We start from the raw sequence: 51,717 nt of genomic DNA on the forward strand, positions 1-51,717 counted from the left end.
GGGGTTTTGTTATACTTTTAAGATAGTAATAATTATCTAGATATCAAAGATATAAGTCAACTTATGAATATCCCTACTTCAATAAGTTGATGGATTTTGGTGACCTGCCTTGGTATGATGAGGTACTGGAGACCGGAAGTTCAGAATTGTATAATGGGCGTGATTCACGTGAGATTGTAGTAACTAATATAATTCGTGATTTAGATACGGCAATTGAAGCCCTACCCAAAAAGCAGATTGTTTCAAGGGTGAGTAAAGATGCTGCTTTGGCTCTTAAAGCGCGCGTATGTTTGTTTGAAGCAAGCTGGCGGCGTTATCATGGTGGCGGCGATGCAGAAAAGTATTTCACACTGGCCAAAAATGCGGCTGCGGAATTGATGAAGCCGGAATATGGTTACTCGCTTTTTAAAGGTAGCAAGCCCGAAAAGAGCTATTACGAACTATTTATCCAAACGAGTTATAATGGTAACTCCGAGGTGATCTTGTCAAAAGAGTACGACCCTGCGCAAGCGAAGGCAAATAATGTCTCACGTCAAATGGCAACTGGAGAAATTCCTTTTGGTATATCAAAAAGTTTGGCCGATGACTATCTGTCAATTGATGGTCTACCGCTTGCCAGCAGCCCGCTGCATACTCCCGGTGAAGGTTTAATTGCCGAATTGGAGAATCGTGACCCCAGGATGCTGCAAACAATTGCAACCCCGGCCGATGGAGAGTTTACTTATTTTCTGGAAGGCAAACGTGTGGCAATAGCTAACCTTTTTAATTCTCTTAATGAGATTACGGTCAATAATGAAAAAATTGATCTGACAAAATCAGAAAATAGTAAATATAAGTGGGCAGATAAAGGCGCCTCTTCAACCGGATATCCTGTTGTTAAATTTTACAACCCCGATGAAGATCAATCAGCTCACCATCAGGGAAGTATTGATGCTCCTATATTTAGGTTTGCTGAAATCCTGCTTATTTATGCCGAAGCTTGTGCAGAGTTAGGAGATGAAGATATGCAGGCTGTTCTCGACGTAACGGTGAATAAATTAAGAGAGCGTGTGGGTTTTGATGTACCGCTTACAACAGCGCCTACTCCCGATCCGCGCCTTCAGGAAATGTATCCTAACATAGCCGGTGGCAACGCAGATCTTATTCGTGAAATTCGTCGCGAACGTAGGGTTGAAACTTTCGGAGAAGGACTTCGCTTTTACGATATTCTGCGATGGAAAATAGGACATGTATTAAATAAAAAACGAGCTGGTTTTGTGCCGGATCCATCACTCTATTCTCCTGAAGAAATTGAGAAGCTTGAAAGTGGTCTTGGTATATTACCCAATGGTTCATTTGATGTTTATGGACAAAGAGTTACTGCTGCTCCTGACTTTACGGAGAAGAATTACCTCTTGTCATTACCCATTAATGAAATGGCTTTGAACCCTAATTTGAGACCCAATAATCCAGGCTGGGATTAATTGCTAACACACATATTATAAAAAAGGCTCCGTCATCTGCGACGGAGCCTTTTTTCATTGCAACTATTTCTGTGATATTGCGCTTTCATCGATATTTATTATGGTTTTTGAGCGGTTATTACACCGAATAGAGTTAGCCAATAAGCTGAGGTTTGAATGTGGAATAATTCAGAAATAAAAACAATCGGATTAAAAACTTCATATTAACTTAGGGGCCGGAAAGAAAACAACCAATTTTATTAACAGAAAGATGTGGTGCATTAGGCACACATCCATAATTAACCATTAAAATAATTAGTAATGAAAAACAGGCTTATTCAGGCGCTGTTGGTTTTGATGGCAGTAACGTCGTGTCAATCACCTAAGAAGGAAGTGGTAAAGAAGCCCAATATCCTTTTTATCATGACCGATGATCATGCTTATCAAACACTTAGTGCTTACGACGACCGCTTTATTAACACCCCAAACCTCGATCGTTTGGCCGACGATGGTATAACTTTTACCAATAGTTTTGTGGCCAATAGCATTTGTGGTCCTAGCCGTGCGGTGATGCTTACGGGTAAGCACAGTCATGCCAATGGCTTTGCTACTAACTCCGGTGTTTTTAACGGTCAGCAACAGACTTTCCCTAAGCTGCTGCAAAAGGATGGTTACCAAACAGCTATAATTGGTAAATGGCACCTGGGAGGAACGCCTACCGGATTTGATTATTGGAATATTCTGCCTGGGCAGGGAAGTTATTATAATCCGGATTTTATTGATATGGGCGAAAAAGTGCAGCATCAGGGTTATGTAACCGATTTGATTACTGACTTCAGTATGGACTGGATGGATAAGCGCGACAAGGACAAACCTTTCTGTCTGCTGGTACATCACAAGGCGGTTCACCGCGTATGGATGCCTGATACGGCCCATCTGGATGAGTTTAAAGATAAATCGTATCCATTACCTGAGACTTTCTATGATGATTACAAAGGGCGTCAGGCAGCAGCTGAGCAGCACCTGAGCATTCGTAGCGATGACATGGATGTGGTTTATGACCTGAAGATGGCCGATAAAGAGGATGAGATTAAAACCCGTTATGGAGGTTGGTACCGTACCGGTGCTCTTGCCCGTCTCGATGAGCAACAGCGTGCCCGTTGGGATGAGCACTACGATCCGATTATTGAGGATTTTAAGAAGGCTGAACTGGAAGGTAATGATCTTTACGAATGGAAGTATCAGCGTTATATGCGCGATTATCTGGCCTGTGTGCGATCGCTGGATAACAACGTAGGACGTTTAATTGATTACATGGAGAAAGAGGGTTTGATGGATAACACACTGATTGTTTATACATCGGATCAAGGTTTCTACATGGGTGAGCACGGTTGGTTCGACAAGCGCTTCATCTACGAGGAGTCTCTGCGTACCCCGCTGTTGATGCACCTACCCAAGGGATACGAGCGCAATGGTAAGGTAGCCGAGATGGTACAAAATATTGACTATGCACCAACCTTTTTGGAGCTGACCGGTAACGACGTGCCTGCCGATATGCATGGACGTTCGCTGGTGCCGCTGTTCAAGAACGAAAGCAAGGGTAAATGGCGCGATGCTATTTATTACCACTACTATGAGTTCCCCAACGAACACATGGTGAAGCGTCATTTTGGTATTCGTACAAAGCGTTATAAGCTGGTGCATTTCTACTATGACATTAGCAAATGGGAGCTATATGACCTGCAGGAAGATCCTAACGAGATGAATAATCTCTATGATAATCCGGAGTATGCTGATAAGATTGACGAGCTTAAAGGTGGCCTGAAAACCCTGATGGAACAGTATAAGGACGAGAGAGCTTTAAAAATCCTGTCGGGTGAGTTGGTGGTCACCGAATAACACAAAATGTGTATAGGTATCAAAGCAAATGCTTAAAAGATAGAAGAAGGAATGTCAATATTGGCATTCCTTTTTTGTTTAAAATTAAGTTGTTTATCAACCCTGGAGGGATGTCACAGTTAAGAGCTGACGGGGGAAATCAGCTGTAGGATAACCCACTGAATCACGAGTGTCCATAAGTATGTTTTTTGGGGGAAGTGGTTTTAAGCCCGGAGGGCTTAAATGTTTATAGCCATGGGTTACACCCATGGCATTTATTCATCATATTACCGCAACCCCGGAGTGGGTTGAATGTAAAAAGCGAACCATATAATTCCGCGAATTCCATAGGTTGAATTGCCAACATAAAAAAGAGCTGCCCCAGAAAGGAACAGCTCTCGAATATTTTCAATGTGTGATTTTTAAACCGTCAGGATGTCTTTTTCTTTGACGATAAACATTTCATCTACCTTCTTTACAAAACCATCGGTAATTTGTTGTACTTCTGCCTCAGCATCTTTTTCCAGGTCTTCCGAGAGACCGTCTTTTTTCAGCTTCTTGAGTTCTTCATTACAATCGCGGCGTGTAGTACGGAAGCTTACTTTAGTATCTTCACAAACCGATTTGGCCTGTTTTACCAGATCTTTACGGCGTTCTTCGGTTAATGGTGGAATATTAATGCGGATGATGTCACCGTTATTATCCGGATTTAAGCCTAGGTTAGCTGCTAAAATAGCTTTTTCGATGGCGCCAATCAACTGCTTCTCCCAGGGTTGAATGGCAATGGTGCGTGGATCCGGGGTGCTTAAGTTAGCTACTTGACTTAAGGGTGACATGCTGCCGTAGTAATCTACCAACACACCCTCTAACATTTTGGGGTTGGCCTTACCGGCGCGTATCTTACCCAGTTCGTTATCAAGGTGTTCGATGGCTTTTGTCATTCGCTCTTTGGCATCGTCCAGTATTAAATCTATCTCTTCTTGCATGGTCAGAATATATGATTGCGTTAATCTATTCGTTTACACAAAAATAGAAAACTTTACAATAAATCAAAAACCATCTGAGCAACAGGGTGTAGGGCACGTCTAGGATGCCTTTTGTGTTGTGCTTTTATTTTTTGATTACCGGCTAAGAATGGGTTAAATTAGTTGCTTGGTTTAAGGAAGTGAAGAAAATGCTGAGGCTTTGTGAGAAATGTAAATTTTACCTAAAGTATGATAATAAGTATTAAAAATGATGTAAGTGTAATTCGTTTAAAGTAGCGGTTAATTAGAATTGATATAAATATAGAATTAATTCTCTAATATTATTTGCCCAACGGCGCTTTCAGGCATACATTTGCAGCCTTATAGAACAAATTAGTTTTTCATATTTAAATAATTAAAAAAGGGATTCCTATGAGTACTATTTTTGGTTCCTCAATTGGAAGAAAGTTACTGATGAGCTTATCAGGACTTTTTTTGGTGGTGTTCTTAATCATCCACCTTTCCATTAACTTACTGTTGCTTGTGCCTGATGGTGGTGAGGCGTTTAACATTGCAGCCAACTTTATGGCCATGCCATTGATCAAGTATGGATTGCAGCCTGTGTTATTTGCCGGTTTTATCGTGCATATTATTTATGCAGCCATTCTTACGGCACAAAACAACAAAGCGCGCGGTTCGGCCAAATATGCATCGGGTAACAAAACCCAGGATGTAATGTGGGCTTCGAAAAACATGTTCGTGTTAGGATTGACGGTATCAGCCTTCCTAATCGTTCACCTAATTGATTACTGGGTGCCATTGCAAATTACGCATGCCGCTCAAAAAGTAACCATTGGTGGTGTTGAAATGCACGATACTTATGCTTTGGTAAATGTGGCATTCGATGATCTATGGCGTGTGATCCTTTACGTAGTTGGTTCTTTGGGCTTAACCATTCACCTGACTCATGGTTTCTGGTCAGCTTTTCAAACGCTGGGATTAAGCAATAACATTTGGCGTAAGCGTTGGACGGTTGCCGGCATTGCATTTGCCTGGATCGTAGGGCTTGGTTTCGTTACCATTGCCGTTGTTCAGCATGTTGTTTATTAATCGTAACGTCTAAAAACATCATTGATATGAAATTAGATTCAAAAATACCACAAGGCCCTGTGGCCGAGAAGTGGTCCAATTATAAGGCTAACCAAAAACTGGTTAACCCCGCTAATAAGCGTAAGTTAGATATTATTGTAGTAGGAACCGGATTAGCAGGTGCTTCGGCGGCTGCTTCATTTGGTGAAATGGGTTTCAATGTAAAGAACTTCACCATTCAGGATTCACCACGTCGTGCGCACTCCATTGCTGCACAGGGTGGTATCAATGCTGCAAAAAACTACCCAAACGATGGTGATTCAATTCACCGTTTATTCTACGATACTGTAAAGGGTGGTGACTACCGCGCTCGTGAAGCCAACGTACACCGTTTGGCTGAAGTAAGTAACGACATTATTGACCAGTGTGTGGCGCAAGGTGTACCTTTTGCCCGTGAATATGGGGGTTTGCTGGATAACCGTTCATTCGGTGGAGCTCAGGTGAGCCGTACGTTCTACGCTAAAGGTCAGACCGGTCAGCAGCTGTTGATTGGTGCTTACCAGGCGTTGATGCGTCAGGTAAATGCCGGTACTGTTGATTTATATACTCGTACCGAGATTGTTGACATTGTTATGGTCGAAGGTAAGGCACGTGGTGTTATTGCCCGCGATCTGGTTACCGGAGAATTCCAGCGTCACTTTGGTCACGCAGTTGTTCTAGCTACAGGTGGTTACGGAAACGCTTTCTTCCTGTCAACCAACGCGATGGGTTCAAACGGTTCTGCCGCTATCAAAGCTTACCAGAAAGGTGCTGCTTTTGCCAACCCATGTTTCGCCCAGATTCACCCAACTTGTATTCCTGTTCACGGTGAGTTTCAGTCGAAACTGACTTTGATGTCAGAGTCATTGCGTAATGATGGACGTATTTGGGTGCCTAAAAAGAAAGAAGATGCTGAAGCCATCCGTGCCGGTAAATTAAAACCAACACAGATTGCCGAAGAAGATCGCGATTATTATCTGGAGCGTCGTTACCCTGCCTTCGGTAACCTGGTGCCGCGTGACGTGGCGTCACGTGCTGCTAAGGAGCGTTGTGATGCCGGCTTTGGTGTGGGTAATACTGGCTTGGCAGTTTATCTTGACTTTAAATCGGCCATTGAGCGTTTAGGTGAGGATGCTATCCGTGCCCGTTACGGAAACTTATTCCAGATGTACGAAAAGATTGTTGATGATAATCCGTATGAAACACCTATGATGATTTATCCGGCTATTCACTACACAATGGGTGGTATCTGGGTTGATTATGAATTGCAAACAACCGTTCCTGGTTTATTTGCTGCAGGTGAGGCTAACTTCTCCGACCACGGCGCTAACCGTCTAGGTGCTTCTGCTTTGATGCAGGGATTAGCTGATGGATATTTCGTTCTTCCATATACTATTCAGAATTACTTGGCCGATGATATTTCAACACCGCGTATGACGGGTGATGAAAAAGAATTTGTTGAAGCAGAAAAGGCTGCCAAAGATAAATTTGAGAAGCTATTGTCCATTAAAGGAAATCGTTCCGTTGACAGCATCCACAAAGAGCTGGGTCTGGTAATGTGGGATTTCGTAGGTATGGCACGTAACAAAGAAGGCTTGGAGAAGGCTATTGAGAAAATTGCGGCCATCAAAAAAGAATTCTACAGCAACTTGCGTATTCCAGGATCTGGCGAAGGCATGAATGTGGAGTTGGAGAAAGCTTCTCGTTTGGCTGATTTCATCGAGATTGGTGATTTGATGGCGCGTGATGCCTTGCACCGCGAAGAGTCTTGTGGTGGTCACTTCCGCGAAGAATATCAGACGGAAGAAGGTGAAGCACAACGTCAGGATGATAAGTTTGCTTACGCAGGATGTTGGGAGTATCAGGGTGAAGACAAAGCACCTGTTATGCATAAAGAAGAACTGACTTTTGAAGTTGTAAAAGTTGCTCAACGTAACTACAAATAATCTCGTAGGTCATTATTGTTCATAAGTTAAACAGAGAAAAATGGAAAAAAATATAAGTTTGACTCTAAAGGTTTGGCGTCAGAACGGACCGAAAGAGAAAGGTCGTTTTGAAACTTACAAGTTAGAGGAAGTATCTACCGGTAGCTCGTTCCTTGAGATGATGGACATCCTGAATGAGCAGTTGATCAACGAAGGTAACGAGCCGGTTGCTTTCGATCATGATTGTCGCGAGGGTATCTGTGGTATGTGTTCGTTATACATCAACGGTCGTCCGCACGGGCCCGATGATGATGTGACCACTTGTCAGCTGCATATGCGTAAATTCAAAGATGGTGAAACCATCACCATTGAGCCATGGCGCTCAGCTGGTTTCCCGGTAATCAAAGATTTGATTGTAAACCGTAACGCCTTTGATAGTATTATTGCCGCTGGTGGCTATACATCTGTAAGTACAGGTGGTGTGCCGGATGCCAATGCCATTCCAATTTCAAAGATTGATGCGGATGAGGCTATGGATGCCGCTTCTTGTATTGGTTGTGGTGCTTGTGTGGCAACGTGTAAAAATGGTTCGGCCATGTTATTTGTATCGGCTAAGGTAAGTCACCTTGCCCTGTTACCACAGGGTAAGGTAGAAGCCGCCCGTCGTGCTAAAAATATGGTGGCAAAAATGGATGAGCTGGGTTTTGGTAACTGTACCAACACTGGTGCTTGCGAGGTAGAGTGTCCTAAGGGTATATCTATTTCGAACATCGCCCGTCTGAACCGTGAGTTCTTAAAGGCAAAACTACAGGACTAATACACCCTGGTTAGGGATATATTTGAAAAGAGCTGTTCTTTGGAGCAGCTCTTTTTTTATGCTTCCGGTTTTTGATTATAAGAAAATAGTAACCTTTATTTAAAAAATACGTTTTTACAAACATGTGCTTCGTTATGACGAACATCTTTGTTTCAATGACGAATCTTTTGGATAATAAAAATACTTTATAAACGTGATTACATTTAAGATGTTTGTTGGTGGTCTATATTTTTTCTATTTTTAAGTGCCAACATCACTTTTTCAACCGGAAACAACATGCCATACCGTCGTTTACCAAATACCGATCAGGCTCGTCTGCGAGCTTTAAAAGCAGCCTTGGGTAAGGGTATGCAGCTGACACCTTTTGATTTGGCCTATAGTTACAAGTTGTTTCTGGAGCTTCAGTCTTTCTTACCACAGTACGAACAAGCTATAGCGCAATATAATTACAGCAAGGATCGACAGGCAAAATTTGGCAAGCTTTTGGGAGATCAGTTTAAAGTTACACGTTTATATGTTTCACATTTTATTCAGGTACTAAATTTTTGCATTGCCCGGGGCGAGATGAAACCTGAGGTACGGAAATATTATGGGTTTGATGTGGATGATAAGGCCGTTCCTGAATTGGGTACTGAGCAGCAATTGTTGCAAGTTGGAAAACGCGTGGTGGAAGGAGAGGAGAAGCGCAGTATGACGGGTGGTTCACGTATTTATAACCCATCGATTGCCATGGTGCGCGTCAAGTATGAAAAGTTTTTAGAGTATTTTAACAATCATAAAAACCTGCTGGTAACCACGCAAAAGATGCACGAAAAGGTTACAGAACTTCGAGGTGTGGCTGATCGTCTTGTGCTCAATATCTGGAATGAGGTGGAAGCGCATTTCGATACTATTGAAGGTGACGATAAACGGCTGAAATGTGCCGACTATGGTATTGTTTACCTCTTGCGCAAACACGAGAAGGAACTTACCTAAGTAATCTTTATTAATTCATTGTTTTTAGCGCCTTCAGAAGAGGTGCCGTTTCATTCTCCCAATTGACATTTAATTTAGCCTTAAGCGCGTTGTTTCGCCACTGCTTCAGCGGCTCGGGCTGATCAATCAGCTTATTAATGGCCTTGGCTATTTCCTCGGGTGCAACACTGTCGATGGTAATTCCAAAGCTGTGTTCTTCAATAAAACCTTTTATCTCCGGAAAATTAATGCCCAGCATGGGAAGTCCGGCATGTAGGGCATCGAAAAGGCGATTGGGCAAGGCATAGTAGTTGTTTAGCCCCATATTATTGAGCAAAGCCACGCCCAGATCGGCCTGGCTTGTGTAATAATTTAGCTCGTTAAAAGGTACTTTGCCCCGCATTATTACCTTATTGCCCAGTGGCGCTGCCAGTGCACGTAACTCCTCAAAAATATCACCATCACCGATTATTACCAACTGTCCTCGTTCGATTTGATGCATGGCCTGTACCAGCTCGCGTAGCGCCCTACCTTCATTCACTGCCCCCTGGTAAAGAATAGTGAACTTACTGTTATCGGCCGCATTTACTTGTTTTGATGTTTGGGTTTGTTTCTGCGGGGCATTGCGTATCACCAGAAAGCTTTTACCGTATTTTTTTTGGAAAATTTCGGCAATGGGTTGACACACGGTGACGCCAATATCAACTAGGGGAATGAAGATTTTTTGTGCCAACAGCCAGGTGTTTTTTATAAGGGGCTTAGCACTGATTTCAGGCGATTCGGGGAAATATTCATGACTGTCGAACAGTAGCTTACTACTCTTAAGAAGTTTGGCCATGCCACAGCCTACCAAAGTGTCCAGGTCAATGGATACGATTAAATCCGTTTTATGGAAAAGCAGGTGCAGGAAAATGCGCAGGTTGTACATCAAATAGAAGAGGGGGCTTCTTTGCCAAAGGGTATTTAAGGTCCGTACCGGATACTTGCCATGGTAGGGTAAGTGACCGTTTTTTATGCGGCATACAAACTCACACTCATAGCCTGCCTGCTGTAAGGTGCCAGCCAGCTTGTGCAGTCGATGGTCTGTGGCCAGCTCACTGGTGGTTATTATGGTGGCTTTTTTTATTTTTTTTTGTGTGCTCAAGGCTTGTTTTTGTATAGGGAAACGTTTAAAAGAAAGTATTATTTTCTTACAGTAGTGCATTCTTGCCTTTAACAATATTCAGGCATATTAGTCGTTATTTAGTTATAATCGAAAAAATTGAGGTTTTGTTTCAATCACTACCATATATTTTGCCTTTTTACCATGTAGTTAGTGATGATGAATTACCGCATGTAAAAAGCTTGTTCTATGTAAAGACAGTAAGTGAGTTTATTTCTGATATTGAGTATATTGGAGAGCAATATGATTATGTGGATTTAGATGAGTTTTACAGTCTTTCATTGAGGTCGTTTTCTGGTTTGACCAAGCCTGTTGTTCATTTAAGCTTTGATGATGGACTGCGGCAGTGCTATGATATTATTGCTCCAATTTTGCTTAAGAAGGGAATTCCTGCTACTTTTTTTATTAATACAGCTTTTGTAGATAATAAAAGAATGCTTTTTCGTTTCAAGGCTTCGCTAATAAATGAGCACCTTAAGGGTAGTGGTATACATAGTGCTGTAGTTGAAGAGGAATTAATGAAAGTGTCTTATGGAGAAGAAGGCTTACTTGATCAATTTGCAATTGATTATGACTTAGATTTTCAGAACTTTTTAGAGGAAGAAAAACCTTATATGTCCTGGAGGCAAATTGAAATATTGCAGAAGCAGGGTTTTTCTCTAGGCGCACATAGTGTAGATCACCCCTTGCTTAAAGATGTTGATAGTTTACAGGCGACCCGTCAGGTAGCAGATTGCTTCGAGGAAATTGATATGCGATGTAAGCTGCAGTGCAAGGCATTTGCCTTTCCGTTTACCGACGATGGTATTTCGGTCGATCTATTTAATAGCTTTCGTGATAATAACTTGTTCGATATTAGTTTTGGTACGGCAGGTATTAAACAGGATGTGTTGCCCATGAACTTTCAAAGAATACCAATGGAGTGGAATTATTCAGCGAAGAAGATTTTGTTTTTTTATAAGTTAAAAGCGGCAGCCAGGAAATACTTAGGCGTAAATGTAATTAGAAGGTAATGATAAAAATTAATGTTGAAGGATATGAGTTAAGCTTATTAAGTCGTAGTGCGATAAGTGATGAGAAATGGGATTGTTGTGTGCAGAATTCAGGAAATGAAAGCCCGATGGCCTATACATGGGTATTAGATATTATTCATCCTGAATGGGTGGGGATTGTTGTGGAGGATTATAAAGGAGTGATGCCATTAACTTCTACAAATGTGATGGGAAGTAAGCATCTTCAAATGCCTTATGATATTCAAAACTATGGTATTTTTAGTAGTAGTACCCCCATTGTGCTGCTGTTTGAGAAAGTATGTAAAGAACTTACTAAATATTATAAATTGATTGCTTATAGTAGTGTTGCGATAAGTAACTTTGATTTTAATAGCTCATTCTGCAAAAGGCGATGTACTTATTTACTTTCATTGAATAAGGATTATTCAGATCTTCGAGCGGCGTATTCGCATGGGCATAAACGAAATGTAAATCGATTCAATCGCTTTGATTTAGAAGTGTTAATCAATGAAGATCCTAATCAATTGTTGAGACTGAAAGAGGAAATGTGGCAAGGGCGTGAATTTTTGCGAGTACCCCGAAAACATCATATTCGTCTGAGTAGGCTGATTCATTCATCCATCAGCCGTTCTTGTGGTGAGCTTTATACAGCAACTCATGAAGGAGAGCCAGTGTCATCAGCTTTTTTCTTATCTGGGAAGAAGCGCTCCGTTATCATCCATGCATCTAATGATACTGGTAAGAAATATAAGTGTTCGTTTGGGCTGGTTGACTTGTTTATTAAAAGTCATAGTGGTGAGGACAAATTTTTAGATTTTGCCGGGTCTGATGTAAAGGGGATAGCAGAGTTTAATGGGGGATTTGGTGCAACAGCTAATTACTATCCTATGTTTGAGCACCAGGAGTTATCAAGATTATTAAAGATGCTGAAGAATTGGCGTCTCAAGCATAGATTTCAATATTTATTTAATTTACAGCGTTAAGTGGTACGAAAGATTATTCGATGGTTATTGAGGGAATCCAAGAGTAGGCAGTTTGCTGATATTGTTCGGTATAATGGGTTGGTATTGGATTATAAGCAAAATAAACCATATTTAAATCTCATGAAGGAGGTGTTTGTCGATAGAGAGTATTCAGATTATTTTCCGTTTTATGAAGATGCGGTAGTAATTGATATAGGTGCCAACGTTGGATATTTTTCTATTTTTGCAGCTAATAATATTGGGTCTAAAGGAAAAGTAATTGCTATAGAGCCGGAAGCTAATAATTATTCACTATTGGTTTCTAACACTCGTTACGTACGGAATAAAGTTAGTATAGAAAACTCAGCAATTAGTCATGAAGTTGGCCAGTCGTATCTGTATTTATCAGAATCCTTAAATCATACTTTGGTTTCCTGCAGGGAATCACCAAAAGTGCCGATTCAAACACAAACATTAGAAAACCTTCTGTCATGTTACAATTTAGATCATGTTGATTTTTTAAAGATGGACTGTGAGGGGGCTGAATATGAAATACTGAAGTATATGCCGTCAGATGTATTTGCAAAGATCAGTGTGATCTCAATGGAGTTTCATGACAATAAAGATCAACGATTAAATGGTAAATGGATTGCAGATATCCTAGAAGATCATGGATTTGTCGTTAAAAAATTTTGTTACTCAAGTAGTAACTTTGGACTAAATTTTGGAAAAATTATAGGAGTAAGAAAATATGATTAAAGAAATATATAAAGAAATGATTTCTGAGCGCGCGCGCCTTACTATTAGAAGGGAGCTAACTAGAATTAATCGTTTTTTTCTTCGAGGTGGCAAATATGAGTGTAATGTGTGCAGAAGAAGTTATCGTAAGTTCTTGTCACATGGGCATATTATTCGCCAAAATGCTAAGTGTCCCTATTGTTTATCTTTGGAACGGACTCGGGTATTATGGCATTACCTTGTGGAGGAAGAATGCGTTAGAGAACGGAACTTGTCTGTTCTTCATTTTGCTCCTGAAAGGGGGATTGAGCAAAATTTGAAGAAGCTATCAAATATTAAGTATTACTCAGCTGATTTGAATCCTAATTTGGCTGATCATTTGGTAGATATTACTAGCATCCCTTTTGAGAGTGATACCTTTGATCTTGTAATATGTTCACATGTATTAGTCGAAGTTACTGATGAGGAACTGGCTTTATCAGAAATTCATAGGGTGTTAAAAAAAGGGGGTAGGGCGATAATCATTACGGCTATATTAGATCGAGAAGTGACGCAGGAGGTAAGCTTAAGTAGCAAAGAGCGTATGAAGCGGTATGGTGCTGATATCTGTCGACTTCGTGGTGAGGACTTCTATGAGCATCTTCAGAATGTAGGTTTTGAAGTATATGAATTCAATTATCACAAGGAATATTCACCTCAAAGGATTTCTATTAATTCGCTTGGTAGTGGGAATACTGAACGAGTGTTTATCGGTGAGAAGTGATTACAAAAGTTTTTAATACCGTTTTTAGTAGGGGAGTTGTAGTTGCCTTAAATCTGTGTATTGCACTGTTGTATACGAATATAGGAGCCCATCTTTATGGTCAGGTAGTTTTTCTTAATTTAATAATTTACTTTAGTGCTTTGCCATGTGGCGTTCTAACAGGAAATAGTACTGTTTATTATGCTGGTAAAGTTAAGGCTAAATATCTTTTAAGTCTTGCCTTTGCAATTGTATTGGGTAGTTCTTTAGTTGTGCTTCTGTTGCTTTTTTTGTTGCAGGCAAATATTAATGTCCTCAGATCTTTTGATGATGAAGTGTTATTTGCTATCCCTGTATTGGTTTTTTTAAGTGCCGCTCTGGCGTTTTTTCAGAATTACAACCTAGGAGTAGGTTTTGTGAAGAGTTATAATTTTTTTACGGTAACTCTGATTCTTATACAATCACTTTCAGCCTACTTCTATAGTAAAATATGGCAGGATGTCACCATTCATATTTTATCGCTTATTACGGCCTATGGTTTTTCTGTTTTTATAGCCTTAATTCATTTTGTCAAACATCATTTTAAAAGAGGTGGTAATAACAATAGTTTTCATGAAATACTGCGTTTTGGGTTTCGTGCACAATTAAATCAGGTCTTACAAATCTCTTACGAGCGGGGGAATTATTTTATTTTGTTGAAATTTTTGTCGATGGCAGAATTAGGTATTTTTAGTCTTGGGTTACAGTTTGTTGAACTAGTCAAAAATTTAGCTAATAGTATTTCCACAGTTCTTTTGTCAAAAGCAGTGTCAGTTAGGAGCAATAATGAATATAAGGCAACAATTTTCTTCATGAAATTTACAATGACCTTAACTATTGTTGTTCTCTGTTTTTTAATGATGGTACCCTCCTCCATATGGAATTGGGCGTTAGGAGATGACTTTGAAGGGCTTCGCTGGATTTTACTGTCCCTATTTGTTTATTCAGTATCTGAAACTGGGACTATATTTATTAGAACATTTTATATAGGAACAGGTAATCAAAAGGCAATAACACACTCAATTTTAATCGCTTTAGCCGGTGTTTTTACTTTATCAATTTTACTTGTAAACTATTTTGGATTAGTGGGAGCTGGAATAAGTTCTTCAGTTGTTAGCTTCGTCGTATTAGTATATCTGCTCAAAAGGTTCTTAGAAAGTAATTCTTCTTCAATGGGCTGTTTAAGGATCAGTAAAAAAGAACTTCATTTAATAAGAAAAGTCACTAAATCCTATTTTGTAAATGATTAAAGAAATACTTAATAGATTCGATTTATTGTTATTTCGTCCTATAGTGAAGGTTATTTACCCTCAGTATAAGCGTCCGATTAACGGTTATATAACCCATTATCAAGTTTTGTGGCGCTTTTTCTTTATGCAAAAAATTGTTGGGTTTAATCGAAAGGTACCATGGCCTGTCGACTTTAGAAGTAAAATTCTGGGCTGGGAATTTATTGAGAAAGGAATTATGACAGATCCGGGTGATAATTTGGGAACCTATTATTAATGCATACGGAGGTTTAAAAATCGGTGATAATGTGGAGTTTGGGCCGAATATTACCATTGTTACCACCAACCACGATAAATACGATGGAAGAAAAATATCAGCTAAAAGGGGAGTAATTATTGGTAATAATGTGTGGATTGGAGCAAATTGCGTAATTTTGCCGGGATGCAAAATCGGGGACGAGGTGACCATTGGTGCAGGCTGTGTCATTGATTGTGAGGTGCCATCAAAATCAACTGTCACAAGAGGTGTCGGCCACATTCAAGTTAAGCCTAAGTCTCGCGATTATGAGTGGGATATATACAAGGAAGAACTTACATAACAATTATGCAAACAATAATTTTCAATCAACAGCAAAGTATTTTCAACCGTTTTATTGCCGAGATTCGGGATACATCCATTCAGACCGACCCTATGCGTTTTCGTCGTAATATAGAGCGCATGGGAGAGATTCTGGCTTATGAGATCAGTAAAATACTTCCGCACGAGGTGAAAGATGTGACCACACCGTTGGGGGTAGCCAAGGAGAATGTGATGTGTGAAGAACCGGTAATTGCTTCTATCCTGCGGGCTGGATTACCATTGCATCAGGGTTTACTAAACTATTTCGACCGTGCTGAGAATGCTTTTGTATCGGCCTATCGCAAGTATAACGAAAAGGGAGATTTTGATATTCATATTGAATATATTTCTTCACCCTCGCTGGATGATAAAGTGGTGTTGCTGAGCGATCCCATGTTGGCTACGGGTACATCCATTGAAATGGCCTATAAGGCTTTGCGGGTAAAGGGAAGACCACGCCACGTTCATATTGTCTCTTTAATAGCAAGCCAGGATGGTGTTGATTATGTGCAGGATGTGTTTAAGAACGAACCTGTAACCTTGTGGTTGGGGGCTGTTGATGCCGAACTTAACTCCAAGGCTTATATTATACCTGGTATTGGCGATGCCGGTGATCTGGCCTATGGCAGTAAAATTTAATCAAGCCGCCTTACAAGGCCCTTATCATCGCATGCGATAAGCAATTCCTGCACTGTTTTATTCAGCACGGGGTGCCGCCATTTCTTCCAATGCTCGGTAAGCGGTAGTAAGGTAAACATGCGTTCATGAAGCCGCGGATGAGGCACTGTCAGCCGGGGTAGTTGAATGTGTTGGTCGTCAATAAATAATATATCTATATCAATGGGCCGGGATGCATAATGCGTTCCGGTTTTTGTTTTTCGCCCCAGTCTTTTCTCTATCATCTGGGTAAAGTTCAATATTTCAATTGCATCTACGTGTGAGTGAAAGGCTACCACCTGGTTGATAAAATTCTGTGATGCCTTAAAACCCCAGGGTTCACTTTCATAATAGTGGGAGCTGGCCAGGGGTTTTCCAAGTCGTTCTGCCAATAGCTGAACCGCCTCTTTGATGGATGCGATCACATCACCTTCATTTCCACCTAACAATAAGATAATCGTATTCATATTAAAATTTAATGCATTAGAAGTTAAAACCGACCAAATGGTTCACTATATTTGTATCGTTGAGATTGACTGTAACTATAAGTGATTTTTTTAATACTTTTGTTTAGATGCTGTTGAACGACTCAACGCGCTTAAACCCAATTTTATCATTATGGTTAAATTTTTTAAATATCTACTAGCCACTTTTGCCGGCGGAATTGTGGCCGCCTTTGTCTTGCTAATTATGCTTGTTGGCATGTTCTCGGCCATGGCTGCCCTTGGCGATAAGGAAACAAAGATAAGTGAAAATACGATTCTGCTGCTCGATCTAAACGGTCCCATCGTGGATCGTGTCACAGAAGATCCGTTTGCCGATGCCATGGCATCAGTTACCGGCAAACCAGTACCAGAAGGTCTGAACCGATTGCTCAAAAACATTGAGAAAGCCAAGCGCGACGAAAATATTTCTGGTATTGTGCTCGAGTCGGGAATGGTGCAGGCCGGATATGCTACTATTGAAGAGATACGTAATGCCCTTATTGATTTTAAAACATCGGGTAAATTCATCTACAGTTTTTCACCCATTTACACGCAGAAAGCTTATTACCTGGCATCGGTTGCTGATAAAGTATACCTGAATCCATCGGGTATGCTGGAACTAAAAGGTATGTATGCCGAGCGCACTTTCTTTAAGAAAACCTTAGAGAAGATTGGTGTGGAGATGCAGGTTTTTAAGCACGGTAAGTTTAAGTCGGCCGTTGAGCCCTTCTTGCTTGATGAGATGAGTGAGCCGGCGCGTTTACAAACTGAAGTTTATCTGCATTCCATGTGGGATCACCTGAAATCGGGAATTGCAGAGGCACGTGGTCTTACGCCTGAGCAGGTATCTAACCTGGCCGATCAAATGCCTATGTTTCGTTCCGGTGAAATGCTGCTGGAAGCCGGTTTGATTGATGGATTAAAATATAAGGACGAGGTGATTGGTGAGTTGAAAGAACTTATTGATGTGGATGAAGAAGATGATCTGTCGGCTGTTAAGAACAGTAAATATGCAAAGGTATATGTGTCCGATGGCAAAGGCTTTGTTAAAGATAAGATCGCTGTTATCTACGCCGAAGGTGATATTGATGGTACCTCCACAGAAGGCATTAAGTCGGATAAGCTCTCTAAAACCATCCGTAAGGCACGCCGCGATAGTTCGATCAAGGCCATTGTGTTCCGGGTTAATTCACCGGGAGGATCAGCGCTAGGTTCCGAAATAATATGGCGCGAAGTGCAGTTGGCGCAGGAAACAAAGCCTGTTATTGTATCCATGGGTAACTATGCCGCCTCGGGTGGTTATTATATCTCTTGTGTAGCCGATAAGATTGTGGCTAATCCTACTACCTTAACAGGTTCCATTGGTATATTCGGTATGATACCCAATGCCGAGGAGTTAACAAAAAAGGTAGGGCTTAGTTTTGATGGTGTTAAAACCAATGAGTTTGCCGATATGCCTAGCCTGACGCGTCCTTTCCGTAAGGAGGAAAAAGCTTTGCTCCAGGCCTATATTGTTAAGGGTTACGATACTTTTATTGGTCGTTGCGCAGATGGGCGTAATACTACCAAGGAAGCCATTGATGAGATTGGCCAGGGGCGTGTATGGAGCGGCCTTAATGCTCTCGATATTAATCTTGTAGATGAAATAGGGGGTTTGAATAAAGCCCTTGAATTGGCTAAGGAGGCGAGCGCCCTTGAAGAATACCGCGTGGTGGAACTGCCCAAGGCGGAGGATCCTGTTGAGCAGTTTGTTAAAGAACTAACTGGTGAGGCACGCCTGTTTGTGGGTAAGTCTTTGCTGGGCGATGAATATAAATATTTGCTTACGCTGGAGAATCTGAAAAACGCTTATCAGATACAGGCACGCATACCCTATCACTTAGAAATAAAATAAGAGTTAAGGAAAATGGCAGGCAGTGACCCGGTGATCTGCCTGCTACTCTATAGAAAATCGATAATGCGAATGAAACTACGCAAATTATTATATCCTTTTAGCATGCTATATGGCGGGATTACCACGCTTCGAAATCTTTGTTTCGATCGCGGTGTTTTGCGTTCACAAACTTACTCGCTGCCGATTATTTCGGTGGGTAATATTACCGTTGGCGGTACCGGTAAAACACCCTTGAGCGAGTACATCATTCGCCTGCTTACCGACGATTTTAAATTGTGCCTCCTTAGTCGTGGTTACAAGCGTCGTACACAAGGTGCCCTGTTGGCCGATGCCGGCAGTACTGCACATACCATCGGTGATGAGCCATTTCAGGTAAAGCAAAAGTTTCCGGGCATTGATGTGGTAGTTGCCGAAAAGCGTGTTGAAGGAATGGCGCTTATTCAAAAATATACGCAGGCTCAGGTGGTGCTTATGGACGATGCCTATCAGCATCGTTATGTAAAGCCCGGCCTGTCCATATTGGTGATTGATTATAACCGACCGATGTGGGATGACTGTGTTTTTCCGGCAGGTCGACTGAGGGAGACTGCACGGGGACAGGCGCGAGCCCACCTGATTGTGGTTAATAAATGTCCGGCTACACTTACCGAAGAGCAGCGTGCTCAATGGATATCAAAGCTAAGCCCGCGCGATGATCAACAGGTGTTTTTCACTAGTATTGTATATGGTTCACCACAGTCATTGGGGGCATCCGGTAAATTAGCATCCGGCACTCGTGTACTAGCATTGGCCGGTATTGCCCGTCCTGCACCTTTCTTTGAATATGTATCAAAGCATTACAAGGTGGAGGACACCCTAATCTACCCTGATCATCATGATTTTAGTTCTGGTGATGAAGAGCAGATTGCATCAAGTCTTGAGAACTGCGGCGTTGACACCCTGTTGACAACCGAAAAGGATGCGGTACGCATGGTGCATATGCCTGAAGAGATTCAGGAGAAGTGTTGGTACGTACCCATTGGTCTTAAGGTGCTTTTTGACGAGGAGAGACAATTTAAAAATAAAATATACGACTATGTTAGAACAAATGAAAGTAACCGCCGATTACCTTAAGGCTCAAAGTAATCTGAAACCTGTCGTTGGTATTATTTTAGGTACCGGACTTGGGGGGCTTGTAAAGGAAATTAATATTGAAAAGTCCATTCCTTACGAGGAGATTCCTAATTTTCCAGTGTCAACAGTTGAAGGGCATAGTGGCCGTTTAATCTTTGGTACCATTAATGAGGTGCCCATTTTGGCCATGCAGGGCCGTTTCCATTTTTACGAGGGTTATGACATGAAGCAGGTGACCTTTCCGGTGCGTGTGATGAAACAAATGGGTATTAACAATCTTTTTGTGTCCAATGCCAGTGGCGGTCTTAATCCTGATTATGCCGTGGGCGATATCATGGTGATTGATGACCATATAAACATGTTTGGTTTCAACCCTCTAATTGGCAAGAATGAAAATAAACTGGGGCCTCGTTTTCCGGATATGAGTGAACCTTACAGCCGGGACTTAATTGCCAAAGCTATGGCCATTGGTGCCGAGAATAATATTGAACTGAAGCAAGGTGTGTATGTGGGTACTACTGGTCCTACCTTTGAAACGCCAGCAGAATACAAGATGTTCCGTGTGTTGGGAGCCGATGCCGTAGGTATGTCAACCGTGCCCGAAGTGATTGTGGCGCGTCACATGGATATGCAATGTTTTGGTATTTCAATTATTACGGACTCCGGCGTACCTGGTCAAATTGTTGAGGTATCGCACGAGGAGGTGCAGGAAGTGGCCGCTGCTGCCGAGCCTAAAATGACCAAGGTGATTAAAGAATTGGTGAGCAGCATTAAGTAGTTCAGTCAATAAATAATATTGTACTTATCGGATGACTATGCACTTGCTTGTGCATACAGTCATCCGATATTTTTTTATTGCCTAAACATACGCACATTCTCCAGAGTATCTTCCATAGAGTAGTATGCAATGGGCATTGTTGCAATTAATTTTTCTGTTGAATAGAGAGCGCGATTCTGACTGCTACGTGCTGTTTCTTTGGTCATTTTGGGCGCTTTTCGCCACAGCATGTATTGCAGGCGTTCAATGCGCCAGGCTATGCCGGTAAGCAGTCTGTTGGCTTTTATGGAAGGTGCTTTCACCTGAAAAATGCGGGCAGCAATATTCATTAGCTCATGGTAGCTCAGGTTATGGCCATTAACGATGAAGCGTTCATTATGGGCATCAGATGCAGTTAGCCCAATCATGGCTTCAACTACGTTGCGCACATCAACAAAGCCGGTTCCACCGCCGGTATAAAAAAGCATGTTTTTACTCAAAGTGTTCAGCAGTTGGCCCGAGCTTTTTTCATCCAGGCAAGGCCCCAGTATTACTGAAGGGTTAACAATGATGGCATTCAGACCTTCTTTGGTGCCGCGCCATACTTCCATCTCAGCCCTGAATTTACTCTGTGAATAAACTGAATGATTATCATCGTTTTGCCAAAAACTACGTTCGTCGATTGGATGTCCGTTGGAGGACTTACCCAGCGTGGCGATAGAGCTGACATGGCAGAAGCGTGCAACGCCTGCATCAATAGCGGCATTCACCAGGTTGGCCGTTCCCTCTACATTGGCCGTAAACATGGTTTGGCGGTCGGCCGGTTTAAAGGATACCATGGCTGCGCAGTGGTATACTGTATCCACGCCTTCCAGCGCCTGACGCAAGGAGAAGTAATCCAGCAAATCACCCTTCACCCATTGGACGGATGCGAAATGGTCATTGTTATAATGTTTAAACAGTTGCTTAACGTAGTGTAAGGATTTTTTAGAGCGGTAAAGTGCTCTTACATTTTCACCCTTATCGATCAGTGTATGCAATAAATGTGCGCCAACCAGGCCTGTACCTCCGGTAACAAGTATCTTAGGGTGCATTTACCAGATAAATTTGATGTTTTGCTTTAAATCGGGATGAACGCTTAGGGGCACAGGACTCGTGCCGGCTACACTCTCAATTATCTTTTTCTGTTCATCGCTGTATCCCTTGTTGGGGAATGTAAATACCATGATCACCTCGTCAACACGGCGTGGGTTTTCTGCCATTACCTTGGTGATGTCAAGCTGTGTACCTTCAATATCAATGTGGTTGTCCATGGCTTTAATACCCATGATGGTTAATATGCAATTGCCCAGGGCAGTAGCTAACATGTCGGTGGGCGAGAAAGACTGTCCCTTGCCCCGGTTATCGCAGGGGGCATCGGTAATAATTTTGGCTCCCGATTGCACATGGATATTTTCGGTGCGGAGCTCTCCCAGGTATTTTGTCTTAACGGTTGTCATGGTTTTAACTTTTGTGTGATGCAAAAAAAGCCAGTCAGCTAATTAAGGGGACAAAATACAAATAATATCATGGCCTTAAAACAATAAATGCATGCTTTAATGAGGCTCTATTCATTACAGGTTTAAATTATTTGGTAATTTAGCGCTTCGTAATCGTTACTTAGGTTGTAATTAAAAGAGCTTTAAATATGTTTTCAGGTATTGTAGAAGAGGCTGCTGTAGTAGTTGGCTTAGAACAAGACAAAGGAAATCTTCATTTGACTTTGGAGTGCTCATTCACCGATGAGTTAAAAATTGATCAGAGCATTGCTCATAACGGCGTTTGCCTTACGGTAGTTAAGAAAGAGGGTAAGACCTATACGGTAACAGCCATTAAGGAAACTTTGGAGAAGTCTAACCTGGGCTTATTAAAAATTGGCGATAAGGTAAACCTGGAGCGCAGCATGATTATGAATGGCCGTCTTGATGGTCATATTGTGCAGGGACACGTTGATCAGACGGCTCGTTGTATTAATGTGAAAGAGGCCGATGGCAGCTGGTACTTCACCTTTCAGTACGTAGTTGACAAGGAAAAGGCTGCTGAAGGTTATTTGACTGTTGAAAAGGGTTCGGTAACCGTGAATGGTGTGAGCCTTACGGTGGTGGATAGCAAGGATGATCAGTTCTCGGTAGCCATCATACCTTATACCTATGAGTTTACCAATTTCCACCAGATTGAAGTGGGGTCAACCATCAACATCGAATTTGATATACTTGGTAAATACATCAGCCGAATTATGGCAATTCAGAATAAGTAAATGATCGTAAACGGAAGCGCGTAATATAACGCATTTCCGTTTTACCCTATTATTAGCTGCTTCCCTTGCTCTGTGGGGCTAAGGGAAGGGCTTATTTAAGATTTTGGCCGGGTGTTTATTCAAACACAAGCAGCGGCCGCAGATGCTCTTGAACAATTATTTTCATTAAAGCTGCCGGCAGCTGAGTATAAGTTGCCAAATGTGCATCAATCGCGCCCTGCCAGGCAATCCTTCCGTCGCGCCGCTCCATAAAAATATCAAAGGCCTGGTAACCCACATCTTTCAGCGCAGTACCAAACCAGCGGTAGAAAGCATGGTACGATGCCGGGCGTAGCTTTGTAATATTTACTTCGTCATACCAGCCATCCAGCGCATCTGTTGTAAGTGCATTTTCGTTATCACCATTCTTTTGTATGTAGTCGATAATTTGTTTCCATTGTGGCTGAGTGAGGTCTTCGTTGGCAAAGAATGATTGCTGTATGGTCTTAAAGCTAGTATCAGGCTTGATGCTACACAGGTAAAGTAGCAGGGGAAGCGTCTGTATGCAGTAGTCGGTCCACACGATACAGCCTTTGGTTTGAGGCTGCTGCCCGTTTTTAATCGGATAGTCTTTGGACAATAGAATACGCTGGTGCCAGCGGAGGGTGCGGTTGGGTAGGCTTCTTTTTACTTCTGTTATCAAATGTGGGGATTTCCGACGGAGATGTTCCACCGTGTTAATACGCTCCTGCGTTGAGCGTGGCGATGGGGCTTGCGCTTCTTCTTTCGGCCATATCAGGTAATGTTTCTTGTTCTGAACCACAGCTTTAGTTTAAATGTTAGCGTAATATGATTGTAATTTATTAATTTTAGTCATTGCAAATTTAACATCAAACCCCTGCCATGAAAAAACTGTCCTTTCAGCTTTGTCTTCTTTTGGGCTTAACGCTGCTGTTTAGTTCAGCTTGCGACGACGATACCGGTAATTCACCTATTAATCCGGTGCCTAAAGAGGTACAAAACATAAATGGTTTTGTTTACCAAAATATGCGAGCCTATTATTTTTGGGAGCACCTTATTCCTGAGCTTGATTACCGACGTGAAGAAAATACCTTCGACTTGTTTGAGAAATGCACTTATCGCAAGGTAGATCGCTGGTCGTTTATTACCGACGATTATCAGGGCTTGAAAGAAATGCTTTCCGGTGTTAGTAAATCAGCCGGCTATGGCGTGCGTCTTTATTATCGCGATCATAACCATAGCAATGAAGTGATTGGTTTTATTGAGTATGTCGAGCCCGGATCGCCGGGTGATATAGCCGGGTTGAAACGTGGCGATGTGATCTGGCAAATTGATAATACGGTGCTTGATGATGAGAATTATCTGGATTTATTATACCGCGATACTTACACGCTTACCTTGGGTACGCTTTATGCTGATCGGTCCATTTCAGCTCAATTACCTGCTCTTAATATCAAGACTGTGCAGTTGCAAAGTAACCCTATTTTGGAAGCGAAGGTTATTTCCTACGAAGGATTTAAGGTGGGCTACCTGGCATATACATCCTTTTTAGATGAATACAATAAGGATCTTGAGGCGGTATTTGCCGATTTCAAGGCCAATAACGTCGATCATCTGGTTGTTGATTTACGATATAACAGTGGAGGTGATGTATCATCAGCTATTTTGCTCAGTAATATGATTGCACCGGCCAACAAAGAAGGCGAAGTGCTGCTGCGCACAAGTTATAACCCGGCCCTGAGTGAGTATCTGGAGTTGGAACTGGGAAGTGAGTTTAATCTTGATTACCTGGCTGCACACACTAGTAACCTTAACCTGGAACGCCTGTATGTGCTCACCACCTACAAAACGGCCTCGGCCAGCGAGATGTTGATTTATGGCTTGGCACCCCATATGGAGGTGGTTCAGATTGGGGAAAAGACCCATGGTAAGTACTACGGTTCAATCACCATCAGCGACCCGGAAGAGAAGCATAACTGGGCTATGCAGCCCATTGTGTTGCGTGCCGAGAATAAAGATAATTCCATCGATTATAACGATGGCCTGCCAGCTGACATAGAAAAGCAGGATTTTGATATTGCCTTTGACGAACATACCATTTACCCCTTGGGTGATCCGCGTGAAGATTTTTTGGCGACAGCCTTACAGCATATTGTTGGTGCGATCCCTCAGGCAGTATCGGCAAAAGATATGCATGCTCAGCCTAACGTGCCGCTGAACACCGAGGCGCAGCTTGTTCATCCGCTTAGATATGATATGCAGTACGATCTGCCTTTACGATAATTGAAAATCTACTAAATATTGTTATCCCTAATCTTTTTAAAGAGTTTGGAGGCGAATATAAAGTCTTCAAGCTCTTTGTTTTGAACGTGGAAGATGTCGTCTTTGGTGCCTTCCCACAGTTTGTGGCCTTGATAGATAAAGATAATTTTTTCGCCGATGCCCATCACTGAGTTCATATCATGGGTATTCACAATGGTGGTCATGTCGAATTCCTTTGTAATCTCCTGAATAAGCTCATCAATGATGATAGCGGTGCGAGGGTCGAGTCCTGAATTGGGCTCATCGCAAAACAGGTATTTGGGGTTGAGGGAAATGGCGCGGGCAATGGCAACACGTTTTTGCATACCCCCACTAATCTCCGATGGAAATTTGTTATTGGCATTTTCCAGCTTCACCCGGTCGATGCAGAAATTAGCTCTCTCCCGTTTCTTCTCCAGCGACCAGTTTGTAAACATATCCAGTGGAAAGCGAATATTCTCTTCCACCGTGAGGGAATCAAACAGAGCCGATCCTTGAAACAGCATGCCAATATCTTGGCGCAGTCGTTTTTTCGCCGTATTGTCCAGCTCTAAAAAACTATGGCCATCGTAGCGAATGTCGCCCGAGGTAATATCATGAAGCCCTACCAAAGACTTAAGGAGTACTGTTTTTCCCGATCCACTTTGGCCAATAATCAGGTTGGTCTTGCCTTTTTCAAAACCGGCTGATATGCCTTTTAATATTTCTTTGTCGTCGAATGACTTATGTATGTCAATTGCTTCTATCATGCCAGCAATAGTTGAGTGAGGATTAAGTTGAAAAGAAGAATTTGAACACTGCTGGCCACTACAGCCTGTGTACTGGCTTTGCCCACTTCAAGGGCGCCGCCCTGTACGTAATAGCCCCAATAGGCCGATATGGTAGAAATGATAAAGGCAAACACCACGGCTTTGCTAAGGGCATAAACAATGTAAAAGGGCTGAAAGGCATACTGGATACCATAAATATACTCAGGACCCGGTACTTCGCCGGTTATAGATCCAGCCAGGTAACCACCGCCAATGCCCACGGCCATGCTAATGGTAACCAGTGCAGGTATGATAAACACGAAAGCCACCACTTTGGGCAGTACCAGATAGCCGGCCGGGTTAATACCCATGATTTCCAGGGCATCAATTTGCTCGGTTACACGCATGGTGCCTATTTCTGAGGCTATGTTAGAACCTACCTTTCCGGCTAGGATAAGACCCACGATAGTCGATGAAAACTCAAGCAGTATGGAGTCGCGCGCAGCTAGTCCCACTGTGTACTTGGGTATGATAGGAAGGTCGATATTATACGCCGTTTGAAGGGTGATAACGGCACCCATAAATACCGAAATAATTATAACAATGCCCAGTGAGTCGATACCCAGTTTATCAACTTCGCGCACAATCTGTTTTATGAAGACAGAATGTTTCTCTGGCTTGCCAAACACTTTCTTTAAAAATAGGCAGTAACGCCCGAGGTGAAAAAATATTCTCATTGTGATATGGAAAATAGTGCGTATTTTAGTGTAATAAAAGTAATAATATTCCGCTTACAGAAACAAAATACAAATTTAGTATTTGTAAACGAACATATCCATGAGCAATAATATTTACTGCGTTATTATGGCCGGTGGGGTAGGGCGACGTTTTTGGCCCCTGAGCACTACTCATACGCCCAAGCAGTTTCTAGATATTTTGGGCACCGGCAAATCGTTGATTCAACAAACCTTTGATCGCTTCAAGCCCCTTTGTCCTCTTTCCAATATACTGGTGGTGACCAATAAGGATCATAAAGCCCTTGTGCTAGAACAGTTACCCGAGCTGCAAGCAGAACAGGTACTGACGGAGCCCTTGCGGCGCAGCACGGCACCTTGCATTGCCTATGCCAATGCGGTGATTAAAAGGAAGAATCCCAATGCAAAAATTATTGTTACGCCATCGGATCACCTGATACTTGATGAAGCTACCTTTAGAACTACGATCGGTAATGGCCTCAGTTTTGTTGATGGAAAAGATACCCTACTTACACTAGGTATTAAGCCCAGTCGTCCTGAAACAGCATACGGCTACATACAAGCAGTGGAGCAGGAGGGGCTTCCTCCCGGCTTTAATAAAGTAAAAACATTTATCGAGAAGCCCGATTTGGAGATGGCACGTGTGTTGTTGGAAAGTGGTGAGTTTTTTTGGAACTCGGGTATTTTTATTTGGTCGCTCAAGAGCATTGAGGCGGCCTTTCATAAGCATCTGCGCGAAGTGGCTACCTTATTTGATGATTTAATACCGTTGCTGGGTACTCCTAATCATGATAAGGCTTTGCAAGAGACCTATGTGGATTGTCGAAAGATATCCATTGATTATGGTGTAATGGAAAAGGCCAATAATGTATTTGTGCAAATAGTGGACTTCGGGTGGTCTGATCTGGGTACCTGGACATCACTGCACGACAGTGCTGAGTGTAATAGCGAAAACAATGCCGTACTGAGCGGTCAGGTGCTTATGTACGATACGGAAGATAGTATTGTGCATCTGCCGAAAGGTAAGTCCGGGGTTATTCAGGGGCTTAAGAATTATATTGTGGTCCAGTCTGATGATTCGCTGCTTATTTGTCCTAAGGATAATGAAAAGCAAATACGGCAGTTTACTGCTGACTTAACAGCCGAGTTTGGCGGTGATGACTGATTTTAATGGTTTCAGGTGTGAGCCGTGAGGTTTGTTTGCAGCACGGTCACATCCTTTTGTTTGGGTTTATTTTTTCTTGAAGATATTTTTCATTTTTTCCAGAAGACTTTTGTGATCTGTCTCTTTTCTTTCCTCTTTGCGCGCTTGTCGCTCCATCTTTCTTTTTGCCCTTATGGAGTCGGGACGCCTTAGGCCGTCAAAGAGATCTTCGAAAAAGTCTTTTTCCGGATTTTCCAATGAATAGTCATCACACAGCAAGTTTTTTTGCAGGCGTTGTGGTACAACGTAAAAAGAGCCTTTATGGTATTGGTAGCGGCTGCGGTCTTTTTCAAGACGCTGCATAAAACGGGCAAAAATAGGCAAGGCAGTATGGCCGCCACTTCCCAGTGCTGTGGTACGAAAGCGGATGGTAGGTTGATCGTTACCCACCCAGGCACCTGCCACTAGGTTGGGGGTGTAGGCTATGAACCAGCCATCGGAATTATCCTGGGTCGTACCTGTTTTACCGGCCAGTTCGCTTTTCAGATTAAATACGCTACGAAGGGACTGAGCCGTGCCACGCTCCACCACCCCGCGCATCATCTCCACCATATAGAAGGACACATCATCGTCATAAACTTCATCCCTGGGAGTTACCGCCTCATGCTCGTACAAAGTGTTGCCTTCGCTGTCTTCGATGCGTAGCAGCATTACCGGTTCTACGGGCCGCCCGTAGTTGGGGAAAGTGGTGTAGGCCGCTACCATATCCAGCAAGGAAAGCTCGGCGGTACCCAGCGCAATGGATGGGTATTCCGGTATATCCTCTTCAATGCCCATGTCCTCGGCCAGCCGGACTACTTTTTTCACACCGGTTTCGGTAATCAGTTTAGCACTGACGGTATTCACTGAGTTGGCCAGTCCGCCTTTTACCGAGTAGTAGCCTTCGTGCTGTCCATTGCTGTTGGCGGGCGACCAGTCGTCATAGTCTTCGTAAACAACCTGTTCGTTGGATATAAAGTCGCAGGGCGATACGCCATCCTGCAGAGCAGCCGCATATACAATGGGTTTAAAGGTTGAGCCTACAGGGCGGCGCGATGTAACATGGTCGTACTGATAGCTTTTATGATCGATGCCGCCTACCCAGGCCAGCACATGCCCGTTGCGCGGGTTCATGGCCACAAAGCCGGTGTTTAAAAGCATCAGATAATGTTTTACCGAGTCGGCGGGGCTCATCTGCACCTTTTTTTCACCGGCATGGGTAAAGATGGTCATGGGTACTTTTTTTTCCATGGCCTTGAATATGTCCTGATCCGTTTTTCCGGCTTCCTTCATTTTTTGATAGCGGCGTGACTGACGCAGTGCCTTGGTGTACACTTGCGGGTGTTTGGCCCAGGCGGAGCGTCCCTTCCAATGGCGGTCAAACTCATCCTGCAGGCGCTTCATCTGCTGCGCCACAGCCTGCTCAGCATAATTCTGCATGCCGGCATCAATAGTAGTTATGATCTTAAGTCCATCGGAGTAAATATCATATTGATCGCCGTATTTCTCATTGAGTATGGCCTGTGCTTTAGCCCTGATCTTTTCTCTGAAGTAGGGAGCGATACCCGTGTTATGGTCGATGCGTCGGTAATTGAGTGCCAACTGGCTTTGTTGCCATTTCAGGCATTCATTTTCAGAGATGACACCATGTTCATGCATGCGTTTGAGCACTACATTGCGTCGCTCCATACTGTTTTCGGGATTCAAGCGAGGGTTAAAAGCTGTGTTGGCCGCCAGCATACCTACCAGGGTTGCTGATTCTGCGGGGTTTAAGTATTGTGATTTTTTTCCAAAAAAGCGCTGTGATGCCATCTCAATACCATAGATATCCTCACCAAAAGGCACGGTGTTGAGGTAGAGTGTCAGTATCTCTTCTTTGGTATAGATGCTTTCGAGCCGTGCGGCTGTGAAAATCTCTTTTGTTTTGCCCACTGGAAGGCTCAAAAAGCCCAGTCGCATGCGGGGATACAGGTTTTTAGCCAGCTGCTGGCTGATGGTGCTGCCGCCACCCTGTGCTTTATCGCCAAAGATGATGGTACGCACCATTACACGCCCCAGGCTAATAAAATCCAATCCGTTATGTTCGAAGAAACGGCTGTCCTCTGTAGCCACGAGGGCTTCTTTTACATAGGGCGATATTTGATCATTGTCGATGGTTAAGCGATGTTCCACATAGTAGCGTCCCATTAGCTTTTCGTCGATCGAATATACTTCCGAGGCAGAATGGTTTTGTATTTTGGACAGTTCGGCAAGGGTCGGTAAGGCGCCAAAAAGTCCCAAATAAACAAACAGGCAGAAGATAAACAATGCCGTAATTCCCAGTCCGGCTGCTTTAAAACCCAAAATAATCAGGCGCTTTTTAAAGCTTCTCTTTTGTTTTTTGCCAGTTTTATTATTCTTTTTTTGTGAACCTGTTTTTGTCTTCGTAGTCTTCTTTTTTGCCATTCTGTAATCGCCGTTATTTAACAGGGTGAAATTAGTTAATAAAAGGAAGGGTTTTATGTCTTTCAATCAAAATAATTGGAGTTAATTGGTTGATTGTTCTGATCGCTCGTGTCTTTTTAAGGCTACCACTGCGTAGTTATATCGTTATCCTATAATGATTTGTCGCCCCATTCTTTAAAAAATTGGTTTAAATAGCTTTCCATAAAAGTATGACGATCGGTCGCCATCTTCCTTCCCGTCTGCGTATTCATTTTGTCTTTCAGTAACAGCAACTTCTCATAGAAGTGATTGATGGTGGGGCTGTTGTTATTACGGTAGGCCGTGGCAGTGGTGTAAGCTTGTGGCGTAATGGCGGGGTTGTATAAGTCGCGCCCCTTGTGGCCACCATAGCTGAAGGTACGGGCAATACCAATGGCGCCCATGGCATCCAGGCGATCGGCGTCCTGCACAATCATCAGTTCGTTAGAGCTAAATTGACTATCGCTCCATTCTTTGGCGAATGAGATGTTTTGAATGATTTTGATAACATGGTCCAACGTATTGGAAGCAATGTTGAGCATCATCAGCTTTTCTTCAATCAGCATTAAAGCCTCCACTTCATCAAAGAATTTTGTGTCGGCAACATCGTGTAATAACACGGCCAGATGAATGACATCCCAGTCACCGCCCTCTTGTTGATGTATTTTTTTTGCGTTGTTCAAAACGCGTACGATGTGCCACCAGTCATGCCCGGCATCGCATTTAGCCAGTTGCTTTTGTGTCCATTCCTTCAGTTCTTTTAGTGTTTTATCGCTTAACATATTACTTTCGTGTGTGCTTACTAAAATATAAAAAGTAGGATGAATAAAAAAGCATAAGGGTACAATGCAAAGGAATAGCTCAATGTGAAGTAGTGCGATAAAACCAAAAAGAGCTAAACTTTCGATGTGTAAAAGTTCAACTCATAGTTCTGTGTCTTTGTGATTTAGTGAAAATCTGAAGATTATGCGGAGAGAGGGAGATTCGAACTCCCGGATCCCTTTCGAGATCACACGCTTTCCAGGCGTGCACAATCGGCCACTCTGTCACCTCTCCATGATGTGCTCCAAATATATGAACTTATTTTAACAGTTCATGGGCAAAAAATAAAAATCCCGACCGAAGTCAGGATTGTAGCACGGGAGGAGCGACTCGAACGCCCGACACCTGGTTTTGGAGACCAGTGCTCTACCAACTGAGCTACACCCGTATTTTATTGTTTTAAAACATTGCCTTTGTCAATGCGAATGCAAAAATAGGAGAATAATTAGTAATTCAAATGTTTTAAAGCGAAAAAATATGCTAAAATTGTTGTTGTGCCTGGCTTATAGTTAGTTTAATATTCAAAAAAAATATTTCAGAAATGAAGGTTTACCGTGGTTCCTTTTCCGTGTTCAGAGTGAATCTTAAGCTGCCCGCCATGCAGGCGCATCACCTGCTGCGACAAGGCCAAGCCAATTCCACTTCCGCCGGGGCGGGTAGTGTAAAAAGGTATGCATACTTTGTCAAGCTCTTCCTTGGGAATGCCTTTACCATTATCACAGATTGTTATTTGCAGCTTATTAGCTTTTTTATGGGCGTCAATGGAGATTAGTGCGGGATTTTTGTTTAGTGCTTCTATGCTGTTTTTTATCAGATTAATAAGTGCTTGCTCCAGCAACTTTTCATCGATTAAGTGGCTGATATTTTTGTTACAATTGATCGTTAGTGCAAACTTGTTTCCATTGCCCGTGTAAAGGGTGTGAATGCGCATCAATAAATCATGAATATTGCAGGGCGTTGTTTGCACACTTTTTAGGCGGGCCATGCTTCGGTAGCTCTCAACAAAGTTGGTAAGCCCTTTACTGCGTGTATGGATGGCATTCAAGCCCTCTATTAGTTCTGACCGTTCTTCATCGTCGATAACGACGGGTGTTTCAGATGCCAGGAAGCGTTCTCTTAATCCGGCCGATAGGATATTAATGGGGCTTAGTGAATTGATGACTTCATGCGTTAATACTCGAATGAGTTTTTGCCATGATTCCAGCTCTTTCTGTTCTATCTCGCTGCGAATATCCTGAAAAGCCAGTAAGCGAAGTGTCTTTCCTTCCTTCTTCATCAGCACAGCCGTGAGGGCTACTTGAAGCATGCGGTTGTCAACGATTAATTCGATGAGTATTTGCTGGTTGGGTTGTAGTTGCATCAGCTCATTGGCAAGGCCCGGCTTTAGCTTATCCAGCTTATCAAGGCGGTGCAGGTATTTGATATTTAGTAATCGTAACAAGGCATCGTTAGTCATGGTTACATTACCATGCTCATTAACCACAATAATGGCAACGCCTATCTGCTTCAGTGCCGTTTCAAAAAACAGGTATTCCTTTTCCTTATCGATTTTTAGTTGCCGGAAGGCTTTCACCACCTGGTTGAAGGCCTTGAATAATTCCTGAAAGGAAGTATCCTTATCACGTGTATGAAAATGTATGGTGGTATCGCCAAAACCAAAGGATTCTATAAAACGGGCCAGTTCACGATTTGTCTTACGCACCGAGTAGATGAGACGTCCCACCTGAAAGAAGTAAGTTATCCCTAACAGATAAAGTAGTATATGTTGGTTTTTGAGGTGCCATACAAGTAGCATCAAAACAGGCGTTGTTGCCAATAAGGTTGCTTGCAGGATAATACCGAAGGAGAAGTGCTTATAGGTCATACTTCTTGATTTTGTCGTAAAGGGTCGAACGGTTGATACCTAGTTTTTGCGCTGCCTTACTCATGTTACCTTTGCAGTTGGCAATGGCTTTTTCAATCAGCGCTCGCTCGTGCTCTGTTAAGTTAAAGCAGTTGGTGTCTGGTATTTTAGTATGGCACTTACTAAGGAAGAGATCCCTACTGTTGATCATTGATCCTTCTGACAGGATCACTGCCTTTTCGATAGCATGTTGCAACTCGCGGATGTTGCCCGGCCACGATTGCTCCTGTAAGGTCTCAATGGCCTGACGGGTTAGACTTAAGGACCCTTTGTTGTATTTATCGGCTTGTTTTTGGATGAAGTAGCTGGCTAATCCGCCAATGTCTTCCCTGCGATTACGAAGCGCCGGCAGCTCCATGGTGATGGTGTTGATGCGATAAAGCAGGTCTTCGCGAAACGTTCCTTCAGCTACCATTTGCTGCAGCGGCATGTTGGTGGCACATAACAGCCGGATGTCGACCTTAATGGGTCGGGTACCCCCCACGGGTGTGATTTCCCTGTTTTGCAGTGCTGCCAGAAGCTTTGCCTGGGCAGCCAACGACAGGTTGCCTATCTCATCCAGAAACAGGGTGCCTCCTGAGGCCACTTCAAATCGGCCGGTCCGGTCTGTTTTCGCATCGGTAAAAGCGCCCTTCTTATGGCCGAACAGTTCACTTTCAAACAGGTTCTCATGGATAGCGCCTAAATCAACGGCAACAAACATCTCTTCTTTCCGGGCTGAAAGGTGGTGGATGGTGCGGGCCATCACTTCCTTTCCGGTGCCGTTCTCGCCTAAGATAAGCACATTCACATCGGTTGGAGCTACCTTATCAACCATGTTCATTATTTGTTGCATGGCTTCGGAGCGGCCAATAAACAGGTCCGTTTGATTGGCAATGGTTTCTTTGAGGTGCTTGTGTTTTTTCTTCAAGCGGTTGATGTCTCGCTTCGATTTCTGGAGTTCATACACAGCCCTAAGGGTTGAAAGGATTTTCTGTTCGTCCCACGATTTCTCAATAAAATCGGCGGCCCCATTTTTAATGGCCTTAACAGCCAGGGGCACATCGCTGTAGGCGGTAATGAGTACCACGGCCAGTTCAGGGTCGTACTTGTGAACCTCCTGCATCCAAAACAGCCCCTCATTGCCCGTGTTGATGCCTGCTTTGAAATTCATATCGAGCATTACAATGTCAAAAGCATTTTTGTTTAGGTGCTCAATAATTCGGTTCGGGTTATGCTCCGTAACTACCGTATTAAAATGCGGGTTGAGGTAGAGCTTGAGTGCAACCAGCAGCTCTTTATTGTCATCAACGATCAGTATTTGTCCTTCTTTGGGCATAGTGATTAAGGTTAGTTAATTTGTTGGATCGGGGGTAATAGCAATCCCCCTAATTCGTTCATATTAATGGTTTTTTTCATATTGCTCCCCCTTCTCCAAGAGGAAAATCGTTTTGTCTATTATTCTGTGTTCCCCTTTTTCATAGGAGAGATTTCTATTGTAATTGCTTTTGGTGTTTATTCTTTTAGGTTTTCCCCCCTTGGCGAAGGGGGCAGTATTTCTATGTTTTATCCGGTTTGTTAGTTCCGGGGGATTGGCGCATAATCGTTTCTTTTCTGTTAATAATATCCAGTACATCACTCCTTCTGCAAGGGGGAAGACTTTATAGATTCTCTTCTAGTTCTTCAATTGTTGCTGCTATAACGCGAATAACATTATTTAGGTTCTTTTTAATTTCGTATTCATCAATTCTTAATACATGATAACCCAGCGTATTTAATGTTCTATCTCTTAACTTATCTTTTTCAGTTTTGAATTGATGCGAATAGCCATCTACTTCAATAATAAGTTTTAGTTTTCGACAAATAAAGTCAACGATGTATTTATCAATTGCGAATTGCCTGTTGAATTGATAACCATACATCTGTCGTGCCCTTAACACCTCTTTCCAAAGAATGATTTCACCATCAGTAGAGTTATTTCTTAGCTCTCTGGCAAAATGTTTAAACTTCTTATTGTAATGTGATTCGGGCATTTTTATTGTTTAAGGATTTGTTATACTTCAGGTCAATCCCCCTAATGCGTTTATATTATTAATCTTCTCCAAGGGGGAACTCATTTTTTATTAATCTTATTGTTCGAGCTTCTTTAAAATAAAATCCCCTGTTAGTTAAATAGTATTTCATTTTTAAAACAATTTCCCCCTTGGCGAAGGGGGCTGGGTTATCAGATTGGTTAGCTTTATTCAATTGGGGGATTGAAAAAAATATCTAATTCCATCTACAAAATACTTCTTTATTGTTGGAAATCCATACAGAGGTGTTGGAAAATCCGACACTGTTATAATGGTTGAAATTATTAAAACGCTGCAATTCAATATCTAATAGCTAAGGCACGACTTTGGCATAAGGCTCTAACCGAAGTCAAAGCATACAATATGGATAAGCAACTAAAAAAGAAACCCTGGTGGAAGAAGCATTTGAAATGGCTCATTGGTGGCGGCGTGTTCCTTTGCTGGAGCATTTACTTTATTGCGTTTGCCGATCACCGGAGCCAGGTCAGGATAGATGCAAGCCGGGTGACTATTTCAAAGGTGGAACTCGATAATTTTCAGGATTACATTAGTGTAACCGCGACTGTTGAGCCCATCAAAACCATTTTTCTCGATGCCATCGAAGGGGGTCGGGTGGAAGGCATCTTACTGGAGGAAGGCAGCCTGGTGAAAGAGGGCGATGCCATTGCTCAGCTTAGTAACACCAACCTGATTTTAGAGATTTCGAATAACGAGGCCAATGTGGCCCGCGCCATTAACGAACTGCGCACGGCTCGTTTGCAAATGGAAATGAATGCCATGACGATACAGAATCAGATTGTTCAGCTGGAGGGCGATTTGTTTATCCAGAAGCGAAAATACGACAATGCAACCGCTTTTTATAAGGAAGGCTTAATAGCGGAAGATGAATATTTACGTGATAAAACCAGCTACGAGGCATCGCAACGACAAATGAATCTGTTGCGGGAGAGTTTTAAGCGCGATTCCATTTATCGGGGCATCCAGATTCAGACGCTGGAGAATTCGGCAAAGCGCATGGAGCAGAACCAAGGCATCATTCGCCAGCGCCTGGATAACCTCACCATTAAAGCGCCGGTAACCGGTCAACTCGCAGCTCTTAACCTCGAGGAAGGGCAGGTCATTTCATATGGGACACGCATTGGAAAAGTGAATATACTCGATGAGTTTAAGCTCAAAGCTGAGGTGGATGAACATTATATCTCACGCACCCGGAAAGGTTTGAAGGCAAGGTGCCAGTTCCCCAACAGAACGATTGATGCGGAGGTGAGTAAAATCTATGCGGAAGTGAAGGATGGAAAATTTACGGTGGACCTGGAGTTTGATAATAGCAAGCGGCAGAATCTGCGTATTGGGCAAACCAGCCATGTGAAACTGGAGTTGGGCAACTCTTCTAAAGCACTCTTATTGCCGCGTGGCAGCTTCTTTCAAAGCACAGGTGGACAATGGGTGTTTGTACTTAGTAAAGATGGGGCCACCGCCTATAAACGGCAGGTAAGCATTGGTCGTCAAAACCCGCGCTATTTTGAAGTGCTGGACGGCCTGGAGGTTGGAGAGGAAGTGATAACTTCGGGTTATGAGATTTTTGGTGATAACGAATTGGTAATTTTAAACTAGTAAAAGATGACCAGATACCTAATCAAATCGGCTTTTCGCCATATTATTCATCGCAAATACTTTAGCTTGCTTAATGTGCTTGGGTTTGCGATGGCCTTTGCTACCTCATTAATCATCTTCTTTTATGTCATTTACGAATACAGTTTCGACAATCATCACGAAAAGGCTGCCACGGTTTATCGTGTGGAAGTGGGCGACCAGGTGATTTATAAAGGGACAACCGCACAACTATTAAAGGACAAGATTCCTGAGGTTAAGAATGCCAGTATACTATCGCCATATGCCGGTCGGGTGCTTGTGCATCCCACACAGCCGGACAATATGTATGCGGGTTCAGTCTTTCAGGCTGATTCGGCTATTACCGAGTTACTTACGTTTGATGTGCTGATTGGGGATTTGAATGCAGCATTTCTTGACAAAAGTAAAATAGCCATTGCTTCTGAAGCAGCCGTGCAACTCTTTGGCAGTACAAATGTGATTGGCGAAAGGATACTGGTTAACTATGGCAGGGAGCTGGAGGTATGTGCTGTTTACAAGTCGTTTCCTTCAAGCAGCACGTTTAGTCCGGTTGGGTTCATGAGTATCAAGCAAAACCCCACACGTTTTGACAGATCGGAGAGTAGTTTCCTCACCTTTTTAGAGATTGAGCCCCAATTGGTAACCGATGAGCTAAGCCAGCGGATGGCCAATATTATCAATGAAGAATTTGATGATGAAGTAAGTATTCATTTGCGTGCGTTAAAGGACGTACATTTCGCCGAACAGGTAAATTATGAATATGCAGAAGTAACCAAACGCTCCACGGTTGACTTATTTTTATCAGTGGCTTTTCTCATACTAATTATCAGTGTTATCAATTACTATAATTTTAAGTGTGGCATTATGCCTACCCGTGAAAAGAGCTTCTTTGTACAGGAGGTGAATGGGGCGCAACTAAAGCACATTCGACTCACATTACTAATTGAAGGACTTATTATATGCACAGTGGCCGCGGCTTTAGCCTATTTATTAATTGAGTTATTTGATAGCTCAAGGCTATCAGAATTGGTGCCTTTCAACTTAAAGGATTTCTCGTTAAGCATGCGGCTGCTGATGTTAGGCTGTATTGGAGTAGGAGCCGCAATTGTATCGGTTTTATTACCAACAGGGTTCCGATTTGCCGACACCCTGATTGATAAATATAGCCGCTCATCTACTAAGCCGTTTATGAGCATGCGCGCTGTGCTGATGACCTTTCAGTTTGTGGCTTCACTGGTTTTAATTATTAGTTCGATAGTTATTTATCAGCAAAAGCAGTTTTTACTTAATTACAATACCGGCATTGTGAGTAATAATATCCTCACATTTCCTCTGAGTGGAAAAATTAAGAATAACCTGGATGGTTTTACTTCAGAATTAAAGAGCGCGGCTCACATTACTGATGTGACGTATGCCGCTCATGGTCCTGCCAACGACATGATGGGTTGGGGAAGAACCATTGATGGGGTGCAGGCCTCGTTTTTTGTGTGGCCGGTAGCTGAGAATTTTCTGAGTTTTTTCGATGTAGACATTTTTAAAGGACGCGATTATTCCACCAACCTGATGGATAACAATAAGTTCATCTTTAATCAGGCGGCGATGAGCAAATATAACTGGGAACATAAGCTTAACAAGCCTTTCCCAACATTTGACGGAGCAGCAGATTTGATTGGCTTTTGCGAGAATTTTCATTACGCCTCCTTACACCATTCGGTTGATCCAATGGGTTTTTGGCTCAATCGGAAGAGATGCAACGTGGCATTTGTAAAGTACTCCGGAAGTCTGCCGCTTGTTTTAGAGCATATCGAGAGAAGTTTCAAAGCTATTTCGCCCTATCACAGGTTTGATTATGGTTTTGTAGATGATACTTACCAAGCGTATTACAAGAGCGAGATGCGGCTGTTTAAACTCATTACTTTCTTCAGCTTTATTGCACTGCTAATTACGGCCATTGGCATTACGGGCTTGGTAACAATTATTACTCAACGGCATGTGAAGGAGATTGGAATTCGTAAAGTTAACGGGGCCCGTATTTATGATATTATACGGTTACTCAATCGGAAAATCACCTATACCATTGTCATTGCCTTTGTGCTTTCAGCCCCCTTGGTGTGGTACCTGATGGAACTATGGATGAGCAATTTTACTGTACATGCCGCCATTAGATGGTATTACTTTTTGTTGGGTGGATTGGGTGTGTGGTTATTGGCAATGTTGATTACCCTTCGCCAGACCTGGAAGGCAGCATCTCAAAACCCCATAAAAGCACTGAGATATGAATAAAGCTGGCTGATAGCCCTCAGCCATTAGCTGTTTACAATACAAACTATTTAACTAATTATATAAGCACTAAATGCTATGCTAAGAACAAATAACCTACAAAAAATCTTCCGCACCGAGGAAGTGGAAACAACCGCTCTGAATAATGTGAACATCCACGTTCAAAAGGGCGAGTTTGTGGCCATCATGGGCCCTTCGGGCTGTGGTAAATCAACGCTATTAAATATCATTGGGCTGCTGGATAACCCGACCGATGGTGAATTGTATTTCGACGGGCTGGAGATTGCCGCTTATAAAGAGCGTCAGCGTACCAACCTGCGCAAAGGCAATATTGGTTTTGTATTTCAGAGTTTTAACCTGATTGATGAACTCAATGTTTTTGAGAACATCGAAATGCCACTGGTTTATCTGAAAATGTCTGCCAGGGAGCGACGCGAGCGCGTGCAGAAGGTCATGGAGCGCATGCAGATTGCGCATCGGGCCAAGCATTTTCCGCAGCAATTGTCAGGAGGCCAACAACAACGTGTAGCCATCGCCCGTGCGGTGGTCGCTAATCCCAAGTTGATATTGGCAGATGAGCCCACCGGTAACCTCGACTCGCGCAATGGCGCCGAAGTGATGAACCTGCTACGCCAGCTTAACGAAGAAGGCACCACCATCGTGATGGTGACCCACTCGGCTGAACATGCCGAATATGCGCACCGTGTCATTAACCTGTTTGATGGGCATGTGGTGACGGAGAAAATACATCAAGAGATGAAAGTTGATAGTGTTGTTTAGTTATAAGCAGAGTGCTCTTAAGCCATATTAATCGTCTTCAACCCTATACTTGTTTATTATGGATAGTAATTACTTAAGTGCTTCGCTGAGGTTTTTCAAACGGAATCGACTATTTACCGGCATCAATATTTTGGGACTGTCTATTGCGCTGTCTGTTTCATTCTTAATCCTTTTATATGTTATCAATGCGTATAGTTATAACAGGATTTTTGAAAATAAGAACCGGATTTATCGGGTACTAAACTATCATGAGGCTTTTGAATTTCAGGGAGCAGCAACGCCTTTTGTATTGGCCGATTACCTTCGGAACGATTTTACACAGTTTGAATCCATTGCGCGTACCAGAACCATCAGAAATTTTAAGCTTCAGAAGCATGGAGAGTGGGTGGATATCAACCGGGCAGTAGGAAGCGAATCGGCTATTTTCAGTATTTTTAGTATCGGAGTGGCGGGGAGCGTTGAGCAAGTGCTGGCAGATAAGCAGGCAATTGTGATATCAGAGCAGTTGGCCAGCCGGTTTTTTCCTGGTGAAGATCCCTTAGGCAAACTGCTTAAAAGTAAAATCAATGGAGAGCAAGTAGCTTTTCAGGTAAAGGCTGTTTTCGAGGATCTGCCTGAGAATAGTACTTTTAAAGCCGATTGTTTTGTCAGCTCCCAATGGGCACTTAATGAGCTTAATAAGGCCTTTGGAGTCAATAATGCACATGAAGATTGGTCTTTTGATTTTTGGAATACCTGGTGTTTATTGCATGAGCATGGCGATACTTTAGCCGTAAACCGTTCTTTTAAAGAGTTGGAGGCAAAAGTGTTCAGCGATGAGAACAGATCAAACTTTTCGTTGCAGCATCTGACAGATATTTATCTTAATTCGCCCCATGTAACAAATAATGGGATTGAAGGTAATGCAGCAACGATTCGCATCTTCCTCGCAATAGGCATGCTTGTAATAATTGTAGCTGCCTTTAATTATATTATTCTATCTACTGCCATATTTAGCAACCGAGCTAAAGAAATTGGTGTCCGAAAAGCCAATGGAGCCAGCCAGCATGCAATCAGGCATCAGTTACTACTTGAATCTGTTACCCTATCTTTTATGGTGTTACCGATGGCCATGCTTTTTGCATTGGTTGGAAAACCATATGCCGAACAGTTGTTTAGCTCAAATCTGTCTATTATACCAGGGAATGTGATCTACTATTGTCTATTGTACTTTTTATTGGTTTTAGCTATAGGGCTGGCCTCAGGCTTATATACAGCTGCCTATTTGTCTGGTTTGGAACCATTAAAGGTGCTTAATCGGTCTGTTAAAACCGGTTCTAAAAAGTACACCCTGCAAATGGTCTTGTTGTTGGTGCAATTGGTTATTTTCTGTGTGTTAATAACTGGCGCTATTGTTATCCGAGCTCAATACCAGTTTGCACTCAATAAAAACTTGGGATACAGTACTGACCAATTGCTTCAGATTCATCTCGGAAGGGATTTCGACAAGTATGAGGTATTTATGCAAAGTATTCGTTCGATGCCTGAAGTCTTGTCGGCCGGAGGTTCTATGCATCCATTACCTACTCAGCGTGTTAGTTCCTATTTATGGGAACACACGAAAAATAAGAACAAAAAAATAAAGATGGAAAGTCTGGCGGTTGATTATGACTTTATTGAAACCATGGGCTTAACAATGAACCAAGGAAGAAGTTTCTCGCGAGCGTTTGCGCAAGATAAAAAAGGAATGATACTGAATGAAACGGCTGTTCGCGAATTGGGTATGGAAAGACCTATAGGCTATGAGCACGAGTGTTACACAGTAATTGGCGTGGTTAAAGATTTTGATTTTTACTCCATCCATAAAGAGATTCCGCCTTTATCATTGGAGATGTTTGATAACTACTATTTCTATGCGACGGTAAAATATTTGCCAGGTTCACTTAATAAGCTTATACCATCTATTAAAGGGCTTTGGAATGAATTGTCACCCGATAGGCCACTCGATTGGCGTACCAATGACGAATACCTCGAACAAGTATACAGCGAAGAAAACAACTTAAGCACGATTGTTTCGGTTGCGGCGCTTTTGGCCATGCTCATCGCCGTTATGGGCTTAGTTGGGCTCACGATATTTATTACGCAGGCGCAAACAAAAGATATTGGGGTTAAGAAAGTATTTGGCTGTTCAAACCGGTCTGTTATCACAATGAATTTCCGCAAGTACCTGTTGTTAACCATCGTGTCCTTGTTTATTTCCATCCCTATCGTTATGCACGTCATGGGGCAGTGGCTTGAGGGCTTTGTTTATAAAATTGAGTTTCAATGGTGGATGTTTGGTTTATCGGGGTTAATAGCCTCCGTTATAACGCTGGCAGCCATAAGCTGGCAGAGCTGGCGGGCGGCAACCAGAAATCCGGTTGAAGCATTACGCTATGAATAAATATTGACAAGTAAAACCTGCCTAATTATGTTTTATCATTATTTCCTAATCGCCTGGCGAAACCTGAAAAGAAAAAAAACCTTGTCATTTATTCACGTTTTATGCTTGTCTGTTGGTTTGTCTGGCTTTTTGTTGGTGGCTAAATATGTGCAATACGAAACGAACTTTGATAAGTTTAATGTCAATTATCAGCATATCTATCGGGCCCAGACTTATGGAGAAGGCGACCGGACGGATGATTGGAATCAGCTGCCCATTCCAGTAGCACAGTATCTTAAAGATAACATTCCGGAGCTTAAGGAAGCGTTTGTCTTGAGTCCGATTTGGGCTGAGTTTTTGTCGCCAGATACGCAAACGGTGTTTAAAGAGCTTGACGGCTGCTGGGCGCCTTCTGCTCTATTCGACATGTTTTCGTTTGAGCTTTTGCAGGGGGAGCCGCTTACGGTTTTGGAGGCTCCCAATGCCATCGTGTTAAGCGAGACCATGGCTGAAAAGTATTTTCCTGGCGAAAATGCGATGGGAAAAACAATTTACGATGGCCAACAGAATGAATTGATGGTTACCGGCATTATGCGGGATTTGCCTGAACAGTCGCATATTAAAGCCGATTATTTTCGTTCTAATGTGTCAATCACTAGGGATTATGGCGAAAACTGGTACAATTCATCATTTACTGTTTATGTGCAGCTGAACCCCCAAGCATCAGTCAGTTATATCAACCAGAAGATTGCAGATGTCATTACTCAACACGACGCTAATTCCAAACGTGTTTTGTACCTCAACCCATTAAGCACCTTGCACCTGAAAGAGAATCCTCGCGATGATCGGGGAGCAGTGGTATACATGTTTTCAGGTTTGGGATTGATGATTCTGCTGCTGGCATGTGTGAGTTTCATGAACCTCACCACCGCTTTTTCGTCGTTGCGACAGGTAGAAATAGGCTTACGAAAAAGCATTGGCAGCAGTCGAAAGAGCATAGCCATTCAGTTTTTAAGTGAAACCATGTTTATTGCGTTGGTGTCTTTTGTTTTGGCAGTGTTTATTGCCCATTTGGTTTTACCGGTTTTTAACTCAGTTGTGGATCGTCACATCGAGCTGGAGTTACTTACCGATTATGGTTTTACGTTATTTTTGCTTGGTGTGGTGTTCATCACCGGGGTATTGGCAGGAGCCTATCCGGCTTTTGTGGTATCTAACTATAAGCCGGTGCTTGTTCTGAAACGCAGCAATTGGGTTAAAAAGAATCGCTTCAGTGCTTTGCAAGGCCTGGTTTATTTTCAGTTCGTTTTGTCGGTTATGTTAATTACCATCAGCCTTTGGATTTACAGGCAGGTGAACTATCTTACTAGTAAAGATCTGGGATTTGATCAAACACAGCTTCTGCATTGTTCCCTGCCCGCACAAAAGAGTACTGTTTCGTATGCTGCTCTGCGCGATGAATTACTGGCGCACCCCGGTATCGATAATATGACTATGTCCATCAATTCGCCCTTGCATTCCAACCGGGGTTCTCAAGTCATCCCCGAAGGCTGGTCAAAGGAAAACTCTGTGTTTATGCGGTGGAATGCGGCTTGCTCCAACTACATCAACACCATGAATATGCAGTTAGTTGAAGGGCGTAATCTTTCGGACCAATTGGCCAACGACCAGCAAGCTTGTCTGATAAACGAAACTGCCGCTCGTGCTTTTGGCTGGAAGCAGCCTATTGGCAAAAAGCTTGAAAAGGAAGGTATCTACACCGTTGTTGGAGTTATTAAAGACTTTCATATCGACGATGTACATAATCCAATAAAGCCTTATATGCTATTGTTAATTGAACAGGATCTATCTCAGGCTGTGGATTTAACGTTTAATATTCATCCTCAAACAACACAAAGCAGCCTTAATCACATTAACCAGGTATTGAAAAGGTACTTTACAGATCGTTTGTTTGCAGTTAACCACTACGATGCCAATGTAAAACGTGTGGAGCTGCAAATATGGAGCAGTGCTAAAAATACGATCCTGTTTTTTACCGTTATGGCAGTTATTATTGCCGCAATGGGACTGTTTGGCCTCATCTACTATGCCGCACAAAGGCGGGTAAAAGAGATTGGTGTTCGAAAAGTGCAAGGGGCGAAAGGCTATCAGATATTCCCGCTGATTACCCAAAAGTATATGCTAATGGCCTTGTCGGCGAATATCATTGTCTATCCTATAGCAATGCTTCTGAAGAATGCTATGCCCGGACAATTCAAGTATCAGTTTTCATTGCTTGATGTATGTATTGTTCTCTTTATATCTATTCTGATCACCTTAATATCCAGTGGCTACCAGGTAATAAGGGCAAGCCGCCTCAATCCGGTAGAAGCGTTGAGGTATGAGTAAGGATATAATAGATGACCATAATATGCTTCAGTGATGCAAGTTTAATGCTATAAGTTTGAAAATTATCCTAGGGTAAGTGGTTACAAAACGAATGACAAACACCGATTTGGAAAATGCGAAGGTTTAAATGCTTCATTTGAAATCGAAAATAATAGACTTATATGAATCATCTTTTTCTTTTTATACGGAAGTTTCTACAACAAAAAACCACAGCTTTCTTGAGCATAGGAAGTTTGTCATTAGGGTTAGCAGTTGCTTTATTGACTGGCTTATGGTGCATTAACGAATTCTCTTTCGATACTTTTCATCATCAGCCAGAAAATACTTATCGCATTATACGAAAAGGTTTTATTAATAATGAGTCCATTTCGATAGGAGCAGTTGGTGGACGCATGGGGTTAGAGATTATTGACAAAACCACCTCAATAGGTGAGATAACTCGAATCTATTCTACCTCAGATATTTTAACGGTTGGTCAGCATTGCGAGCAGGTAAATAATGTGTATGCCGCCGATAGTAATTATTACCGGATTCTTAATTTTCCCTTGAAAACAGGTGATTTTGCCAGTTTTGCCCAAAAACCAAATGCGATAATAATCAGCGAAGCATGGGCATTAAAGTATTTTCCAAACATTTCTCCCATTGGTGAAATTCTCAGTTATAAAGGAGAGCGCGAGGTGGTAGGCGTTATGAAGAATATGCCGGTCAACTCCTCGCTTAATATAGAAGCCATAGTTCGTATCGACGGCATCGATTATCTTAGAGATAATCAGTGGGGAGGGAACGATAAATTCATCACTTTTCTGACCCTTCAAAAGGGTGCCAATACTGCAGAGCTTGAAAAACTGATGACCAAGCATGCTTGTGAAATGTTCGAGCCTTATAAGGCTTTTGAACTTACTTTTCACCTTCAACCTATATTAGATATGCACTTAGGAGATCGCTTTCGTTTCGACTTTGTTCTTAGTCGCAGTAAAAATCAGGTGCTATCGTTTGGTTTGATGGCCATACTTGTACTTATAATAGCTTGTATCAATTTTGTTAATTTATTTATCTCTAGTTCAATTCTGAGCGCCAAAGCTGTAGGTATCAAAAAGACGCACGGAGCTAGTAAGTTTAGCCTTATGATGGAGTTTTTTGTTGAAACCTTAATTTATACCAGTATAGCTTCTATCATTGCTATTCTTGCAGTTGAGCTGATATTACCTGGTTTTAGTAGCATCATTGGGTATAAATTAAGTTTACCATTGTCGTCCATTGATTTTTACATCTCCATCATTGGGTTGATTCTAGTTGTTACCTTAATTGCCGGCTCTTTTCCGGCTATATATATGACACATTTTAATCCGCTTTTAACGCTTAAGGACCAGTTTAAAGGAAATAAAGTGTCGTTTATTCAAAAGAGTCTGGTGATATTTCAGGTAGGTGCTTCTATAGTTCTGTTAATTAGTTCTATTTCCATAAAGAAACAGATATCATTTTTACAAAATATGGATTTGGGTTTTAATAAGGAAAATGTGCTGTATGTTCATATGGACCGATCTATGGGTACTAATTTTCAGCGGGTTTCTGATGAGTTGCTCTCACATCCTGACATCATTAGTGTGTCAGGAAAAAACTCCACGCCTCTGGAATGGCAATCCGGAACAACAGTGAGGCTTATGAATGCTCCCGAAACTAAGTGTCTGATGGAGGTATGTGATGTGAAGCCCAATTATATAGACATGATGGAAATGCCTTTGATTGCTGGTAACAATCCGTTTGAGATCATTAATGATTCGCTTAATTATTGTCTCATTAATGAGGAAGCTGCCAAGGTATTGGGGAAGCAAAATTTACTGGAACAGCGGCTAGATATTAAGTTTCATGGCACTTACATTGTTAAAGGGATTGTGCGAAATGCATATACAAAATCACTCCACCAAAATGTGGATCCGCAGGTGTATAAGCTTATGACTGAAGACCAGTATGGCGTTATGCTGGTTAAGGTGAGCGGCAATCCGCGTAATGCGATACAACAAATTGGACAAATATGGAGGCGTGAAATACCAGACAAACCTTTTGAATATCATTTTTTAGATGATGACTATAACAGGTTGTACCGAGATGAAGAGGTTGCTGGACAAATTGCTACCTGGCTGATGCTAATTTCTTTTTTTATTACAATAGCCGGCTTGTTTGGGCTTGCAAGTTATGTAATTAGTCGGCGCACTAAGGAAGTTGGTTTAAGAAAAGTGAATGGAGCTACCGTTTTGGCAATTGTAACTAATCTTAATAGTAGGTTTATAAAATGGGTAGTCATTGCTTTTGTTATTGCGTGCCCTATTGCCTGGTATGCTATGGACAAATGGCTCGAAAACTTTGCCTATAAAACGAACCTTAGCTGGGGGTTATTTGCTTTGGCGGGCGTGTTGGCTCTGATAATTGCTCTCATAACTGTTTCGGTTCAATCGTGGAAAGCTGCCAGTCGCAATCCGATTGAAAGTTTGAGGTATGAGTAAACGTTTAACAATGATAATAATACGATATGGTTCGTTATAAAATTATTTTGCGTCAATTGTTACGTCATCCATCGAATACGCTAATCCGCGTTGTATCGTTGGTAATAGGCTTAAGTGTTTCGCTACTTATATTTTTACAAATCGCCCACCAATTGAATTTCGATGATTTTCATCCGGATAAAGATCGCATGCATCGCATTGCGGTTGTGTGGAATAATAAAGGTGAAATTGATGATGGGCCGGTCATTATTGCCCCTTTGGCGCAGGCATTAGAGGAGAATATACCTGAAGTGGAAGAGTATGCTCTGATTCGGAAAGGATGGAACACCAGCTTTTATACCGAGGAAAAGAAGGCGATTAATGCGAAAGCCTTATATGCAGATTCAACTTTTTTTTCCTTTTTCCATTTCCCCATTATTCAGCGTACCACCAATAACGAATTAACAAAGCCTTACCGGTTACTGATTTCGCAATCTACTGCCAATAAGTTTTTTGGCGAAACTGATGCTTTAGGAAAAGTTATTTATGATACCAACCAGAAGCCTTTTCAGGTGGAAGGTATTTTTCAGGATGTGCCCGCCAACAGTCACCTTGATTTTGATATTGTTGTGTCTTTTGAAACCATTCGTGCCGAAGGTAAAATGTACACCGGTTGGGGAGGGGGCGACAGTTTTAACGGCTACGTGAAACTGATTCCCGGAGCGAATGTTGCGTCTGTAGAAGAGCAAATACCTGATGTTATCGCAAAATATTACGATGCTACCGAAGATATCAAAGCAGGGCAAACCGAAACATTTTACTTACAACAGCTCAACGCAATTACAACAGCTCACGATACCTACAATACATTGGTCTTAAGTATTATGGGTGTTATTGGGATAATTATACTGCTGGTGTCCGTTTTAAACTATGTTTTACTCACACTAAGCTCTTTTCAAAAGCAGGTTTATAATCTAGGTATTCAACAATTCAGTGGGGCATCTAAAGCCGATATCGTAAAGATAATTATTAGAGAGCAGGTGCTAATGGTTATGGTTTCATCGGCTATTGTAGCGCTTATGATTAAGCCCATGCTGGTCATCTCTGCTGATGTTTGGGGGTGGTGCAGTTCCATTCTTTATAATCGGTATTCAATTGTTTTTACAATATTCATTTTAGGGTTTGTTTTACTATTGGCCATTGGCTTGCCATTGATCAGGCTTCAAAGAAAGCAATTCAGATTGGCCTTAGTCAAAAAAGGCTTTTCCAGAATGGAAGCATTAAGCAAGCGCATTTTGCTTGTTGGACAAATGGTGGGAGCCACCGTTTTGATGATTATTTTGTTTATGCTGATGAAGCAATTGCACTACATCGAAAGGATGCAGCTGGGATACACTACCGCCAACCGGCTGTATGTGCAAGTGAGGGGCGTTCAGAATCATTTGAAGGCGCCAGTTTTGTTAGATCAATTACAAAAACTATCGTTTGTAGAGTCAGCTTCGGCATCGTCGCAACTATTAATGGGAGGCCTGAGTGGGAATAGTTTTAAACTTCCGGGCAATGAGGAGGATTATTGGATCAGTCGTTTCATGTTTGTGGATAAGCATTTTCATTCAACCATGGGAGTAAAATTGGTGAATGGGGAATACTTATCGGCATTTGACGATACGGAACCCAACGTGGTCATTATTAATCAGGCCCTGGCCCGGATGATGAATTGGGACCATCCGGTGGGGCAGGAGATTCAAAGTAATTTTTCAAATCAGACCTTTCGAATTGTAGGTGTAGTTGAAGATTGTGTCAAATCGGCGCATGTGCGCAAACAGCCAGCCATTTTTTATAAAATACCGCCCCAATCCCTCACTGATTATGCCAACTATATTTCTATCTGTTTGCAGCCGGGTACTTCAGCAGCTCAAATCAATCAAATTAAAGATTTATTGAAGACGGAAAGCAGTATGGTACCTATGCAGCTTCAATTTTACGATACTAAAGTGGCTAATTACTACCGTACCGAGCGACGGCTTAAAAGGGCTATTATGGTATTTGCGGGCTTGGCCATGTTTTTAGCCCTCATTGGTTTGGCTGGTTTTGTGTTGAACGAGGTGCAATATCGAACTAAGGAAATTGGCATTCGAAAAGTTAATGGGGCCACTATTTCAGAAGTTTTGATAATGCTAAATCAGGATTTTACCCGGTGGGTTGTTCTGGCAATTCTCATCGCCTGTCCTTTGGGGTATTTTATGGTTGAACAGGCATTTCGGTTTTATGCCTACAAAACCGAACTCAGCTGGTGGATTTTTGTCTTGGCGGGAATGGTATCCTTAGGCATGGCTCTGCTCACTGTTTCGGTTCAATCGTGGAAAGCCGCCAGACGAAATCCGGTTGAGTCGCTTAGGTATGAGTAGAATAGAACATTGATCCGTAATGATGACTTCTTTGTTATAAATAACTGTTCAAAACACCATCCCTACGGGATTATAAAAATATGAGCTTATCTGTTTTTACTAATACATCGAGCCTCTGGCTCTACCAGGATAATTTGCCAATGGCGCTTATTAATTGTTTAATTTTTTTGCCTGTCTAAAAGTTGCATCGCGACGGTGTTCTGGTAGATTGAATCACGATAATCCAACAAATCGTATTGCGATGGTGTTTTGTAATAAATTGATAATGATGGTATATTGAGGAAATTGATGCAAAGGTAACCGCATTAATCCTCAGTGGCAATAAAATGACAAACAGAAATTTAAAGCGAAATCATCATGGCCAACACATATACCCAAATGAATATACATGCAGTTTTTGCCGTACGAGGAAGAGTTAATTGTATAACCCAAGTATGGCGCGACGAACTCCATAAATATATAGCGGGAACCTTGAGGGAAACCAATAATTATTCCCTGGCCGTTGGAGGGTACAGCGACCACGTGCATATATTCTTTGAGTTACACCCAACATCGTCTGTTTCAGAAGTATTGAGGAATGTAAAGGCAAAATCATCAAAATGGATAAACACCAGAGGTTTTGTGTCTGGTACATTTGAATGGCAAGCCGGTTATGGTGCCTTTTCTTATTCCAGGTCACAACGCAGTAATGTAATCAAATACATCATGAACCAAGAGGAGCATCATGGTAAAAAGAGTTTTAAAGATGAATACCTTGCGTTATTACAAACCTTCGAAATCGATTATAACGATGTCTATTTGTTTGATTTTTATGATTAACACCATCCCTCCAGGATTATTAAAGGATTAGTAATGCCGGTTTTTACCATAACATCGAGCCGCTGGCTCTGCCGTAACATTGTGCTGCTGGCACAAATTAATAGGATTATCGTTTATTACCTGATATAAGGTCCCGTAGGGACAATGTTATGGTAAAAATGTATCACGTCAATCCGATAAATCGCGTAGCGATGGTGTTATTGTAAAAATGAAAGTTTCATTAAAACGATGTTCTAACAGCTGTTTAAAAGTGTATTTTTATAAGTGGCAAAAGTTATTAACAACTAATCAAACCTTATGAAACGATTCATACCACTCGCATTCATTCCGATTTTCATTACATCCTGCACCACCCTGTACCGGGGAGCACGCTATTGGGATGCAGATATTACCGATCATCAAATTTTTCCGTTTACGGAAATTAATCCGGGCGATTCTGTGTTTCACTTTGCTGAAGGTAATACGAGTATTTTTGATACCCTTAAAATCTCCTATCGCACAGATACAGCTAAGCTGTTAAATCAAATTATTGAACCATCGAGTACCCACGCCTTCATCGTTATTCGTAACGATAGTATTTTATTTGAGAATTATTACGAAGGTTATCAGCGCTCTGACATATCTACTTTGTTCTCGGTGTCAAAATCAGTGACCTCTTTACTGATGGGCATTGCCATTGATGAAGGTTATATTGAGAGCGTTGATGATCCGATAACTAAATACATTCCGGAGTTAAAAGGGAAAGACCCGAATTTCGAAAAGCTGACTTTGCAACACCTGTTAGATATGCGGTCAGGCACCAATTACAACGATGGTTCATCCAATCCCTTTTCGCATATCGCCAAATTGTATTATGGGACTAATCAGCTTGCTAAACTGAAGCGCCTGAAGTTTGAGCATGAACCCGGTGAGGTTCATAACTACCAGAGTTCAAGCACTGCATTATTGGGTATTGCCATTGAAAAGGCGACCGGCAAAGAGTTGGGAAAGTATCTTGAGGAGAAAGTGTGGCTGCCCATGGGTATGGAGTACCGTGCCACCTGGAGTGTGGATGACCGGCGGCATCGTTCTGCAAAGGCCTATTGTGGTCTTAATGCCACAGCTATTGACCTAGCCAAAATTGGTCGCTTGTACCTCAATAAAGGGGTATGGAATGGGAAACAGATTGTATCGAAAGAGTGGATCAAAAGAGCCGAAACACCAATTGTTGAAAATGATGGATACCGGAATCAGTGGTGGAGTATTGATGCCAATGCAACGGATAGCCTTGGCAGCTATTATTTCCCCGATTCATTATCAGCTGTTCGGAACATGACTGAGCTTTATAAGAATAAATACAAGCATTATTTGGTGTGGAAAGATGAACAGGCACCAGATGCAACCAAACCGTGGCGCATTGTGGTTTATACCGGCACTTTCAGAAGTGATACTTATGAAGAACAATATATGAGGTTAATCTTTGTTGATTAGCCTTTTTGTTTTTCATA

42 protein-coding genes and 2 tRNA genes are annotated in these 51,717 nt (G+C 42.2%); 29 read left to right on the forward strand and 15 right to left on the reverse strand.

The genetic code is table 11. The features are described from left to right. Positions 1-89 precede the first annotated feature (89 nt). Complete coding sequence (locus ACRD7A_RS17505) at positions 90-1,463, forward strand: RagB/SusD family nutrient uptake outer membrane protein (protein WP_489672208.1); 1,374 nt, start codon at positions 90-92, stop codon at positions 1,461-1,463. A 300-nt stretch (positions 1,464-1,763) separates the two neighbouring features. Continuing rightward, the gene (locus ACRD7A_RS17510; RefSeq protein ID WP_430812638.1) at positions 1,764-3,341 is read left to right on the forward strand and encodes a sulfatase family protein; all 1,578 of its coding nucleotides are present in this window, start codon (positions 1,764-1,766) and stop codon (positions 3,339-3,341) included. Between the two features lie 401 nt (positions 3,342-3,742). Here ACRD7A_RS17510 and frr read toward each other — a convergent pair whose 3' ends face one another. Then, a complete protein-coding gene (gene frr / locus ACRD7A_RS17515) occupies positions 3,743-4,306 on the reverse strand; it encodes a ribosome recycling factor (RefSeq protein WP_430812639.1) in 564 nt (187 codons plus the stop codon). A 411-nt stretch (positions 4,307-4,717) separates the two neighbouring features. Here frr and ACRD7A_RS17520 point away from each other — a divergent pair, with 411 nt between their 5' ends. The 4 genes from ACRD7A_RS17520 to ACRD7A_RS17535 all read left to right on the forward strand — a co-directional run bounded on the left by ACRD7A_RS17520 (position 4,718) and on the right by ACRD7A_RS17535 (position 9,130). Next, positions 4,718-5,395 (forward strand): succinate dehydrogenase cytochrome b subunit, encoded by a 678-nt coding sequence (locus ACRD7A_RS17520; protein WP_430812640.1) that lies wholly within the window; start codon positions 4,718-4,720, stop codon positions 5,393-5,395. Positions 5,396-5,421: 26 nt separating this feature from the next. Beyond that, on the forward strand, positions 5,422-7,359 hold the full coding sequence (locus ACRD7A_RS17525; protein WP_430812641.1) for a fumarate reductase/succinate dehydrogenase flavoprotein subunit: 1,938 nt from the start codon (positions 5,422-5,424) through the stop codon (positions 7,357-7,359). Between the two features lie 40 nt (positions 7,360-7,399). Continuing rightward, positions 7,400-8,155, forward strand: a complete 756-nt coding sequence (locus ACRD7A_RS17530) for a succinate dehydrogenase/fumarate reductase iron-sulfur subunit (protein WP_430812642.1) — start codon at positions 7,400-7,402, stop codon at positions 8,153-8,155. Positions 8,156-8,431: 276 nt separating this feature from the next. After that, positions 8,432-9,130: a hypothetical protein gene (locus ACRD7A_RS17535; RefSeq protein ID WP_430812643.1), complete on the forward strand. Its 699-nt coding sequence runs from the start codon at positions 8,432-8,434 to the stop codon at positions 9,128-9,130. A gap of 10 nt (positions 9,131-9,140) precedes the next feature. On the opposite strand, the gene ACRD7A_RS17540 is transcribed toward ACRD7A_RS17535, so the two are convergent. After that, positions 9,141-10,253 carry a glycosyltransferase gene (locus ACRD7A_RS17540; RefSeq protein WP_430812644.1) on the reverse strand — a complete coding sequence of 371 codons (1,113 nt, stop codon included), beginning with the start codon at positions 10,251-10,253 and terminating at the stop codon, positions 9,141-9,143. Positions 10,254-10,378: 125 nt separating this feature from the next. Here ACRD7A_RS17540 and ACRD7A_RS17545 point away from each other — a divergent pair, with 125 nt between their 5' ends. The 8 genes from ACRD7A_RS17545 (at position 10,379) to upp (ending at position 16,252) form a co-directional block, all read left to right on the forward strand. Continuing rightward, positions 10,379-11,284 (forward strand): polysaccharide deacetylase family protein, encoded by a 906-nt coding sequence (locus tag ACRD7A_RS17545; protein ID WP_430812645.1) that lies wholly within the window; start codon positions 10,379-10,381, stop codon positions 11,282-11,284. Further along, a complete protein-coding gene (locus ACRD7A_RS17550; protein WP_430812646.1) occupies positions 11,284-12,267 on the forward strand; it encodes a GNAT family protein in 984 nt (327 codons plus the stop codon). Before ACRD7A_RS17545 ends, ACRD7A_RS17550 begins: the two co-directional genes overlap by 1 nt. An 84-nt stretch (positions 12,268-12,351) precedes the next feature. Beyond that, complete coding sequence (locus ACRD7A_RS17555) at positions 12,352-13,005, forward strand: FkbM family methyltransferase (protein WP_430812647.1); 654 nt, start codon at positions 12,352-12,354, stop codon at positions 13,003-13,005. Then, on the forward strand, positions 12,998-13,747 hold the full coding sequence (locus ACRD7A_RS17560) for a class I SAM-dependent methyltransferase (RefSeq protein WP_430812648.1): 750 nt from the start codon (positions 12,998-13,000) through the stop codon (positions 13,745-13,747). Before ACRD7A_RS17555 ends, ACRD7A_RS17560 begins: the two co-directional genes overlap by 8 nt. Continuing rightward, positions 13,744-15,015 (forward strand): lipopolysaccharide biosynthesis protein, encoded by a 1,272-nt coding sequence (locus ACRD7A_RS17565; protein ID WP_430812649.1) that lies wholly within the window; start codon positions 13,744-13,746, stop codon positions 15,013-15,015. The genes ACRD7A_RS17560 and ACRD7A_RS17565 overlap by 4 nt, the downstream gene beginning before the upstream one ends. Continuing rightward, the gene (locus ACRD7A_RS17570) at positions 15,008-15,271 is read left to right on the forward strand and encodes a hypothetical protein (protein WP_430812650.1); all 264 of its coding nucleotides are present in this window, start codon (positions 15,008-15,010) and stop codon (positions 15,269-15,271) included. Before ACRD7A_RS17565 ends, ACRD7A_RS17570 begins: the two co-directional genes overlap by 8 nt. Then, entirely contained in the window at positions 15,246-15,593 is a 348-nt protein-coding gene (locus ACRD7A_RS17575; protein WP_430812651.1) for an acyltransferase, read from the forward strand. Before ACRD7A_RS17570 ends, ACRD7A_RS17575 begins: the two co-directional genes overlap by 26 nt. Positions 15,594-15,598: 5 nt before the next feature. Further along, positions 15,599-16,252: a uracil phosphoribosyltransferase gene (upp, locus tag ACRD7A_RS17580; RefSeq protein WP_430812652.1), complete on the forward strand. Its 654-nt coding sequence runs from the start codon at positions 15,599-15,601 to the stop codon at positions 16,250-16,252. Here upp and folK read toward each other — a convergent pair. After that, a complete protein-coding gene (gene folK / locus ACRD7A_RS17585) occupies positions 16,249-16,737 on the reverse strand; it encodes a 2-amino-4-hydroxy-6-hydroxymethyldihydropteridine diphosphokinase (RefSeq protein ID WP_430812653.1) in 489 nt (162 codons plus the stop codon). The genes upp and folK overlap by 4 nt on opposite strands. Positions 16,738-16,888: 151 nt before the next feature. Here folK and sppA point away from each other — a divergent pair, with 151 nt between their 5' ends. The 3 genes from sppA (at position 16,889) to ACRD7A_RS17600 (ending at position 20,540) form a co-directional block, all read left to right on the forward strand. Then, a complete protein-coding gene (gene sppA, locus ACRD7A_RS17590) occupies positions 16,889-18,649 on the forward strand; it encodes a signal peptide peptidase SppA (protein WP_430812654.1) in 1,761 nt (586 codons plus the stop codon). 69 nt (positions 18,650-18,718) lie between these two features. Beyond that, a complete protein-coding gene (lpxK, locus tag ACRD7A_RS17595) occupies positions 18,719-19,762 on the forward strand; it encodes a tetraacyldisaccharide 4'-kinase (RefSeq protein ID WP_430812655.1) in 1,044 nt (347 codons plus the stop codon). Then, on the forward strand, positions 19,725-20,540 hold the full coding sequence (locus ACRD7A_RS17600; RefSeq protein ID WP_430812656.1) for a purine-nucleoside phosphorylase: 816 nt from the start codon (positions 19,725-19,727) through the stop codon (positions 20,538-20,540). The genes lpxK and ACRD7A_RS17600 overlap by 38 nt, the downstream gene beginning before the upstream one ends. 74 nt (positions 20,541-20,614) lie before the next feature. Here the strand turns inward: ACRD7A_RS17600 and ACRD7A_RS17605 are convergent, their stop codons facing one another. Further along, a complete protein-coding gene (locus tag ACRD7A_RS17605) occupies positions 20,615-21,613 on the reverse strand; it encodes an NAD-dependent epimerase/dehydratase family protein (RefSeq protein ID WP_430812657.1) in 999 nt (332 codons plus the stop codon). Then, positions 21,614-22,018, reverse strand: a complete 405-nt coding sequence (locus ACRD7A_RS17610) for an OsmC family protein (protein WP_430812658.1) — start codon at positions 22,016-22,018, stop codon at positions 21,614-21,616. Positions 22,019-22,206: 188 nt separating this feature from the next. Between ACRD7A_RS17610 and ACRD7A_RS17615 the strand changes: the two genes are divergently transcribed. Further along, the gene (locus ACRD7A_RS17615; protein WP_430812659.1) at positions 22,207-22,815 is read left to right on the forward strand and encodes a riboflavin synthase; all 609 of its coding nucleotides are present in this window, start codon (positions 22,207-22,209) and stop codon (positions 22,813-22,815) included. 115 nt (positions 22,816-22,930) lie between these two features. On the opposite strand, the gene ACRD7A_RS17620 is transcribed toward ACRD7A_RS17615, so the two are convergent. Beyond that, positions 22,931-23,617 carry a hypothetical protein gene (locus ACRD7A_RS17620; RefSeq protein ID WP_430812660.1) on the reverse strand — a complete coding sequence of 229 codons (687 nt, stop codon included), beginning with the start codon at positions 23,615-23,617 and terminating at the stop codon, positions 22,931-22,933. An 80-nt stretch (positions 23,618-23,697) separates the two neighbouring features. Here ACRD7A_RS17620 and ACRD7A_RS17625 point away from each other — a divergent pair, with 80 nt between their 5' ends. Continuing rightward, entirely contained in the window at positions 23,698-25,098 is a 1,401-nt protein-coding gene (locus ACRD7A_RS17625; protein WP_430812661.1) for a S41 family peptidase, read from the forward strand. An 11-nt stretch (positions 25,099-25,109) separates the two neighbouring features. Here the strand turns inward: ACRD7A_RS17625 and ACRD7A_RS17630 are convergent, their stop codons facing one another. Further along, entirely contained in the window at positions 25,110-25,865 is a 756-nt protein-coding gene (locus ACRD7A_RS17630) for an ABC transporter ATP-binding protein (RefSeq protein WP_430812662.1), read from the reverse strand. After that, a complete protein-coding gene (locus tag ACRD7A_RS17635) occupies positions 25,862-26,602 on the reverse strand; it encodes an MlaE family ABC transporter permease (protein WP_430812663.1) in 741 nt (246 codons plus the stop codon). The genes ACRD7A_RS17630 and ACRD7A_RS17635 overlap by 4 nt, the downstream gene beginning before the upstream one ends. A 100-nt stretch (positions 26,603-26,702) precedes the next feature. Here ACRD7A_RS17635 and ACRD7A_RS17640 point away from each other — a divergent pair, with 100 nt between their 5' ends. Continuing rightward, a complete protein-coding gene (locus tag ACRD7A_RS17640) occupies positions 26,703-27,785 on the forward strand; it encodes a mannose-1-phosphate guanylyltransferase (RefSeq protein WP_430812664.1) in 1,083 nt (360 codons plus the stop codon). 66 nt (positions 27,786-27,851) lie between these two features. On the opposite strand, the gene ACRD7A_RS17645 is transcribed toward ACRD7A_RS17640, so the two are convergent. The 7 genes from ACRD7A_RS17645 to ACRD7A_RS17675 form a co-directional block, all read right to left on the reverse strand. After that, the gene (locus ACRD7A_RS17645) at positions 27,852-30,248 is read right to left on the reverse strand and encodes a penicillin-binding protein 1A (RefSeq protein WP_430812665.1); all 2,397 of its coding nucleotides are present in this window, start codon (positions 30,246-30,248) and stop codon (positions 27,852-27,854) included. 149 nt (positions 30,249-30,397) lie between these two features. Then, positions 30,398-31,048: an HD domain-containing protein gene (locus ACRD7A_RS17650; RefSeq protein ID WP_430812666.1), complete on the reverse strand. Its 651-nt coding sequence runs from the start codon at positions 31,046-31,048 to the stop codon at positions 30,398-30,400. 187 nt (positions 31,049-31,235) lie between these two features. Next, positions 31,236-31,322: transfer RNA gene (locus ACRD7A_RS17655), tRNA-Ser, on the reverse strand. Positions 31,323-31,403: 81 nt separating this feature from the next. After that, a tRNA-Trp gene (locus tag ACRD7A_RS17660) sits at positions 31,404-31,476 on the reverse strand. 147 nt (positions 31,477-31,623) lie between these two features. After that, complete coding sequence (locus tag ACRD7A_RS17665) at positions 31,624-32,952, reverse strand: sensor histidine kinase (RefSeq protein WP_430812667.1); 1,329 nt, start codon at positions 32,950-32,952, stop codon at positions 31,624-31,626. Then, on the reverse strand, positions 32,942-34,309 hold the full coding sequence (locus ACRD7A_RS17670) for a sigma-54-dependent transcriptional regulator (protein WP_430812668.1): 1,368 nt from the start codon (positions 34,307-34,309) through the stop codon (positions 32,942-32,944). Before ACRD7A_RS17670 ends, ACRD7A_RS17665 begins: the two co-directional genes overlap by 11 nt. Positions 34,310-34,631: 322 nt before the next feature. After that, on the reverse strand, positions 34,632-35,003 hold the full coding sequence (locus ACRD7A_RS17675; RefSeq protein WP_430812669.1) for an endonuclease domain-containing protein: 372 nt from the start codon (positions 35,001-35,003) through the stop codon (positions 34,632-34,634). A gap of 402 nt (positions 35,004-35,405) precedes the next feature. Here ACRD7A_RS17675 and ACRD7A_RS17680 point away from each other — a divergent pair, with 402 nt between their 5' ends. The 9 genes from ACRD7A_RS17680 (at position 35,406) to ACRD7A_RS17720 (ending at position 51,700) form a co-directional block, all read left to right on the forward strand. Next, complete coding sequence (locus ACRD7A_RS17680; RefSeq protein WP_430812670.1) at positions 35,406-36,656, forward strand: efflux RND transporter periplasmic adaptor subunit; 1,251 nt, start codon at positions 35,406-35,408, stop codon at positions 36,654-36,656. A 6-nt stretch (positions 36,657-36,662) separates the two neighbouring features. Further along, positions 36,663-38,957 carry an ABC transporter permease gene (locus ACRD7A_RS17685; RefSeq protein WP_430812671.1) on the forward strand — a complete coding sequence of 765 codons (2,295 nt, stop codon included), beginning with the start codon at positions 36,663-36,665 and terminating at the stop codon, positions 38,955-38,957. A 75-nt stretch (positions 38,958-39,032) separates the two neighbouring features. Beyond that, complete coding sequence (locus ACRD7A_RS17690; protein WP_430812672.1) at positions 39,033-39,734, forward strand: ABC transporter ATP-binding protein; 702 nt, start codon at positions 39,033-39,035, stop codon at positions 39,732-39,734. Between the two features lie 58 nt (positions 39,735-39,792). Continuing rightward, entirely contained in the window at positions 39,793-42,156 is a 2,364-nt protein-coding gene (locus ACRD7A_RS17695; protein ID WP_430812673.1) for an ABC transporter permease, read from the forward strand. 27 nt (positions 42,157-42,183) lie between these two features. Next, positions 42,184-44,523, forward strand: coding sequence for an ABC transporter permease (locus ACRD7A_RS17700; RefSeq protein ID WP_430812674.1), 2,340 nt, complete (start codon positions 42,184-42,186; stop codon positions 44,521-44,523). Between the two features lie 218 nt (positions 44,524-44,741). Then, complete coding sequence (locus ACRD7A_RS17705; RefSeq protein ID WP_430812675.1) at positions 44,742-47,024, forward strand: ABC transporter permease; 2,283 nt, start codon at positions 44,742-44,744, stop codon at positions 47,022-47,024. 26 nt (positions 47,025-47,050) lie between these two features. Next, on the forward strand, positions 47,051-49,411 hold the full coding sequence (locus tag ACRD7A_RS17710) for an ABC transporter permease (protein ID WP_430812676.1): 2,361 nt from the start codon (positions 47,051-47,053) through the stop codon (positions 49,409-49,411). A gap of 357 nt (positions 49,412-49,768) precedes the next feature. Continuing rightward, positions 49,769-50,230, forward strand: a complete 462-nt coding sequence (gene tnpA, locus ACRD7A_RS17715; RefSeq protein ID WP_430812677.1) for an IS200/IS605 family transposase — start codon at positions 49,769-49,771, stop codon at positions 50,228-50,230. 297 nt (positions 50,231-50,527) lie between these two features. Further along, the gene (locus tag ACRD7A_RS17720) at positions 50,528-51,700 is read left to right on the forward strand and encodes a serine hydrolase domain-containing protein (protein ID WP_430812678.1); all 1,173 of its coding nucleotides are present in this window, start codon (positions 50,528-50,530) and stop codon (positions 51,698-51,700) included. The last annotated feature ends 17 nt before the right edge of the window (positions 51,701-51,717 follow it).

Source organism: Carboxylicivirga longa (genome assembly GCF_050589825.1).
Lineage (GTDB): Bacteria > Bacteroidota > Bacteroidia > Bacteroidales > Marinilabiliaceae > Carboxylicivirga > Carboxylicivirga longa.

Bases quoted from the DNA above. Each gene is read 5' to 3' on its own strand.
- ACRD7A_RS17505 (WP_489672208.1), top strand. From the start codon at position 90: ATGGATTTTGGTGACCTGCCTTGGTATGATGAGGTACTGGAGACCGGA.
- ACRD7A_RS17510 (WP_430812638.1), top strand. From the start codon at position 1,764: ATGAAAAACAGGCTTATTCAGGCGCTGTTGGTTTTGATGGCAGTAACG.
- frr (WP_430812639.1), bottom strand. From the start codon at position 4,306: ATGCAAGAAGAGATAGATTTAATACTGGACGATGCCAAAGAGCGAATG.
- ACRD7A_RS17520 (WP_430812640.1), top strand. From the start codon at position 4,718: ATGAGTACTATTTTTGGTTCCTCAATTGGAAGAAAGTTACTGATGAGC.
- ACRD7A_RS17525 (WP_430812641.1), top strand. From the start codon at position 5,422: ATGAAATTAGATTCAAAAATACCACAAGGCCCTGTGGCCGAGAAGTGG.
- ACRD7A_RS17530 (WP_430812642.1), top strand. From the start codon at position 7,400: ATGGAAAAAAATATAAGTTTGACTCTAAAGGTTTGGCGTCAGAACGGA.
- ACRD7A_RS17535 (WP_430812643.1), top strand. From the start codon at position 8,432: ATGCCATACCGTCGTTTACCAAATACCGATCAGGCTCGTCTGCGAGCT.
- ACRD7A_RS17550 (WP_430812646.1), top strand. From the start codon at position 11,284: ATGATAAAAATTAATGTTGAAGGATATGAGTTAAGCTTATTAAGTCGT.
- ACRD7A_RS17560 (WP_430812648.1), top strand. From the start codon at position 12,998: ATGATTAAAGAAATATATAAAGAAATGATTTCTGAGCGCGCGCGCCTT.
- ACRD7A_RS17570 (WP_430812650.1), top strand. From the start codon at position 15,008: ATGATTAAAGAAATACTTAATAGATTCGATTTATTGTTATTTCGTCCT.
- upp (WP_430812652.1), top strand. From the start codon at position 15,599: ATGCAAACAATAATTTTCAATCAACAGCAAAGTATTTTCAACCGTTTT.
- folK (WP_430812653.1), bottom strand. From the start codon at position 16,737: ATGAATACGATTATCTTATTGTTAGGTGGAAATGAAGGTGATGTGATC.
- sppA (WP_430812654.1), top strand. From the start codon at position 16,889: ATGGTTAAATTTTTTAAATATCTACTAGCCACTTTTGCCGGCGGAATT.
- lpxK (WP_430812655.1), top strand. From the start codon at position 18,719: ATGAAACTACGCAAATTATTATATCCTTTTAGCATGCTATATGGCGGG.
- ACRD7A_RS17600 (WP_430812656.1), top strand. From the start codon at position 19,725: ATGTTAGAACAAATGAAAGTAACCGCCGATTACCTTAAGGCTCAAAGT.
- ACRD7A_RS17605 (WP_430812657.1), bottom strand. From the start codon at position 21,613: ATGCACCCTAAGATACTTGTTACCGGAGGTACAGGCCTGGTTGGCGCA.
- ACRD7A_RS17610 (WP_430812658.1), bottom strand. From the start codon at position 22,018: ATGACAACCGTTAAGACAAAATACCTGGGAGAGCTCCGCACCGAAAAT.
- ACRD7A_RS17615 (WP_430812659.1), top strand. From the start codon at position 22,207: ATGTTTTCAGGTATTGTAGAAGAGGCTGCTGTAGTAGTTGGCTTAGAA.
- ACRD7A_RS17625 (WP_430812661.1), top strand. From the start codon at position 23,698: ATGAAAAAACTGTCCTTTCAGCTTTGTCTTCTTTTGGGCTTAACGCTG.
- ACRD7A_RS17630 (WP_430812662.1), bottom strand. From the start codon at position 25,865: ATGATAGAAGCAATTGACATACATAAGTCATTCGACGACAAAGAAATA.
- ACRD7A_RS17635 (WP_430812663.1), bottom strand. From the start codon at position 26,602: ATGAGAATATTTTTTCACCTCGGGCGTTACTGCCTATTTTTAAAGAAA.
- ACRD7A_RS17640 (WP_430812664.1), top strand. From the start codon at position 26,703: ATGAGCAATAATATTTACTGCGTTATTATGGCCGGTGGGGTAGGGCGA.
- ACRD7A_RS17645 (WP_430812665.1), bottom strand. From the start codon at position 30,248: ATGGCAAAAAAGAAGACTACGAAGACAAAAACAGGTTCACAAAAAAAG.
- ACRD7A_RS17650 (WP_430812666.1), bottom strand. From the start codon at position 31,048: ATGTTAAGCGATAAAACACTAAAAGAACTGAAGGAATGGACACAAAAG.
- ACRD7A_RS17665 (WP_430812667.1), bottom strand. From the start codon at position 32,952: ATGACCTATAAGCACTTCTCCTTCGGTATTATCCTGCAAGCAACCTTA.
- ACRD7A_RS17670 (WP_430812668.1), bottom strand. From the start codon at position 34,309: ATGCCCAAAGAAGGACAAATACTGATCGTTGATGACAATAAAGAGCTG.
- ACRD7A_RS17675 (WP_430812669.1), bottom strand. From the start codon at position 35,003: ATGCCCGAATCACATTACAATAAGAAGTTTAAACATTTTGCCAGAGAG.
- ACRD7A_RS17680 (WP_430812670.1), top strand. From the start codon at position 35,406: ATGGATAAGCAACTAAAAAAGAAACCCTGGTGGAAGAAGCATTTGAAA.
- ACRD7A_RS17685 (WP_430812671.1), top strand. From the start codon at position 36,663: ATGACCAGATACCTAATCAAATCGGCTTTTCGCCATATTATTCATCGC.
- ACRD7A_RS17690 (WP_430812672.1), top strand. From the start codon at position 39,033: ATGCTAAGAACAAATAACCTACAAAAAATCTTCCGCACCGAGGAAGTG.
- ACRD7A_RS17695 (WP_430812673.1), top strand. From the start codon at position 39,793: ATGGATAGTAATTACTTAAGTGCTTCGCTGAGGTTTTTCAAACGGAAT.
- ACRD7A_RS17700 (WP_430812674.1), top strand. From the start codon at position 42,184: ATGTTTTATCATTATTTCCTAATCGCCTGGCGAAACCTGAAAAGAAAA.
- ACRD7A_RS17710 (WP_430812676.1), top strand. From the start codon at position 47,051: ATGGTTCGTTATAAAATTATTTTGCGTCAATTGTTACGTCATCCATCG.
- tnpA (WP_430812677.1), top strand. From the start codon at position 49,769: ATGGCCAACACATATACCCAAATGAATATACATGCAGTTTTTGCCGTA.
- ACRD7A_RS17720 (WP_430812678.1), top strand. From the start codon at position 50,528: ATGAAACGATTCATACCACTCGCATTCATTCCGATTTTCATTACATCC.